The organism is uncultured Marinobacter sp. (genome assembly GCF_913055835.1).
In the GTDB taxonomy this organism is placed as follows: Bacteria; Pseudomonadota; Gammaproteobacteria; order Pseudomonadales; family Oleiphilaceae; genus Marinobacter.
In genome coordinates, this window is sequence record NZ_CAJXKQ010000005.1 from 57,027 (window position 1) to 112,906 (window position 55,880).

Genomic DNA, 55,880 nt, shown 5'->3' on the forward strand with positions numbered 1-55,880 from the left:
CCAGCAGCCTGAGCTTTGCGGACATCAGCCGACGATTGGGTTACGACGACGCCTACTATTTTTCGCGACTTTTCAAGAAGGTAATGGGCCAGTCGCCCCGAGATTACCGTCATACTGCACGGCACTGACCCGTCGCCGTGGGCCAGATTGCAACCTGCCGCTTTCTACGACTTTTGTTGTAGGAGCCGAGGGGTTAGGCTTGGTTTATCGAACGAAAAAAGAGTGAGGCCATGGCCATGTACACCATTGAAATCGATGAAACCTTCGATGTGCCGCGACGAAGGGTTTTCGCCCTGTTTGCCGACCACTACCGTTTCGGAAAATTGCTGGGTGCGCCCGTAAAGCGGATCAAGGACAGCGATCAGGCTGACCCCAACGGCATTGGTTCCGTTCGCAAGATCGGCATCGGGCCGGTAGGTCTGGAAGAAACCGTGACCAACTTCGAGCCGGATTCACTGATCGAGTACACCATCACCAGCATGAGCCCTGTACGCAACCATCTCGGCCGCATCCGGTTTGAAGACACCCCGGAAGGCCATACCCGGGTGAACTACACCATCACCTTTGAAGACATCGTGCCGTTCACCGGGAAGATGGTCAGCAGCGCCCTGGAACAGGGCATACGCCGCGGGATCAAGCGGGTGCCCCGGCTGGCCTGACGGTTGGCAACAACAAATCGTTACTTGAGGAATATCAGAGAATTGACCTGAGGCAAGAGTTGGCTTTTGTCAATTTTGTAATCTCCGCGCAGCTTGCAATATCCGGCCATTCCGGCCGGACCACACTGTATTCAGCGGGAGACCGAAATGGCAGCCGAGCCGATTGTCCTGTTCGATAACGGACACCACAAATGCCTGATGTTCGATTCCCTGGTAACCGGAGAGGGCGTCCAGTCCAACCAGTTCCTGATTGTCGACGGCAAACACGAAGCACTGATCGATCCGGGCGGTGACCTGACTTATACCCCATTGTCAGTGGCCGCTTCCCGCTACATGAACATCCGTGACATGGACTATGTGTTCGCCTCTCACCAGGACCCGGACATTATCGGTGCCATCGACCGCTGGATCGTTCATACCCGCGCGAAAATTGTCACTTCGAAACTCTGGGCCCGATTCCTTCCGCACCTGGTTTCCAGTTATGTGACCAACCAGCTCAGCGGCAGCGTCTATGACCGCATCGTCAGCATTCCGGATGCCGGCGCCAATGTGAAATTCGGGGAATCCTATCTGCAGTGCCTGCCAGCCCACTTCATGCATTCGGTGGGCAATCTCCAGTTTTACGACCCGGTTTCGAAGATCCTTTTCTCCGGCGACCTGGGAGCATCGCTAGGTGGTGAGGACGATCACCTGCCCGTTAAGGACTTCGACAAGCACATACCCAGCATGATCGGCTTCCACAGGCGCTATATCGCCTCCCAGAAAGTCTGTAGGCTCTGGGCCAACATGGTCCGCGAAATGGACGTTTCGATGATCGTGCCCCAGCACGGCAAGCGCTTCGAGGGGCCGGTAATGGTTGATCGCTTCCTGAACTGGGTCAGCGACATTGAGTGCGGCATCGACCTGATGAACCAGGACAACTATCGCCGCCCGGTCGATTACGTATAACCACAAGAAAATTGGCAGCCCTCGGGCTGCCAATTTGTCCAACTCTACCGAGCTTCCAGTAGCTACTACTTTTTGCCGCCACCGGAGCCCATCGCTCCACTACCTCCACCTGAACCCATATTGCCGCTGCCATCTTTATTCATCTTGCCCCCTTGAGGGCCGGCAGCGGTTGGAGGAAGGTCTTCGATATCAAATCCCTGAGCCTGAGCCCGCTCTCTCATTCTCTCATGGTGCTCCAGACGATACGCCTGACGCTGTTCAGGCGTCATCGAACGCATCCGCTCCCGGAATTGTTCTCGCTCCTGTTGCGACATCATGCCATAACCCGAGATTGGATAACCGTCCTGGTCCATCGCGCGCTCTTGTGTGTGCAGGCGATCCCTGTCCTGGTCCTGATCCATGTCCCTATCCTGGGTCTGCAGACGGTCCCTGGTCTGATCCATGTCCCCGTTTTCATCCTGAGCCACGACGCTCGTCAGGGGCATCAGCAGGGTCAGGGCCAAAGACGCGGAGCATAAAGTTGCAAGTTTCATGGTCTAGCCTCCTTTTAAAGCCCGAACATCCCCGGCTTCGGGAACTGCGAGAGATTACGTAGCGATCAATTCGTGCCACGACCAGCTCAGTTTACTCCCGCGCCAAGAGCCCAAAATTTGTCCAGAATCAAATTCATCAATTTATTAACCGAATTTCATTTACTGGTTACCTCCAGCTTCCAGCTCAACCGCGCAACGAAGCAGAAATTGCGTCGCCAAGGACTCCAAATAAGCCTGTCCCAAACCGGCAATGTTGAGTAAAATCCGGCCTTTTCCAGAGAACCAAGAGGCAGCGCAGATGGGCAGAGCCTACCAGAACCGCAAAGAATCCATGGCCAAGACGGCTGCGGCGAAAACCAAGGTCTACAGCAAGTACGGCCGCGAGATTTACATGAGCGCCAAGTCCGGAGGCCCGGACCCCCAGGCCAACCTGTCCCTGCGCGGGTTGATCGAGAGGGCCAAGAAAGACCAGGTGCCCTCCCACGTGATCGAGAAAGCAATCGACAAAGCCAAGGGTGGCGCTGGCGAAGACTATTCCCCCGCTCGCTACGAAGGCTACGGACCGGGCAACTGCATGGTAATTGTCGACTGCCTGACCGATAACCCGAACCGCACCTTTGGCGACGTGCGCCTGGCATTCACCAAGACCAAGTGCAAGATCGGCACGCCCGGAGCCGTGTCCCACATGTTCGACCACAGCGCTATTTTTGCGTTCAAGGGCGAAGATGAAGAGGCCGTTCTGGAAGCGCTGATGGAGGCGGATGTTGATGTCACCGACATTGAGAATGAAGATGGCCTGATTACCGTGTTCACACCGAACACCGAATACGCCAAGGCCCGCCAGGCCCTGGTGGACGCCATTGAAGACATCGATTTTGAAGTGGATGAAATCCAGTTCCTGCCCAAAACCACCACGGTGGTGGAAGGTGATGACATCCCCATGTTCGAGAAATTCCTGGACATGCTGAACGAGCTGGACGACGTACAGAACGTGTTTCACAACGCCGAGCTGCCAGAGCAGTAAACAACCTGGTCTCCGGCCATGCAGGAAGATAACACCATGCAACAGAACGCTCCCACAACCCGCAAAGCGCGAGTGGTGGTCCTGAAAACAGGCACTACCTACCCAGACATTCGGGCAAAGTTTGGCGATTTTGACGAGTGGTTTCTGCGCGGATTGTCAGCCGAGCTGGACATCACTGTGGCCAACGCCGAGGCGGGCGAATTGCCGGGCAACCCGGAGGACTGGGACGGCATCGTGGTGACAGGCTCACCTGCCATGGTCAGCGACCGGGCCGAATGGAGTGAAAATGCGGGGCATTGGCTGGCAAAAGCGGTAAGCGAGGAAGTTCCGGTGCTCGGCGTTTGTTACGGACATCAGTTACTGGCCCACGCATTGGGCGGGGAAGCCGGTTATCATCCGAATGGCCGGGAAACCGGCACCCACGAGGTTGAGCTTCTCCCCGAAGCGGCCTCGGATGCCCTGTTCCGCGAGCTTCCGACAACATTCCCGGCCCAGCTGACGCACCGGCAATCGGTACTGCGCCTGCCCGAAGGCGCGGTGCTGCTGGGGCGTAACCGGTTCGAGCCGCACCAGGCCTTCAGAATTGGCCCCTGCGCCTGGGGCGTGCAGTTCCATCCGGAGTTCACCGACGCCATTATGAGTGCCTACCTGAAAGTACAGGCGCCGGATCTGATCAGGGAGGGGTTGGATGCGGAGGCCCTGATCGCAGGCGTGAAGCCAGCGCCCGACGCATCCTCGTTACTGTCCCGTTTCAGCCGATATGTCCAGGACCGGATCCGGTAAAACGGGTACTGTCCGCTCCTGTCAGTCGAGGATGTAGGCGGTTTTTTCCAGTGCCTGCTCTTCTTCATCGATAAAACGGAACTCGTTCCAGCCAATGCGCACCATGTCGTTGCTGTTGAGGCGCTGTCGGTCGGCAACCCGCAGCTCGTTCACAAAAGTGCCATTGGTGCTGTTGCTGTCGGTGATGTAGTAATCCACCGTCCCTTCCAGATAGGCATTGGGCACCGCCTCTATCAGGGCATGCTGGCCGCTCACAGAAATTTCATCGATCTGGATGTCGTTGTCCGGGCGCCTGCCAATGCGGGTTTCCGGTCGGCCGAGTTCAAAGGTGTTAACAACCACGTTATCCACCAGTTGCGAAAGCGAAGCCATGTCAGTTTCCTCAATACTCCAACGTCAGTAATACCACAGACACATTGTCACCGGCCTCGTTTGCCAGGCCAGCATCAATCAGTGCCTGAACCGTGCGCTCCATGCCGTCACTTTCCTTCAGGATTTCAAGCCAACGGTATTCCGGGACCGAATCGGTCAGCCCATCGGAACACAGCAGGAGCACATCCCCCTGCTCAAGAGTGTCACACCGATAACTGGGGGCCGCCTGCTCTACCGCTCCCACTGCTCTGGTCAGAACATTCCGGAACGGCACATTGGGCACATCAGCCTCTGTAATGCTGCCGTCCTCCAGCATGTTCTGGACGACGGTGTCGTCCCGCGTGAGACACACTGCCTCGCTATCTCGCAGGCTGTAACACCGGGAATCGCCTACATGGGCTATATGCGCCTGGTTGCCACTCACCCAGGCCACGACCAGTGTGGTGCCCATCTTTTCAAGTTTCCGGTCCCCGGAACGGCGACTCACTATTCGCTCATTGGCCAGCGCGAAAGCCCGCTCCAGATCTTCCTGAATCGCATCATTTGTGGTGTCGGATGAGGCTCCGGCGATGGCGGGTTCCAGGGATTCGATAACCGCGTCAACCGCAAGACGGCTGGCGACCTCACCCCCCTGATGCCCTCCCATGCCATCGGCAACCACCAGTAACGCCTGATCCCCGGCGTGGTTGATGCGCCAGTCGACAACGTCCTGGTTCGACTCCCGAACAGCTCCCCGATGACTCTGGCCTGCAACGTGATACTGCATCAGGACACCTCCTGGCCCGCTTCGCGAACAGCCAGACGACGCACGGCCTCGGCCATGGTGGCGGCACTGGCGAAGCGCTTGTCTGGCTCGCGCTGAATGGCCTTGTTGATCAGACGGACCACGCCGTTTGGCAGATCCGCGTTGAACTCGCGGACGCTGCGCGGCCGTTTGTTGAGAATCTGGTAGGTCAGGTTGGCCAGGGTATCGCCCTGGTAAGGCGTTTCCCCGCTCACCAGCTTGTAAAGGGTCACACCCAGGCTGTAGATATCGGAGGCGCCGGTGACCTTCTGGCCCTTCAATTGTTCCGGCGACATGTACAACGGGCTGCCCATCACGGCGCCGGTGCGCGTTCGCGAGTCATCGGAAATCTTGGCAATGCCGAAATCAGTGATCTTTATGTCGCCAGAGTCCGGGTTGAAGATAATATTCCCGGGTTTGATGTCGCGATGAACAATTTTCTGGCTGTGGGCATAGGCGAGTGCGTCTGCCACGCGGGCAACAATATCCAGCACCCTGGCCAGAGGCAGTAACCGGCCGGATCTGCCGAATTCGCTGAGCGGGCGCCCTTTCGCATAATCCATGGCAATGTAGGCGAGGTCTGCCTCCTCGCCAACGTCATACACGGTGACGATAGCCGGGTGACTCAGGCGCCCGGCGGCTTCCGCTTCCCGGAAGAATCGTTCTTTGAGATCCTGCAGCTGGCCATCATCAAACGCCTGGTAGCTGAGGGTCTTGATAGCAACGGTTCGGGCAATCTTCGGATCCTTGCCCAGATAGACCACACCCATGGCACCACGACCAATTTCCCGCTCGATCTCGTACCGCCCGAGGGTCGGGCGACTCACTGACGGTTCCGGCATCAACAGGGTTCGGGTGTTGTCGAAACTGCCGGCCTGCACCAACGAGTTATCCGGAGCGAGCTTCTCCAGTGCTGACAGCCTCGCGGCGGTGTCCCGAAAACCTTTCTTGCGTTCCTGAATACTGCGGTAGGTGCTGACCGCTTTATCGTACTGGCGCTTGCGCTCCTGCTGGATGGCAATGTCGTATCGCAGCTCAATCTCGCTCTCACAGTCGGGGCAGCGATCCAGCGCTTCGAGGGCTTCGTCTGTATGACCTTGCTGCAGAAACACCTTTGCCAGCTTCAGCCGCGCATCGCGCACATTGTCTGTCAGTGCACGGATGTGTTTGCGTGGCTGCAGCCAGAACAGCATCACCACATAACCAACCACCAGCAAAGTGAGCACCACGCCAAACGGAACCCAAGCGTTGTGGTAGAACATCAACGCGGCTTGGATCACCACGAGCGAGCCGCCAAGCAAAAGAGTGACAGGCAGGGAAACGGCTGCGCCCATCGCCGGAATAGCAAGCACCAGATACAGTGCCGCAATTGCCAGCCCTGCGGTCACTGCCATATCGGACCACAGTGGTTCCGAAAGGCCCCGATCAGCCATGGCCGGCCCGAATGCCTCCTGCGGGACAATCGTGGAGGGGTTAGAGCCGTCTGGCACGCCGAGGATGCTGAACAGTGCCCGATCGGCCCAGCCAACCAGGGCAAGCTGGTCGCCCGACAGGGCAAACACAGCGGCCAGAACGAGAACAACGGCCCGCAGACTGAACAGGCGTGGTAAGAGAGAGAATATGGCGTTCACAGGCAACTTTGTTATAAATGGTTGATCTGGCTAGTTTAGAAAGCGTGGCGTAACTGCGATACAACTGCCGGAGTGTTTTTTGTAAGTGTTTGTTTACCTGAGAGAGAGGTCACGTATAGTTATGCCGTCGTTTACCTCAGGGATGATGGAAATACACACATGACACTGAAGTTACTGATTCTCCTGCTGTTACTTACTCTGGCCGGCATCGGCATCTACCACACCCAAAAGCCGTTGCCGGCCGGCCTCAGTTATCGGGGTAATGCGGTGCCGCTGGAAGAACCGGTCCTGCTGACGGATGTCACCCGTCACTACCAGGACGGCCGGGAAGTAAAAGATCATGAAATTTTTAATGAGATATTCCGCCTTATCGAACAGGCGGACGAATTCGTTCTTGTCGACATGTTTCTGTTCAACAGCACCAAACCGGACGACGTGATTCACCGCCCCCTTGCCCAACAGTTGACCGAGACCCTGCTGGCCAGAAAGGCAGAGAAACCGGAGCTATCCATCACGGTGATCTCCGATCCTCTGAACACCATGTATGGCGGCACTGTCTCACCCTGGTTTGAAGCCCTGCGCAATGGCGGCATACCGGTTGTGGAAACCGCGCTTCGCCCACTCAGGGACAGTAACCCTGCCTGGTCATCGATCTGGCGCCTGTGTTGTCAGTGGTTTGAAAACAACCCGGACGGAGGCTGGCTGGACAACGCTCTGGGCACCAGGCCCGTCACCGTTAGAAGCTATCTCGCGTTGCTGAACTTCAAGGCCAACCATCGAAAGGTTCTGGTTGCAGATGAGGCCGGTTCCCTCAGAGCCATTGTGACATCAGCCAACCCCCACGACGGCAGCAGCCGGCACAGCAACCTGGGGCTGAGTTTCAAGGGCCCGGCGGTGATTGATCTGCTGAAAAGCGAGCGTGCCGTGCTCGCCATGTCCGGAGCAGACACCACGATGATCGACAGGAAGATTAGCCAGGCTTCCGATGCCACGACAAAACCCGAGGTACCCGAAATGCCCAGGATAGCCGTGCTGACCGAATCGGCCATCCTCGACCAGGCACTGGCGATGATTCGGGAGGCGGCGGCGGGCGATCAACTGGATCTGGCCATGTTCTACCTCTCCCATCGCGACATTGTCGAAGCCCTGATGGCTGCGGCCGACCGGGGTGTGGCGCAACGGGTTCTGCTTGATGCCAACAACGAAGCCTTTGGTCATCAGAAAAGTGGGATTCCGAACCGACAGGTTGCCATGGAACTGGTTCGTGCAGGCATTCCGGTACGTTGGTGTAATACCCTGGGCGAGCAGTGTCACAGTAAGCTGTTGATGCTGAGAAGAGTGAACGGGGAAACAGAACTTCTGCTGGGATCGGCCAATTTTACCCGGCGCAATCTGGACGACCTGAACCTGGAAACCGATGTGTGGGTATCGGTGGCGGAGCAGTCGCCGGTTGCCATCAGAGCCCGACGCTTCTTTGATGAGCAATGGCAAAAAGGCCCCGGTGACGACCCGGTGATGAGCCTGCCCTACGAGCGCTGGGCCGATGAATCCAGGCTTCGCTACTGGCGCTACCGGATTATGGAGGCCACCGGCCTGTCGACCTTCTGAACATTACAGGATCAAGCCATGACAACACCCGTCCATGCCCGCCCGATCTCAGAGCGAATCGACTGGTTGATGGAGCTTAGCCGGGCCCACTCGGCCAGTTTCTGTAGCCCGGAAAACCACTTGGCGAGACAGCGTTACCTGGCGGAGCACAATACCCAGATCATTGCCATGAAGTGCATGGATGGTCGCATTCACCTGCCCTACGTGACCCAAACACCGCTGGGTGTCATCCACCCATTCCGGAACCTCGGCGGCATCTTCGAGCTGGGCTGGCCCTACCTGGGCGACATGCTGGCCGACACGGTTCAGCAGGCGGTAAGCCAGGGCCGCCGGGTACTGATCATCATCACCTACCACTACTCGAAAGGCGCCAAAGAGCGGGGCTGCGCCGGCTTTGACTGTGACCGGAATGCCGCCATGAGCCATGCCTTCCAGATCCGCAGCCAGGTGGAAAAGCTGTTCGGCACTGGCCACCGCACGGTCTACCCGCTGGTGTGCGGCTTCGAGAGCGACGAGGATGCCCTGGTTCTTCATGGCAGCCCGGAGCACACGCTGGACCTGTCCGCAATCCCGCTGGACCGACTTGGCGAAATGGCCTCAGAGATTGCGGCTCTCTGCCCGGACATGCCGGAACCGGTGCAACGGGATCTGCTGCCGCTGGTTGAGGGCAATCTCCGGCATATCAACGAGATTCGCCGGTTTGACCGGGAACTGAACATAGAACACCGGGAATGGGTGATCTGCCTCGGCAGGGGATTTGATTTCCTGCACGCGCCGAACGTGGCCCTGATCATTGGCCCCTACAGTCCGGATCTGTCTCATCCGATCCGCCAGGCAGCAGGAATCATCAAGAAGAACATGGACAGCGGCCGGATTCCGGACGATGGTTTCCTGCTTCTGTGCTCCGCGCCCTACCAGGAGCCGGGCACCCAGAAAGCCCGGGCAGAGCTGAAATCAGCGTTCCTGGCCGAGTTCGGTGCCAATGTCATCAGGCAGGCCTACCCCGAGCTTGCAACGCGGATGATGACACGCTCAGCTATACTCCACTGGCCCGAACGGAAACTTCAGGTTTGTGATTCCTGAACATTTCGTATGTTGAGGGAACGTAACGGCCTGGTCTATCGTCCGGACAGAGTAACGGAACCCAAAACCGCTACACCGGAAGTAGCCAACAACAGGAGTGACCTATGTCAGGAATTCGAAAGCACCTGAGGTACGTTTCCTTTTTCATGGCCATGCTGATGGCCCTTGGCTCGGTCTGGTCGGCAACAGCCACCGCCGGCATGATCGGAACCGGCGAAATGATCGGGCAACAGCAGGTACAACTCGACCGACAGCAGTTGATCAGCATGCTCGAACGACAGGACGTTCAAGCCAAGCTGGCCGACATGGGCGTCAGCCAGGATCAGGTAAAAGAACGCATTCAGAACCTCACGCCCGCGGAACTGGCGGATTTCGAACGCCAGCTTGCCGAGGCCCCGGCAGGCCAGGATGTGGTCGGCATTATCGTGCTGTTCCTGCTGGTGTTTATTGTCACCGATATGCTCTGCGCCACCAACGTCTTCCCGTTCGTTAACTGCATCCGATAGCGACGGGCCGTGGCAGTCAGTTCTTCAAGCATTGCAGCAACACCCGGCAGGCTGGCCATGATTCTATTGGTCAGCCTTCTGGCCGGTTGCGCCAGCGCTCCCAAATGGCCGACCGGGAGTCCCGGTGAAGCGGGGCAGCCGTTTGCCGACCGCAAGGTTCTGGAAGACGTGCCCTTCTATCCCCAGGAACGATACCAGTGCGGCCCAGCCTCACTGGCCATGATGCTGAACAGCCAGGGACTTCAGACAGACCCGGACGTGCTCAAGGAGCTGGTTTACATCCCGGGCCGTGAAGGCACGCTCCAGGTTGAAATGGTGGCGGCCGCCCGGGCCCACGGTATGTTGGTCTACCCTCTGGATGGCGAGCTCGAGAGCCTTCTTGAAGAAGTTTCTTCGGGCAACCCTGTGCTGGTCATGCAGAATCTGAGATTCGACTGGTGGCCGCAATGGCACTTCGCCGTGGTGATCGGTTATGACGCCATGGAGCGGGACCTCATCCTCCATACCGACACCCGCAAGCGCGAGCCGATTGATCTCGAGGTTTTCAGCAATACCTGGGGTCGGGCCGGCAACTGGGCCGTGACCATCCTGCCCCCGGGCCGGGTGCCGGCCACCGCGGAACCACTGCGTTTTTTGCAGTCAGCCCATGATCTGGAGACAACGGGCCGGACCCTCGCGGCCGGTACCGCTTACCAGACGGCGGAGTCCACCTGGCCGGACCAACCGGCAGCCACTATGGCCAGAGGCAATCTGGCCTGGCAGTTGGGCCGAAAAGACGAGGCAACGGGGCATTTTCTCCGCACGGTGAAACGTTTTCCGGAATTCGCCGAGGGCTGGAACAATCTTGCGTTCGCCCTGCAGGCGAGCAACTGCGCAAGTGAGGCGGCCCGGGCGGCCAGATGCGCCGCCGCTCTGGCACCAGATCGCTTTGGCCAATCGGAATTGCTCGATCATGACGGCGCCACATCCGCAGAACACTGCCCTGCGCTACCCCAGTGCTCGCCGAATGAGCCCTAGGCTGGCTTCCGGAACAGAGCCACATCCTTTCTCGGTATTTCCAGTTGCCAGCCAAACCGGTTGGCGAGCCACCTGAAGGTAGATTCCCGGTAGAAGACCACATGGGTAGGATCGCGGCGATAATGCCAGTTGTCGAACCGGTCATCATCCGTCTGGAAGCAGGTCATCACGGCCAGCCAGCCACCGGGCCTCAGCATTCGATCGAGCTCCCTGAACACTCCAGCCGGCGCGTAAAGATGCTCCACCACTTCGGTGCAGGTGATGAAATCGTAGGTTTGATCGAGGGCGACTGCTGATGGATAAAAGTAGGGATCGTAGAGACTGACGGCCATGCCCTCCACTTCAAGCATCTGCGCCAGTGCAGGGCCGGGGCCGCACCCGAAATCAAGGCCATGGGCACCCGATGGCAGGCGCTCAAGCAGAGGTTCTGTCAGTTTCGAAAGAAACTTCCGGTACCCCGGGTCAGACGGGTCATTATCATGCAACTGATAGATTTCCTGTTCCTGCTCCGGCGATAACCGGCAGGACGCATCCAGCACCGTGGCTTCGCAGACATCACAGCGGAGGTAACGCTGGGCCTTCACCACCCGGAAAGCCGACAGGCTGCCCTGCTCGCATACCGGACAAAGACTCACGCTCTCACCTTGGATCAAGTCCCGCGGCCGCCCGCATGCGGGCATCGAGTTCCCGGGCGTCAATCTGATCGGACGCGATGATCTCTGCCCGGCTGTACGCTTGCGGTTCACCCTGAATAACGGTCAGGGCTCCATCCACCACATTGATCGCCCGCCAGCCGTCCACGGTCTGAACGACAGCCTTGAAGCGCACAAAGGCCGAGTCCATGGCCATCACCAGCAATGCGTTCTCATCGAGTATCAGTTCCGGATGTATGCGCCAGCCAACACTGAAGTGCCCCTGCCCCTGATTGGTGATCTGCTGCCAGGGCTCATCATCAATAGCGGGGGCCGGCGATGCAGTCTTATGTTGGTGGTGATGGTGAGCTTCCGGGTCGGTCACCGGCAAGGCATCCGATTGGCCGTCCAGCCAGCCCGGTGCCAGATGCCCAAACCGCGTGTGGTGAATCGCTCGCTTGGCGGGTTCCAGTTCTGCGGCCCACTCATCGAAAAGAGTCAGTTGCTCCGGCGTGCAGAGATCAGTCTTGTTGGCAACGAGAATATCCGCCGCAGCCACCTGATCCCGAAACTGCACATTGCCCAGCACCTTCGGCTCCTCGAGCCTCCGAGGGTCCACCAGGCAGATCACAGGGCCCATGGCGAGCACATCCTGGTAGTGCTCGCTGGTCAGGGTGTCCAGAATCTGGGAGGGGTGACCCAACCCGGTCGGTTCAATCAAAAGACGGTCGGGCTTTGCTTTGTGAATCAGCTGGTTGAGCCCTATCTGCATCGGCAGGCCGGCAACGCAGCACATGCAGCCGCCCGGTATTTCCTTGATGAAGGCGCCTTCCGTCTGCAGCATGGCGCCATCAATGCCTACCTCGCCGAACTCGTTGACCAGAACCGCCCAGACCTCGTTTTCCGGTTTGCTTTTCAGAAGATCCAGAATGGCGGTGGTTTTACCGACACCCAGAAAACCAAGTATCAGGCTGGTAGGAATAGGTTGGGCCATGGCGCCGGAGGCACTCCTCTAGGAATCAAAATGTTATACTATAACAATTCATCCGCCAGAACGATCCTCTTTCAGGAACAGTCCGACGGCCTTGTCTGATAGCAGGGCATGAGCAAGTGCCGGATAGGGCAGATAGTGAACAAACAATGTGGCGAGGGTGACTGCATCCATGCCGGCATCCAGGAACATCCAGGCCCCGAAAGCCACGAACAGGGCCCCCAGAAAACCGCCATAGATCCACAGCGCCCGCGAACGCTCCTCCGGCATCGGCAAACGCTCAAGGGTCCGAGCCACTGAGAAGCTCATGTAGACCGCAATCAGGGCAGCTATGACCAGTGACGCCAGTACCCCGGTAAATCCAATCAGATACCGGAACAGGTAGTTGGTCAGGAAGAACAGGGCAATGCAGGTAACGGCAACAATGGTGATGCGTGTCTTTTCCATGGCGGCTCAGGGTTTGTTGGTTTTATGGATAGGCGCAAAGAATGGCAGAGACGCCCGGAAAGAACCACCCCTGCTGCGACCGGGGTTCCAGACTGATATGATGCCCGACATTCTCACTGGCAACCGGACACCCGATGACCACTGGCAATTCCACCCGGCTCAACAAATACATCAGCGAAAGCGGCATGTGCTCCCGCCGGGAGGCCGATCGCTATATCGAGCAAGGCAACGTCTACATCAACGGTAAACGAGCAACCGTGGGCGACCAGGTGCTTCCGGGTGACACGGTCAAGGTGAACGGCCAGGTGATCGAGCCACGGGCTGAAGAAGACCTCGTGTTCATTGCACTGAACAAGCCTGTCGGGATTGTCAGCACCACGGACAGCGCCGAGAAACACAATATCCAGCGCTTTGTGGGGCACAGCGAACGCATCTTCCCGATCGGACGCCTGGACAAGGACTCCCAGGGCCTCATCTTCATGACCAGCAACGGTGACCTGGTCAACAAAATCCTGCGGGCGGGCAACAACCACGAAAAGGAGTACCTGGTTACCGTCGACAAGCCTGTGACCCGGGAATTTATCGAGGGTATGGCCAATGGTGTGCCGATCCTCGGAACCATGACGAAAAAATGCAAGGTGTCGCGGGAGTCACGGTTTGTCTTCCGGATCACCCTGGTTCAGGGACTCAATCGCCAGATCCGCCGGATGTGCGAGTACTTTGGCTACGAGGTTACCAAACTGGAACGGATCCGGATCATGAACGTGAGCCTGAAAGGGCTTGCGGTAGGCCAATGGCGGGATCTGACCGAAAAAGAACTGGCCGGGCTTTTCGATGCCATCCGGGATTCGTCTTCCGAGGCACCACCCAGCTCTGGAAAACCGGCGAAAAAGAAGCCCGGAGCGAAGGCAAAATCACAGTCCAGTCACAAGCTTGGCTCTGCATCCGCACCCGGCAAACCCGGCGGCGCCCGGCGGCCCGGCCCGAAAGGCAGGCCCGCGCCTGGCAAAAAACCTGCCTCGGGCAAACGGCCAAAAGGCGGCAAACCAAGGCAAAAGAGCGTTAAACGGTAACCGGGGCTTGCACCTGGCCACCTCGGGCTACTTTTTCACCCACTTGCCGCCCATTTGCACATACTGTCCGGTCGGTGTTTTCTCAATCGCCTTCTTGCCTGCAACCGTCTCCACCTGGGTGACAGGAATGTTGTGTTTCTCGGCAATGCGCTTGTACTCATCCCGACGGGCGCTGTTAATGGCTTCCACCACTTCCCTGGCCTGCCCTTCGGCGCGCACCACATCCAGGTAGCCTGTGGGTGTTTCCCCAACCAGCCCCTGCTGCTTGACCGAGTCCAGTTTCTGTTTGGCTTCATCCAGCCCCATGGCAAGCACGGAGGCGCTGATACCGAACGCCAGAACCAGCGCAAACATCTGCATCAATCGTTTCATCTTCAACCTCTCAAACTTTCCGCACACAGTCAGAACAGGCCCTGTTCGCTGAACAGGTCATCCACTTCCTTATCCACTTTCACGTAGATTTCGTGCTGGATTTTCACGTTCAGGTTGACCGTAATCGGCTCCTTCGGTGCCGCCATCTGCACTGTCGGTGTGCAGGCAGCCATTGCCAGCGGCAGCATCGCTATCATCAGTGTTCTTGCCAACGGCGACCTTTCAGGCCACCGAGGTTTCAACAGTATTCTCATGGTGCTGTCTCCTCACCGGATTCCTGCAGCAACTCCCGGACACGCTTGGTAACGGCTTCATTTACCCTGCCACTCAACTGCAGACTGGTCAGCAGCGCGGGAATGTCTTCCTCAAGATTGACATTGAGCACGACCGGCTGACCACCCCTCAGCTCCGGGTTCTTCCCCTTGAGTCGAAGGCCAAGGGTTAACTTGCCCTGTTCATCGTAGTCTATCGTGCTGTTAAGCACCGAATAGTGAAAGTTTTGCAACGCCTGAACGACGATATCCATGGCCTGGTTGCCACCGAGCATTGCCTGGAGCTTGTCCGCCGGCAACTGCAAACGCCCCCCAGGATCGATCGCCGAGACATTACCCTCACTAACCCGCACACCGTCGGTGCTTATACCCAGGGGGATCCGCCCGCGAAGCAGCCCGCTCCCCGACAGACCCTCCGCCGGATACACTGCCGTCAGCCGGCTGAGGGAGACATCCTCAACCTCCACAGGGATACGGCCAGAACCACCTCCCAACTCATACAGGGCAGGTGGAACTCTGAGTGTGCCTTCCAGGAATCGGGCTCTGGCCTGGTGAACATCCAGGCTCCCCGCCAGTAGTTCAGTCACCGGCGCATTGTAGTCCCCGGAAAAGCGAACCGAGCTGACCGGGATTCCGGCATTGATCTCGCCGACAGTCATGTCTCTGAAACGGGCCGTCATCCGGGAATCATCCAGCGATCCACGCACCTGGCCAGTGAGACCGGATACCGCGGTGCGGTTGAATACACCCCCGACATCCTTCAGTTCCGCGCTGCCAGTGGCTTCGAGCTCACCGCCTTTACCGGTAGAGACTTCCATCGACAGACGGGCATTGCCGGAATCGACGGTCAGAAGATCCGGCCAGCCAGACAGAGTGTCTGCCAGGGCCCGAACGCCCTGTTTACCGTCGATAACAGACTCGATAGCAACCGAAACGCCGCCATCGGGGTCAAGCTGAACGTCGAGATCGGCGGAGAAACCAGAGTCAGAAACCAAGGTTCCCTGGACGCGGAGTTCGGAAAGGCGACCTTCTGCCCATCCCTCAAAGTTCCATGCCTGCGGCACCAGGATCGGATGCTCAACACGGGCGGCAGAAACGGCGATATCGCCGTCAATCGCAATGCGGTCTGCCCAGGAGCCTGACGCGCCGTAGTCCAATGTAACGGTGGAATTGCTCAGGTCTGTGCGCAGCGTGTTGAGCTTCAAGGGCTGCTCCGCCCCGGTGTACGCCAGATAATCCGTCATAATCAGGGAGGAGGGGGCAAATTCGATGGTCGCGGAATCTCTGTCGGCCGTTACAGAGGGCCTGATATCAGCCTGGCTGCCGGTGACTTCCCAGCCGCCGGACTGGATATCCGGCAATGCCATGCCCATCGAACCCTCTTCAATGGCGAAAGACCAACCTGCAACCGCCAGGGGCCAGGCCACCATTGCCACACCAGCGGCCCAAATAAGCCCACGGCCGATACATTCAGGCTTTACAGACCCTTTACCGGGCAAAACGACACTCCTGTCGACTCGATTCACTCACCACGCCAGGTCACGCTGTACAGATCGTGCCGGCGGTCCTGAAGGTTTTTCACGGTACCACTGTTGCGGGCGGTGATCAGCACTTCCGGGCGCAGATCGGCAAAAGCGACGGTTTCCACGTTGGGTTCGGTGTCGGCGGCGATGCCATCCCGGGCAAAGGGAAAGTCGCAGGGTGTGAGGATGCAGCTCTGGCCGTACTGGATTTCCATATTAGGGACATTCGGCAGGTTGCCGACGTTGCCGGACAGCACCACGTAAACCTGATTCTCCACGGCTCTGGCCTGGCAACAATAGCGAACCCGCAGGTAGCTCTGCCGCTCATCGGTACAGAAAGGCACAAAGATGATATGCACGCCCTGGTCCACCAGGTGGCGGGTCAATTCCGGGAACTCCGCATCATAGCAAATCAGCACGCCAATCGTGCCACAGTCGGTCTCAATGGCGCTGACCCGGTTGCCGCCCTGCACGTTCCACCAAAAGGCCTCGTTGGGCGTCGGATGGATCTTGGGCTGGCTGAACACCTGGCCATCCCTGAGAAACACGTACGCCATGTTCCGGATGGTGCCGTCTTCCTCACGGACCGGCGTGGAGCCGGCGACAATGTTGATGTTGTGGCGCAGCGCCAGATCCCGCATCAGTTCGCGATAGCGCTCCGCGTAGTGGGCGACCGCGGCAAAGGTCTCGGCGGGGCTGCCCTTTCGGGCTTCAATGGAAAGCAATTGCAGGGTGAACAGCTCCGGAAACACCACAAAGTCGCCTTTGTAGGTGGACACGACATCCACGAAATACCGGACGATCTCGCTGAATTCGTCGAACGACGCTACCGGGCGTTGCTGGTACTGAACGGTGCCGATTCGCACGGTATCCCGCATGCGCTGACCGTAGCGTTTCCTGCGCCCGTTTTTCTCGGATTGGGGTACCTTCGGATTTCGCCAGATCAGATGAATGCCATAGCCCATGGAATCATGATCGGCGTCCAGGTAATGCGGAATGATGCCATGCACCTCGAACCCCTGATGCAGCTGGAAGGACAGCACCGGGTCCTTCTGTTCCTTGCTTCGGATGGCTTCCACGTATTCTTCGACGCTCGTATACTTCTTCAGCCGCTGGCGCAGGCTCGGCAAACGGCCCGCAAACACCACACCTTGCAGACTCAGGGCCTGGCATAACTGCTTGCGCTCGTTGTATAGCCGCTCCCCGATGCGGTAGCCGCGGCATTCCGGATCAACACACACTTCCATCCCGTATAGCCAGTCACCCTCCGGGTCGTGGCGTGAGGCGTAGCCGTTGCCGGTAATGGAAGTCCAGTCGTGGGCAGCCAGGGCGATCTCTTCGGCGATCCGGAACGTTGCACAGTAACCCACTACGGTATCGCCGAGCATGGCGACAAACTGACCGTCGGGGAAGGTGTTGATCTGGCCTGTCAGCGGCCCCTTGGTGTAGCCGTACATGCCCGTGCCTTCATAAACACGGCGGCTGAGCTGGATGATGCCGGGGATATCCGCCAGCGTGGCATTTCGAACGTAAAGTCGTTGATCCGGATCGGAAAACGGGGGACACATATACACCTCAGCAAAGGCGTTGATTTGCCCTCATCTTTGGTGGAGCGACAGCTTTTCGTCAAGCTAAATCCGTTACCCGGGCCCACTCAGCGGAAAGCGTTCGATGACACGATACTCAGACCCTGCCGGGCCCGGTTTGCTATCGAACAGGGCGAACTCGGTTACCGCAAATTGCCCGAACACGGATGCACCCTGTTCGGCCAGCAGGCGCTCAACAGAGCCCGGCTGTCGCTTAAATCGGGCCAGGGTAATATGCGGCATAAAGGACCGGCGTTCCGCCTCAAACCCAAGCTTCTCCATTCGCTGCCCAAGCGCCTCGTGGATGTCGGCCACCGGCGCTTCCGGCTTGACGCCGGCCCACAGGTTCCGGGGCCTTCGCGCCTGGCCAAAACAGCCCAGGCCAGAGACTTCCAGCTCGAAAGGGGTTGGTCGAATTGCACGGGCAGAACCAATCACGGCTTCAAGACGGCTCTCTTCCACACCACCCAGGAACAGCAGCGTGATGTGCAATTGTTCGGCACTCTGCCACTTGGCGCCTGGCACGCTTGCCCTGACTGTCAGCAACTGCTCCTTGATATCAGACGGAAGCTCAAGGCCGAAGAAAATCCGTGGCAATTCCTTATTCCTCGTAGATCATCTTGCGTACCATACCGCCATCTGCCACGAAGTTCTGACCGGTGATAAACGAAGCTTCAGGCGATATCAGATAAGCCGCCAATGAGGCGATATCACCGGGCTGCCCTACCCTGCCCGCCGGATGTTGCAAGTGATCGGTTTGGGAGAGTGGTTCAACCTGTTCTGAGCCTCCTTGCCAGGCCCGCGTATCAATCCAGCCGGGACTGATGCAGTTAACGCGGACATCCGGCCCCAGGCTCACGGCCAGGGCATGGGTCAGCGCCACAATGCCTCCCTTGGTAGCAGCGTACGCCTCGGTGTCTGGCTCGGATTGAAGCGCCCTTGTCGAGGCCATGTTTACGATAGCGCCTTTCGTTTTTCGAAGGTGCGGCACCGAGTGTTTAGTGACCAGGAACGGTCCGGTCAGGTTCACATCCAGCCGACGCTGCCACTGTTCAAGGCTCAGTTCCTCCACCGGTCCGGTCTCCGGATTGGCGATTCCGGCGTTGTTGATAATGGCGTCCAGGCGGCCGCCCCAACGAAGGGTTTCGGCAAGGATGCGCTTCACATCGGTTTCCGAGGCAACATCACCGGGCAGAAAGCGCAGTTGGTGCTCGGCACTGGCTGCCAATCGCTCACCCACGGCCTTGTCGGTATCACAGAACGCCACTTTCCAACCGGCATTGGCCAGGTGAAGTACAATGCCCCGGCCGATGCCCCGAGCGCCCCCGGTTACTAATGCGACGCCATCTGTTTGGCTCAAAACAACCTCCTTTGTGGCTGATCTGCTGATTTACTCAACCTTGGGCGTGGGCCGGACAAGAATCTCATTGACATCCACATGTGCCGGTTGCGACACGGCATACATGACCGCATTGGCAATATCTTCCGGTTTCAGTGCGTGGCCGGGACGTTCATCGAAGAAGGGCGTATCTACCATGCCCGGCTCGATCAGGGTAACGCGGATTCCAGAGCCACGAAGCTCCTCACGAACACCATAGCCGATGGCGGTCACCGCCCACTTGGTGGCACTGTACATGGAGCCGGGAATGGTCGCGCGGCCTGCCGCAGAACCGGTTAACAGCAAGTGGCCCTTGCTCTCTTTCAGTGCCGGCATGCAATGCTGGAGGGTAAGGCCCACACCGTAGATATTGGTGAGAATCATATCCTTCCAGACCTCCGGATCCGCACCGCTGAACCCGCCTGGCTCGCCACCGCGGCCGGCGTTGGCAAATACCGCATCAATTCGGCCAAAGGCGTTCAGGGCCTGGTCGACCATATTCTTCTGGTCATCACCGCTCTGAACGTCACACTGCACCGTCAACACCGTGTCCTCGCCACCCAGTTCCTGCTGCAGGCCTTTGAGCTTGTCTTCGGAACGGGCCGCCAACACCAGACGATAACCTTGTTTCGCCGCTGCTCGAGCTGTCTCTGCACCGATACCCGACGATGCGCCAGTGATCAGCATTACAGGTTGGTCTGCCATAAGATTCGTCTCCTGTTGCTTGTAATATGTGAATAGGGCTACGCCCGCTTACACCAGATCGATCAGTCAGTAGATCTGCAGCAGGATCAGGGTGAGGATGGCGAGGGCGAACAGGAACCAGCGGGCGTAGTGGTCGGGGCGATCCTCATCGTCGCTAACCGCGCTGCTGACACTGCCACCGGAGGTCTGCTCATACTCTGACACCAGTTGTCGTGCCCGGTAAAGATCCTCGTCATCGACATGGACGTTGCTGAAACCTGCGGCACCGATCTCGCCCATTGCCCCCTGGAGATAGTGGCCGCCCACATAAGCCTCAATACCGTTGGCTTCCAACAGACCAGCCACGATGTGGGCTTCGGTTATGTCTTTGGCCCGATAGGCAATTTGCAACACGCGACTCCTTCTGTGACCGTTCCGGGCAGAACCGGGACAAATCTGCGAGTATTATCTAAAGGATAGTTCGCCCCGCAATGAGGGGCCAATAACGTACGGATCGACCATGCTCTGGATTATTCTTGCCGTCATCGTATTCATTGTTGCCGCAACGTTTCTGCTGTTCCGGCTTGAGGATCTGTCGCATCTGGATGGAGATAATCCTCCGGTTCGGGAGGGCAAACCAAGCCCGGCAAACCGCGAGGTCCTGGGTCGTATCCGGGAGATGGGCGAGTCCTCCAGGGGGCTTCGGGGCAAGGCAAGACTGATGGCGCTCCGCAAGCACATGGATAGCCTGAGTGAAGGGCTGGAGCTGGATTCCGAGTTCCGTTTCAACGCATCGCCCAGGGGCGAGTGGGTCCTGGCCCCGGGTTGCGATACGCGGCGGCGAGTTCTTTATATCCACGGAGGTGCCTGGGCCGCTGGCAGCCCCAGAAGCCATCGGGCGATTACGGACAGGCTGTCGACGATCACTGGTGCCGCTGTTTTTGCCGTGGATTATCGGCTGATGCCTGAGAACCGTTTCATGGACGGTGTCCGGGATTGCCGGGATGCCTACTCCTGGCTGCTGAAGCACGGGCCGGACGGTGACGAGCCTTCAAACTTTATGTTGATCGCCGGGGATTCGGCCGGCGGCAGTCATACCCTGGGACTCATTGCGTGGATTCGTGACAATGGCCTGCGTCAGGCCGACGCCGCGATCGCTTTTTCGCCTTCCACCGATCTGACCCTGACCGCCCCAAGTAACCGCAACAACATTGGCACCGATCCCCTGCTCGGGCCTGTGTTCGGCGGCTTGTCGAAAATCCCGCTGCCAGTGATCTGGTGGGCCACGTTGGCGGCATTCCGGGTCTCACCTACAAGCCCTGTTGCCTCGCCACTACGCGGGGACCTGAGGGATCTGCCACCAACACTGATACAGGCCAGCGACACCGAAATGTTACTGGACAATGCCCGGCGCTATGCCGCCAGGGCAAAGGCTGCCGGCTCTCCGGTTGCCCTGCACACCTGGCCGGGCATGGTGCATGTGTGGCAGATCTTCGTGCCACTGCTTCCGGAAGCCGAAGAGGCCTTCGAGGACATTCAGGCGTTTCTGGCAGACGTTGAGTCACGCGACCAGCAAGAGGCTTCGGCCTGAACCTGATCAAGCGCTAGACCGAAACTTTGCCGCGCAGCGCCTTGGTCTTGCCTCGCTGGGTTTTCCGGTCCACCCGCTTGCGCTGCGAGGAACGGGTCGGTTTGGTGGGCCGGCGCGCTTTGCGGGGTTTGACGGCTTCCTGAATCAACTCCTTCAGCCGTTGCAAGGCGTCTTCCTTGTTCAGTTCCAGGGTCCTGAAAGACTGCGCCTTGATGATCAGTACACCGTCTTTGCTGATTCGCTGGTCGTTGAGCGACATCAGCCGCTCCTTGTAGAAGGGCGGCAGGGAGGAATGCAGGATATCAAAACGCAGATGGACCGCAGAGGCCACCTTGTTAACGTTCTGACCTCCGGCACCCTGGGCACGGATCTGGGTGATTTCGATTTCCCAGTCGGCAAGTTCAACAGCGTTGGATAGTTTCAGCATCTGCTAAGGTTAACAAATTACGGACAAGCAGGCTCCCATGAGGACCGCCCCTCATAAGAACCCGGGACAGGAAGCAGGCAACGCCATGTGCGGACGATTCACGTTTTACACACCTCCGGACACCCTGATCCTCGAGTTTTTTCCCGAGGGCATGGAGGTGGACGGTCATTTTGATCCCAGCTACAACATCCCGCCCGGAACGGGCATTCCGATGATCCGCATGAGCATGACCGGCACTCTGATCATGGCGCACTCCCATTGGGGGTTCCGTCCGGCCTGGGCCGGCGAAAAGGCCCCGGCCCCGATCAATGCCCGGGCCGAAACCGCAGCGACCTCAAAATATTTCCGGGAGGCTTTTGCCCACCACCGTTGCCTGATACCTGCCAATGGCTGGTACGAATGGCAGCAAACCGAACATGGCAAGGAACCCCACTACATAACACCAACGGATTCCGGGAAGTATCCGGCGATTTTCTTCGCCGGCCTCTGGACGCCCAGGGAGGGAGACGAAACCACCGCCTGCGCCATCATCACCGAGCCCGCGAGCGAGAGACTGAAACACATCCATGACCGTCAACCGGTGGTACTCGATCCCGGCTGCCTGAGGGACTGGCTGAACCCGGAAGTCACCGACCGCGCCCGGATCCGGGCAGTAACCCACCGCCTGGACACAGAGCACCTGAAAGCCGTTTCCGTGTCCCAGGAGGTCAACAACCCGAGGCATGACACGCCGGACCTGATCCGGGAAATCTGATTAACCTGAGGTCCCTGATCCCGGTTCCAGACTTCTGAGATCAATGAAGAGGTCAACAAAATCGTACGAACCGTAACCTGACATCAGGCGGCCTGAGGATTAGAGTGAAAGCTGCGAACACCGATACAGGATTTGGCATGCGCAATTCCCTGCAAAACATTGCCTTTCTGGCACTCATGGCTCTTGTACTTGGCGGCTGCGCCAGTTCCGGGAATATACAGCCGGGTTCATCCGCGCCAGTACAGCCACTACCCGTTGAAGCGTCCAGTTCCGACAAGGCACAAAAGCTCTGGCAGGTGTTCGAGCGCTACCGGGGAACTCCCTACCAATATGGTGGCACCTCTTCCGACGGCTTCGACTGCTCCGGATTCATCCTTACCGCCTATCAGGAAGGGCTGGGTAAACAGTTGCCCAGGACAACCGGCCAAATGCTGGCCAGTGGTGATGTGGTTCATCCCGGAAAGATTCAACCGGGCGACGTGGTGTTCTTCCGGATTGGCGGCAAGGAGCAGCACGCGGGAATCTACATGGGCGGGGACCGGTTTATCCACGCATCAACATCAGCCGGCGTTATCCAGTCTTCAATCAGCGGTTATTACTGGAAAGGCCGACTGACCGAGGCACGGCGCTTCGACTGAGCCCGGCTGGCCAGACCGCTTCAACCTTTTTTACGGCGAACATAGAGTACTTTGTGCACGCACGCGACCAGCTCGCCGGATTCGTCAAAAATCTCCACGTCCCACTCTGGCAGCAGTTTGCCGCCGTCTGCCGTCGCGGCCCGAATCTCGTCAACACGCTCATCGGTCAGCTCAAACCGGGCTGTCACCCTGCCCTTCCCGGGACGGATAAAATCGATGCTCGCGGATTTGTCCCACACGATGTAGTCGTTGCCCAGTCGTCGCATCAGCAACAGCAACAGCATGTACATGGGGTCAACCATACTGTAGAGGGAGCCGCCGAAGTGGGTTCCGACGTAGTTGGTGTTGTACCAGTGCTGACCCATCTCCACCGTTGCCGAGCTGAAGTCATCGGCAATATGGGTAACGCGAATGCCTGCTCCGAGATAGGGAGCAAACGTAGAAAGGACGCGGCGCATGGCCCCGGCACTGGCAAACCAGCGACGTACAGTGGCGTTCATTAACTATCCTCGGTGGTATGAATAACTTCAAATTCAGTAGCACGCTATCTTCCAACCTGAGACGCGCCGATGCAAGAAATTCATACGACCGTTTGAATATTAAAGACCACTTAAGGTCAGGTGAAGGGCGATGGCTGCCATCATCACGCCGATAACACCATCGATGATCCGCCAGGCCAGCGGCCGCGCGAGAACTGGAGCCAGCGCCGAACCGCCCCATGCCAGCAGACCGAACCAGAGAATCGAGGCACTGCTCGCACCGGCCACAAACGTGGTCGCATCCTCCTGCTGAGCTCCGACCGCCGGGATCAACAGCAGCGTATCCAGATAGACCTGGGGATTGAGCAAAGTGACCGCCAGGGTCGTGAATATCACGGCTTTAAGGCTCCGTTTTGTTACCTCACCGGCTTCAAGAGCCGCCCTGCCACGGCTGGCGCGAACGAAAGACTGAATGGCAAGCCAGCCAAGGAAGGCCACCCCGAGCCAGCGAAGGATTTCCAGGGCCTCTGGCATGGCCATCAGCGCAGCACTGATGCCGAACATGCCCAGCGTGAAGAGCGTGACATCCGCCACCATGCACAAACCGGCTGACCACCAATGATGCTCCCTGCGGATTGCCTGGCTCAGCAAATAGGCGTTCTGGGCACCAATCGCCACGATAATGCCGCCACACACAATCAATCCGGTCAGATAACTCTCAAGCACGTGGGTTTCTCCTCAATGAATGGGGCAAGGTTACCGCTTTACACCTATACTTGAAATTCATACTCATAATACTGCATCAGTTTTGCTTATGATTGATTACAAGCTGCTGGAAGCCCTGGCGACGGTTATTGAATGCGGCGGGTTCGAACGTGCGGGCCAGGCACTCGGGCTGAGCCAGTCGGCCATTTCACAGCGCATTCGCACCCTTGAGATCCGGCTCGGGCAGCCGGTTCTGGTTCGTAGCCCGGTGCTCAAAGCCACGCCGGCCGGGCAGCGCCTGCTTAACCACGTTCAGCAGGTGCAGTTGCTGGAGAGAGACCTGACCAAGTCCATTCCTGGGATCTCGGAACCCACGGCAAGGCTGCGCATCGCCCTGAATGCCGACAGCCTGGCCACCTGGTGGGCAGCCGCGGTGGGCAGTTTCTGCGCGGACGAAACCCTGCTGCTGGATCTTGTGGTGGAGGACCAGGACATCGGCCTTCGCCGTATGCGCGAGGGTGATGTAGCTGCCTGCCTGTGCAGTAGCCCCCAGCCGGTTGCCGGTGCCCGATGCGTGCCTATCGGCACCATGACCTACATGCCGCTGGCAACTCCGGACTATGTTCAACGCTATTTCCGGAACGGGCTCAACGAAACCAGCTTGCAAAATGCCCCGGCCATTGTTTTTGGGCCCAATGACCAGTTGCAACACCGGTTCCTGGCCCAGTGCGGCTATCACGGCACCTTCCCCCACCACCTTTGCCCTTCTTCGGAAGGCTTTGTAAAGCTGGCATTGGCAGGTATGGGCTACGGTATGATCCCGGAAATGCAGGCCCGACCGGAAATTAACACGGGGCGATTGGTGAGTATCGCGCCTGAACAAACCCTGGAAGTGCAGCTATACTGGCATTTCTGGCGTCACGGCGGGGGCGTAATGGACCGTTTGACCAACGCCCTGAGGTCTGCCGACATGCTCACTTCAAAGGTGTGAACAAGGGGGAGCGACCATCAGACCGAAACACCTTGTTGCGGTTTACGGTACATTGAAACGTGGCCGGAATAACAGCCATATTCTGCGAGGTGCCCGATTTGTCGGAACGGACCGGATACCTGAATTGAGCCTGTATCACCTGGGCCCTTATCCGGGCGCCATCAAGGAATCCTCCCCGGGCGTTCAGGTCGAAGTATATGCCGTTTCCGATCCGATGCTGAAAGCACTGGATGAACTGGAAGACTTTTTCCCGGAGCGCCCGCAAAGCAGCCTGTATATCCGCCAGACCATGGATACTCGCCACGGGTCTGCCTGGGTGTACATTTACAATCGGCCGGTCAAGACGATCCAGCGACTGCCCTCCGGAAGCTGGTAGACCAGCCGACACACCCTTACAAACAAGGACACCAGATTGGACCTGACAACGCCTGCCCTGCTCTTCCCTGCAATTTCACTGCTGTTGCTGGCTTATACCAACCGGTTTCTGGTTCTGGCACAGCTCATACGTCAACTCAAGCAAATGGACACCGAGGAAGACCACGCACTGATCGCCCGCCAGATCGGCATGCTGCGCAAGCGGATTGTACTGACCAAACGGATGCAGGCCTTCGGCGTACTCAGTTTCTTCCTGTGTACGGTTTCCATGTTCCTGCTTTTCCTGGGAGCAGAGCTGCCGGGTGTAGTCGCGTTCGGCGCAAGCCTGGTACTGCTGTCTTTTTCGCTGCTGTATTCGCTATACGAAATCCAGATTTCGACCAATGCCATCAACGTTGAACTGTCCAGCTTTGAAGCGCGCAAGAGTGCCGGCAGGGAAGATGTTGACTATTCATGAGACCGGTTGGTGCAGGGATCCACAATGCGGACACCAAACCAGCGTGGAAACCGGAGCAGGCAATACAGGGCAATCATGTCGTAGAGGGCATGCCAGATCATGACCATCACCAGACTCTCCGATAGCACATAGGCTGCCCCGAGAATCAAACCGAGTCCGGTTGCCACCAGAAAATAGGTGAACGATACGTAGTGCACCAGCCCGAACAGCACCGATGCCGCCAACACCGCCGTTACCGGGTCGGTATGGGCCATCAGCCAGCCCTGAATTGCTCCGCGGAACAGCAGCTCCTCGCCGACACCGGCCAGCAGGGACAGCAGGATCAGGACCACCGGAGAGTAGCTGGAGGCAAAGTTATACAAACCCTGCATCTGCCGCTCGAGGTTTTCCGGGAACAGGCCGGGCACCCGGGTAAGCACCAGCAAAGCGGCGTAGGTAAGACCTGCTCCGAGCGCGCCGTACAGGATACTGGGCCACAGGCCCGGCCCGACAAGCAGCACCGGGATTCCGAATAGCAGTATCGCCACCAATCCAATAACGCCAATGCCGCCCTGGAACAACAGCGCGGCATTGGAGGAGATACCGGATGTTCGTCGTTTACCCAACGCCATTCACTGATCAAACAGCGGCTTCACCGGAAACAGCGCATCGTATTGCGGCGCCTGCTTCTGGGCTTTGGCCTGGAAGGATTTCATCATGTCCGTCGGGCGGAACATGCCCGCCTGCCAGGTGGCCATGTATCTGAGACTGTCTTCCACGCTGTGGTCGCGACTGTAATTGAGCATTTCCTTGCAGCCGGTGACGGCCAGTGGGGAGTTCGCAGCAATCTGTCCAGCGATGGCCATTACCGCTGCCAGCATGGCTTCCTGGTCGGGGTACACGGCGTTCACGAAGCCGAGATTCTGTGCCTCTGCGGCGGAAAATTTGCGCCCGGTATAAGCCAGTTCGCGAACCACCCCTTCGGGCATGAGTTTGGGCAGGCGCTGCAGTGTACCAACGTCGGCAGTCATGCCCAGCTCGGTTTCCTTGATGGTAAAGTAGGCATCTTCGGTGCAATAACGGCTGTCAGCGGCACAGACCAGATCCAGAGCACCACCAATGCAGCCACCGTGGACGGCCGCCAGAACGGGAAGGCGTATTTTTTCCAGGGAGGTCAGCGTGTCCTGCAACTGCAGCACAACCCGGCGCAGGTTTTCCGCCATGCGGCCCGGGTCACCGTTCATGGGAACCGCTTTGGGGTCACTGAACACGCCCAGGTCCATACCGGCCGAAAAGTGCTTGCCGGTGGAAGAGATAACGATCACCCGGGCATCCGTGTTGGCTTCAATATCCTGCATGCAACGGGGCAGTTCAAGCCAGAACGCCTTGTTCATGGTGTTCAGGGCCTCCGGGCGACTGAACTGCACGTGGGCGATGTGGTCTTTTACCTCAATCGAAAAACTCTCGTAACTGGACAACTCAGACAAGACAGCACTCCTTATTTAAATGTCGCATACCGGCCCGTTAGTGGTCGTCCCGGCTAATGCATCGTCAATTCTGCTACCTTCGTATTATGGCGGACAGAGAGACGACACGTTAACCCGAAAAGGCCTGGTATGGAATTCACCTTCCTCGGCACTTCAGCCGGAACACCCACCAAATCCCGCAATGTGACCGGCCTGGCGTTGAGCCACGGAAGGCCGAAACACTGGTACCTGATTGACTGCGGCGAGGGCACCCAGCACCAGTTGCTGAGAACGCATCATTCGGTGATGCAGTTGCAGGCCCTGTTTATCACCCACATCCATGGTGACCACACATTCGGGCTACCCGGCCTGCTGACCAGTGCCTCCATGCTTGGCCGAACGGCTCCGCTTTACCTGATCGCGCCCCGCCCCGTGAAAGCCTTCGTTGAGGCGGCTCTTGGCAACAGTGACTCCAGCCTCAGTTTTGAACTGAGGTTTGTCGACTCGGAAGCAGAGAGTTTCCATTGGGAGGACGACGCACTGTCGGTTACGGCTGTGCCTCTCTCACATCGGGTGTCCTGCCGGGCATTTGTGTTCACTGAAAAGAACCTCGAACGCCAGCTGCTCCGGGACAAGCTTGAAGCGGATGGTATCGAGGCCGGTCCAGCCTGGGGCCGGCTGCAACAGGGCCACGACGTGGTGTTGGAAGATGGTCGTCTGGCCCGTTGCGACGACTACACGCAAATTGCCAGAAAACCGCGGAAGGTTATCGTTGCCGGTGATAACGATCAGCCGGACCTCCTTCTGGAAGCGAGTGCCGATGTTCAGGTGGTGATCCATGAGGCCACCTACACCCAGGAAGTCTCTGACCGGGTCGGCCCCTGGCCGCAACACAGCTCTGCTGCCAAGGTCGCCCGTTTTGCAGAAACAGCAGGTGTCCCCAACCTTGTGCTTACGCATTTCAGTTCCCGGTACCAGCTCAATCCGGATGCCTATCCACACATTGGCGAAATCGAGTCCGAAGCCAGGGGCATCTATCGGGGAAACCTTTATCTGGCAAAGGATTTTGCCCGTTATCAGCTTGGCAAGGATCTGATGCTATACCCCGTCGAGCGTCTATAATGCAGTCGTTGGTTGCAGTTCTGTCAGGGAATTTGATGTGTCGCTTTTGTAGATTCACTTTGCGTTTGGTGGCGTTCAAATTACACTGCATTGAAGGATAAGCTGAACAAAGATTCATTTTTCACTGCTACGGGAAGGCGGTCGATGACCCGGCTCAACGCAAAACATTCCAGACTCAGCAAGGATGCGATTGTCGTCGCTCCGGGCTTGGTTCCTTGCGGCTGCGTCATCGACAGCATGGTTCTGGACAGCAAAGTGCTTCGTCTCAGCCTGCATCTTTTTACTTCACCCGCCGTACTGGACCAGCTGGCTTCCTCCGCCGCTTCTCAAGCGGACCTGCATGTGTTCCTCGATAATGACCATGACAAGCAGCATATTCATTTCCGGGGAGCGGTCCGCACCACCCAGGGCAGCAGCATTTCGCTTGAAATCAGGGACATCACCCCCGACCTGAAACGCGAAGTTGAGGTTCTCGCGCAGCACACGGGCAAAAGCAAGCTCACGGAAGGCGCGCCAGTCCCCGCACTGAAAAAACTGTACCACCAGCATTGCCGGCGACTTCTGGAACAATTACTCCCGGAGTTTATGGAGGGCACTTTCGAGGGCATTGAAGCTGACCTGGAACAGGCAGCCGAGCTGCGCGAGATCACCAGGCTCAAGGATATGCGCTTCATCTTCCAGAGCCGCCAGCAGCGCATGCTTCAGGATTTCCAGGCCCAGTTCCAGGCCAATCAGGCGATCCTTGAGCCCGCTACCGAGTCCCGGGCCGGCACCAGGGAATTGCACCTGCTGCAACAGCACGAGTTTGAAGACTGGCTGGATTTACAGGCCATTGCCACGGGAATAAGCAAAGCGAATACCGGTGCAACTTTCCTGCTGAACCAGTTCCTCAACCAGATTTTCCATCTGGACGTCAATGACGACAACAACCCGCTAACGCCCCGGGCGCTGTGTGTTTGCCTGCAGTACATGGTCGACCATCTGGGCATTGCGCGGGAGCACCGCCTGACTATTTACCGGGCCTGGGAATACGCTCTGGGCCGGGTCTGGCCCGCAGCAGTCCGCTCCCTGATCAATGACTGCCGGCGCGCCGGACTTGAAGCCCTGGATATCACCGAGTTGCCGGCAAACTGGTCACTCAGGGAACACGCTTCAGAAGAAGCTGACTCGAAAAATGAAACAGGTGAGAGCCCATCGGACGAGACCCCGGAAACGGAAGACATCGGGCATGGGGCATCAGAGCAGCCATCGGCCGGTCGCTCCCTGTTCCAATTGATGGCACTGGAAGCAAGCCCTTCTTCGGAACTCATAGATTGGGAGGAGCCCAATCCGAGGCTGTCGGAAAACCTGCGTTCCCGGCGCCGGGAGCTTCTGGAACGGTTGCACGATGACGAGCCGGATATGGCCGGATTACTCAGGGAACTGGCCGGGGCGGACTCTGCCCTGGCGAGCTCGCTGGATCGCACTGCCGTGGAAAAGGCCAATCTCGTGGACCGGTTGTTCGCGCCGCTGAAAACTCACGAGGAGCTCTCGGGTTCACTTCGCCACCAACTGCAAAAACTTCGGCTACCGGTATTTGAAACGCTGGTTGAAACACCGGACTTTCTGAATGCCGGCAGTCACCCTGCCAGGGACATTATCAATAACTTGATGCACATCTGTCTTGCGGAAAGGGCGTCGAGCAAGAAACTAGAAGCGACGGTTGCTGATATCGTCCAGGAGCTGACAGAGACCGAGGTATCGGACCCGGAGCTACTGGAAAGTCTGGGCCAACGCCTGCATCAGCTTGTCGAGCGTCAGGATCAATCGTTTATCCGTAATTCGGAACGGCTGGCGAAAACCCTGGAGGGCAAAGAACGCCTTCGGAAAACTCGCAAAGAGGCCCGGCAACGGCTGAATGCACTCCTGGGCGGCAGGCAAGTTCCTAAGATTCTTATCCGTCTTCTTCAGTCGGGCTGGGAGCAGCTGATTGTTCTGACAATATTGCGGGAAGGGCCGGAAAGCCGACACTGCGAGGAGCTTCTTGACGTAGTGGCACAGCTTCAGGCCTGGCTGTCCCCCGCTGGAACCTCCGGTGACCTGGCATTTGAACGAGAGCTGGAAAGCGGTGTCATGCTGCAGTTTATCGAGCGGGAGCTGAAAACCACCGGTGATATCTCCCGAACCAGACCGGTCATAGAGGAGCTATCCGGAATGCTTCAGGGCCATCTGGATTCAGAGACCACCTGGGTTGAAGAGTATGGCGACGCCGAAGACGCGCCACCGCCGATGCCTCCGGAGCTTGAAGACAGCCGTTGGGTCTCCAGGGCACAGAGCATTGCTGTCGGTGACTGGGTTGAAGTCTGGCTCGACAGCGGCGAGACCCGCCGAATGCGCCTCGTGTGGGGTGGCGAGGATTCACTCCGATTCGTTTTCCTGTCACCCAAGGGTATGAGCGAAGTCAGTTACGGGTTCCCGGAATTCGTCCAGAAACTCGCCGAGGGCGAAGCCTGGCTGGTTGAAGATGGCGACATCCCGTTTCTTGATCAAAGCCTCTTCAGCATTGTTGAGGACGTGTACCGGAAGCTGAATTTCCAGGCCACCCACGACGCCCTGACCGGCTGCATGCATCGCCATGACTTCGAGAAACAGGTATCCGGGCTGATCAGCACGGCCCCGCCATCCCCGGAAGACAGTGCCTCCGCCCTCATGGTTCTGGATATAGATGAGTTCAGTGTTATTAACGCCTCCTACGGTGCAGAAGCCGGCGATGCCCTGTTGAGAGATGTCGCCGAAACACTTCGGCAAGCCTGTGGAGCCAGTTTCCCGGAATCGTATGTTGGTCGGATAAGTGGCAACGAATTCGCGGTGCTCATCAATAACATCAGCACCGAGGACTGCCTGGATTTTGCGGAATCCCTGCGGCGAAACTTCGAACAACGGGTTTTCCGGCACGGACAGGCAGAATACAAGGCAACGGTCAGCATCAGTATCCGACCGGTTACCGGTTCTGCTCACTCCCCCGGAGACCTTCTCAATCAGGCGAGCCTCTCTCTCAAGGCGGCCAAGAAGCTGGGTGGAAACCGGATTGAACTGGCGCGGGAAAGCAGGGACCAGTCTCAGATTGGCACACCTCAGTGGGTAACGGAGATCGACCGCACGATCCGGGATGGTAGCCTCTACCTCAGGGCACAGCCTATTGTTGCCCTCGCCCCTGAAACCGGTGAAGGCCAGATGTATGAACTCTTACTCGGCCTGAAAGACAGCTCTGGCAAAGAAATCTCGCCCCAGGGCTATATTGAGGCGGCCGAACAATTCAAACGCAGTACCCGGGTCGATTTGTGGGTTCTTTCCGAAGTCATGGCCTGGATGCGCGACAATCCGGAGGCGCTCGACAAGATTGCCACCCTGAACGTCAACCTCTCGGGATCTTCGTTAAGCGATGACAGTTTCATGCTTGGGCTGGAATCAAACCTCCGGGCAAACCCGGAACTCGCGCACAAGCTGTGCTTCGAGGTGACCGAGACCTCTGCCGTCGCCAACCTTCATTTTGCGTCCGATTTCATGCGTGAGATGAAACGGCTGAACTGCCGGTTTGCCCTGGATGACTTCGGGACCGGCCTTTCCTCGTATGCCTATCTGCAGAAACTGCCGGTGGACTTTGTGAAGATCGACGGTGTTTTCGTGCGGGACATGGCCACCAACCTGACAAACTATGCCATGGTGCGCTCAATCAACGAACTGTGCCATTTCCTGGACCTGCAGACCATTGCCGAGTACGTCGAGGACATGGAAATCATGGACACCCTCAAGGAAATTCAGGTGGACTACGCCCAGGGCTTCGCCATTGCCAAACCGCGCAGGATGGACAGCCTTGGAACCGGGAATTCCACTACCCCGGTTTATGCCTATAAGAAATAGCTTTGCTTTTCATGGCGGCAGGCGTACAGTGGGCTCCGTTGGAAAGATTTAGCAGCATTTCATCAATAAGACGAATCTGTGCCGTAACGTAGTACGTCCTGTTTTTGATCACGCCAGTTTTTTGTTTCCCGCATACCGCTGTACAGGCATCACAACGATGATCTGGCAGCTTCTTAAAAGATTGAATTCAGGAATTTTTATTATGTCTACAGTTACCGGCAGCGTTAAGTTTTTCAACGAAGCAAAAGGTTTTGGCTTTATTACTCGCGAAAGCGGCCCGGACGTTTTCGTTCACTACAGCGCCATTCAGGGCGGCGGTTTCAAGACTCTGGCTGAAGGCCAGCAGGTCGAGTTCACCGTTACCCAGGGCCAGAAAGGTCCCCAGGCGGAAAACGTAGTCGCTCTTTAATCTATAAAGAGATGCTCTGCAAATAGCAGACGACACGTTCAGAAAAAGGCAGCTTCGGCTGCCTTTTTTCGTTCAGGGATCCCTTCCCGGACCTACCCATTAAATGCCTTCCACCGGGATCGTCTCGGTATTCTTTATCTCCCGCAACGCAAAGTTTGAATTCACCTGGGCAATCCCCTGCAGGGTGAAGATCTTTTCGTTCAGGAACCGATCGTAACTGGCCATGTCCGGGACGATCACCCTGAGTACGAAATCGGCATTACCGGTCACCGCAAAGCACTGGAGCACCTCCGGATAACTGCTCACCTGTTGCTCGATCTCGGCGGTGCTATCAATGTTGTGCCGTTGCAGTGACAGATTGACCAGTACGCACAGGCCCTGCCCGATGCGCTCGGGATCCACTCTTGCGCTGTATCCCTGAATCACGCCGCTTTCCTCAAGTGTCCGCACCCGGCGCCAGCAGGCTGCCGGTGACAAACCCACCTGTTCGGCCAGTAACTGGTTACTGATGCGCCCATCCTGCTGCAGTGCCGACAGGATTTTCCGATCCAGCTTGTCCAGCTCTACCTGTTTCATTTGGTAACACCTGACTTTTATCAAAGGTTCTTTCTCGTCATTGTCATTTATCAAACAATCTTTCGCAAACGCTCGAAACCGCTGCCCAATAAGCAAGCACCTTTTGCGGACTTCCCTCTAGAATTTTGGTCATAAAATCGACAAAAGGAGGGCGCAATGTCCGCCGATACCCCGCAACTCGACGACTACAAACTCGAAGACCGTTACCTGAGGGAGTCCGGCAGGGTTTTCCTGACCGGTACACAGGCCCTGGTCCGGATTCCCCTGATGCAGGCCGCCCTGGATCGCAAGCAGGGCCTGAATACCGCCGGCCTCGTCAGTGGCTACCGGGGCTCCCCCCTCGGCGCGGTCGACCAGGCACTCTGGCAGGCAAAGGATCTACTGGACGAGAACCGGATCGATTTTGTCCCGGCCATCAACGAGGATCTCGCCGCCACTATCATGCTGGGCACCCAGCAGGTGGAGACTGATGAAGACCGCCAGGTAGAGGGTGTTTTCGGCCTCTGGTATGGCAAGGGCCCGGGTGTGGATCGCGCCGGCGACGCCCTGAAACACGGCACCACTTATGGATCTTCGCCCCATGGTGGCGTTCTGGTGGTTGCCGGTGATGACCACGGCTGTGTGTCATCGTCCATGCCCCATCAGTCCGATGTGGCATTCATGAGTTTCTTCATGCCTACCATCAATCCGGCCAACATTGCCGAGTACCTGGAGTTCGGCCTCTGGGGCTATGCCCTGTCCCGTTACAGCGGCTGCTGGGTTGGCTTCAAGGCGATCTCGGAAACCGTGGAAAGCGCGGCCTCCGTGGAAATTCCGCCAGCACCGGATTTCGTAACCCCGGATGATTTCACCGCGCCGGAAAGCGGCCTTCATTACCGCTGGCCGGATCTGCCGGGTCCGCAGCTGGAAACCCGCATCGAACACAAGCTCGCGGCCGTTCAGGCCTTTGCCCGGGCCAATCGCATCGACCGCTGCCTGTACGAGAACAAGCAAGCCCGCTTCGGTATTGTTACTACCGGCAAGAGCCATCTGGACCTGCTTGAAGCCCTTGATCTGCTGGGCATTGATGAAGACAAAGCCCGGGACATGGGGCTGGATATCTATAAAGTGGGCATGGTCTGGCCCCTGGAGCGCCGCGGCATCCTGGACTTCGTTCACGGCAAGGAAGAAGTCCTGGTGATAGAAGAGAAGCGCGGCATCATCGAGAGCCAGATCAAGGAATACATGTCCGAGCCGGACCGTCCCGGCGAGGTTCTGATCACCGGTAAACAGGATGAGCTGGGCCGTCCGCTGATCCCCTACGTTGGCGAATTGAGCCCGAAGCTGGTTGCCGGCTTCCTGGCAGCCCGCCTCGGTCGCTTCTTCTCGGTGGACTTCAGCGAGCGCCTGGCCGAAATCAGTGCCATGAGCACGGCTCAGGATCCGGGTGGCGTCAAGCGTATGCCCTATTTCTGCTCGGGCTGCCCCCACAACACCTCCACCAAAGTCCCTGAGGGAAGCAAGGCCCTGGCCGGCATCGGCTGCCATTTCATGGCATCCTGGATGGGCCGGAACACCGAATCCCTCATCCAGATGGGTGGCGAGGGCGTCAACTGGATTGGCAAGAGCCGCTATACCGGCAACCCCCACGTATTCCAGAACCTGGGTGAAGGCACCTACTTCCACTCCGGTTCCATGGCCATCCGTCAGGCAGTGGCTGCGGGTATCAACATCACCTACAAGATCCTGTTCAACGACGCCGTAGCCATGACCGGCGGTCAGCCCGTGGACGGGCAGATCACCGTCGACAGAATTGCCCAGCAAATGGCCGCGGAGGGGGTGAAGCGGGTTGTTGTGCTCAGCGATGAGCCCGAGAAATACGATGGCCATCATGATCTGTTCCCCAAGGATGTCACCTTCCACGATCGATCCGAGCTCGACCAGGTGCAGCGCGAATTGCGTGACATCCCTGGCTGTACCGTTCTGATTTATGACCAGACCTGTGCTGCCGAGAAGCGCCGCCGGCGCAAGCGCAAGCAGTTCCCGGATCCGGCGAAGCGGGCCTTTATCAACCATCACGTGTGTGAAGGCTGTGGCGACTGTTCGGTACAGTCCAACTGTCTCTCTGTGGTGCCGCGCAAGACAGATCTGGGCCGCAAGCGCAAGATCGACCAGTCCTCCTGTAACAAGGACTTCTCCTGCGTAAACGGCTTCTGCCCCAGCTTCGTCACCATTGAAGGCGGGCAACTACGCAAATCCCGGGGCGTGGACACCGGTTCGGTGCTGACCAGAAAGCTGACCGAGATACCTGCTCCCGAATTGCCGGAAATGGCCGGCTCCTACGACCTCCTCGTGGGCGGTGTTGGCGGCACAGGCGTGGTGACTGTGGGACAGCTGATCACCATGGCGGCCCATCTGGAATCACGCGGCGCCTCGGTACTGGATTTCATGGGCTTCGCCCAGAAAGGCGGCACGGTGCTGAGCTATGTTCGTATGGCACCGTCCCCGGACAAGCTCCACCAGGTGCGGATCAGCAATGGCCAGGCCGATGCGGTCATCGCCTGCGACCTGGTGGTAGCGTCTTCCCAGAAGGCCCTGAACGTGCTCCGGCCCAACCACACCCGGATTGTCGCCAATGAGGCGGAACTGCCTACCGCAGACTACGTGCTCTACCGCGACGCCGACATGAAGGCCGACAAGCGTCTTGACCTGCTGAAGAACGCGGTTGGTGAGGATCACTTCGACCAGTTGGACGCCAACGGCATCGCTGAAAAGCTGATGGGCGACACCGTCTTCTCCAACGTGATGATGCTCGGTTTTGCCTGGCAGAAAGGCCTGCTGCCCCTGTCAGAAGCGGCTCTGATGAAAGCCATCGAACTCAATGGCGTGGCAATCGAGCGCAACAAGGAAGCCTTCGGCTGGGGCCGTCTGGCAGCCGTTGATCCAGGTGCGGTTACGGACCTGCTGGACGACAACAAGGCTCAGGTTGTTGAGGTCAAGCCCGAACCAACCCTGGACGAGCTGATCACCACCCGTCACAAGCATCTGGTCAACTACCAGAACCAGCGCTGGGCCGACCAGTACCGGGACAGTGTTGCCGGAGTCCGCAAAGCCGAGGAAGCCCTGGGTGAAACCAATCTTCTGCTGACCCGGGCCGTGGCCCTGCAGTTGTATCGCTTTATGGCCTACAAGGATGAATACGAAGTGGCGCGCCTGTTTGCCGAAACCGACTTCATGAAAGAGGTTAAGGAAACTTTCGAGGGCGATTACAAGGTTCATTTCCACCTGGCCCCGCCCCTGCTCAGCGGTGAAACCGATGCCCAGGGTCGCCCGAAAAAGCGCCGGTTCGGCCCCTGGATGTTCCGGGCCTTCAGGCTGCTGGCCAAGCTCCGCCGCCTGCGCGGAACCACAGTGGACCCCTTCAGCTACTCCGCAGACCGCAAGCTGGACCGCGCTTTGCTGAAGGACTACCAGAACCTGGTTGCGCGAATTGGCCGTGAACTCAACGCCAGCAACTACGAGACCTTCCTGCAACTGGCAGAATTGCCCGCAGATGTCCGTGGCTACGGCCCGGTCAGGGAACAGGCAGCAGAGAGCATTCGTGAAAAGCGGACTCAGCTGATCAAGGCGCTGGACACCGGTCGCCCGACCCTGATCCGCACCCAACAGGCCGATGAGGAGGCAAGCCATGTTTGAAGCACTCCAGCCCCTGCCCCAGGATCCGATCCTGCAGCTGATGCAGACCTTCCGTGAGGACACCCGGCCGCACAAGGTGGATCTGGGCATCGGCGTCTACAAGGATGATGCCGGTAATACGCCCATCATGGCCGCCGTGCACGAAGCAGAGCGTCGCCTGCTTGAGGGAGAAACCACCAAGAGCTACGTGGGACCGGCCGGTTCTGCCGGCTTCAACAGCGCCATGGCCGAACTGATCCTGGGCAGCAACAGCCCGCTGCTCCGGGACGGCCGTGTATCGGTGATCCAGACACCGGGCGGCTGTGGCGCCCTGCGAATGGCCGCCGAATTTCTGCGCCTGTGCAAGGCGGACACAAAAGTCTGGGTCAGCACACCCACCTGGGCCAACCATTTGCCGCTTCTCGGTGGCGCCGGCCTGACCATTCGCGAATATCCGTACCTCAATCCAGAGACGCTGCAGGTAGACTTCGGCGCCATGCTGGAAACCCTGGAGCAGGCCGACGCGGGCGACGTGGTGTTGCTGCACGGCTGCTGCCACAACCCGTCGGGCGCGGACCTGAGCCTCGCCCAGTGGCGTGAAGTGACCAGCCTGATCCAGCGAAAAGGTCTGTTGCCCTTTGTAGACATGGCCTATCAGGGCCTTGGTGAAGGCCTGGACGCGGATGCGGCCGGCCTCAGGCATCTGGCCGGCGCGGTACCGGAAATGTTGATCGCAGCCTCCTGCTCCAAGAACTTCGGGCTTTACCGTGAACGTACCGGTGCCCTCGCCCTGATTTCCGGAACAGCAACTGTGAACGCAGCCGCCACCAGCCAGCTGCTGAGCGTTATCCGGTCCCACTACTCAATGCCGCCAGCCCATGGCGCCGCGATTGTTGAGACCATCCTGGGCGATGACGACCTGCGAGGCCAGTGGCAACAGGAGCTGAATGGAATGTGCGAGCGCATCCTGCATCTGCGTCACGCTTTTGCCGGCGCACTTTCACCGGTGGGCGACTTCGACTTCATCGCCCGTCAGCGAGGCATGTTCTCCTTCCTGGGGATCAGCCCCGAGCAGGTTGGCGAGTTGCGTAAGGAACATGGCATCTACATGCTCGACAGCAGCCGCGTAAACGTCGCCGGCCTGAATGACCGCGTTCTGCCACAAGTCGCTTCCGCCCTGCGCGAGGTTCTGGGCAAGTAAGCCTTTTTTCGAAAACAACCAATCAATCCGACAAAAATAACTAGCCGGAGAGAAAAATGAGTGAGAGTACCCAACCACACCAGCAGGCCAACAACCTGTGGTCCTCACGGATGGCCTTTATCCTGGCTGCTGCCGGCTCGGCGGTGGGCCTCGGAAACATCTGGAAGTTTCCGTATATAACCGGCGAGAACGGCGGCGGCGCCTTCGTTCTTATCTACCTGGCCTGTATCTTCCTGATCGGCGTGCCAGTACTGATTGCCGAGACCATGATTGGACGCCGCGGCGGTCAGAGTCCGGTGGCCACCATGCGCACCCTGACCAAAAGTGAAGGCACCGCGAGGGGCTGGAGGGCCATCGGCTGGAATGGCGTTATCGCCTCGTTCCTGGTGCTGTCGTTCTACGCCGTGATTGGCGGCTGGGCCCTGGTTTATATCGGCAAGGCCGCAACCGGTCTGTTCACCGGAGCGGATGCCGAAGCCATCGGCGGCCAGTTCGGCGGGCTCCTTGCCAACCCCTGGGAACTGCTGATGTGGCACTCTGTGTTCATGGTGATCGTGGTGTTCATCGTCGGCAGGGGCATTCGCTCGGGGCTTGAGAAAGCCGTGAATATGCTGATGCCACTGTTGTTCGTGTTGCTGGTTGCAATGGTGATCTACGCCATGAACAGCGGCAGCTTTGGCCGGGCCGTGAGCTTCATGTTCTCGCCAGACTTCAGCAAACTGACAACGGCGGGGGTTCTGACTGCCCTGGGGCACGCCGCCTTTACACTGAGTATCGGTATTGGTGTTCTGATGGCTTATGGCTCTTACCTGCCAAAAACCGTAAACATTGCGCGGACCGCCATGACTATTGCCGTCGTGGACACCAGCGTTGCCCTTCTCGCGGGGCTGGCCATCTTTCCCCTGGTATTTGCCAATGGTCTTGAGCCAGGGGCAGGCCCCGGCCTGATCTTCGTGACCCTGCCACTGGCGTTTGGCCAGATGAGTGGCGGTGCACTGTTCGGCACCATTTTCTTTGGGCTGCTATTGGTAGCAGCCATCACCTCCGCCATTTCCATGCTGGAACCGGTGGTAGAGTGGCTGGAAGAACATAAGGGTGTCAGCCGGGCGAAAAGCGCGCTTGGTGGTGGCCTTGCAATCTGGTTTATCGGTATAGGTACCGTGCTGTCCTTCAACGTCTGGGACAGCGTGCACCCGCTTGGTTTTATTCCGTTCTTCGAGGGCAAGACGGTCTTCGATCTACTCGACTTCCTTGTATCCAACCTGATGATGCCTCTCGGCGGGCTGGCCATTGCCCTGTTTGCCGGCTGGGCGATGAAACGTGAGGGCCTGGCGGCCGATATTGGTCTGCAAGGAGGCAGCTACAAGGCGTTTATGTTTGTACTACGGTACCTGACGCCAGCGGGTATCGCCGTGGTTTTCCTTTACAATCTGTTGTAAAGCGAATCCGGCCTTTCCAACCGCAAAAGCCCGGTGAACTTCACCGGGCTTTTTTTGACATACCCGACAGGGCACTGCCAATCTGAATTCAGGACATCCGACCAATGTTCTGCATTTCAAGCGGAAAAGGAGAACTCTTATGTACAGCAGGATCCTCGTTCCGGTAGACCTCGCCCATACCGATAAAATGGTTAAGGCGCTCAATACCTCCATTGATATTGCCAAACACTACAACGCCACCCTGTGCTACGTAAGCGTGACCAACAGCACCCCGGGAGCGGCCGCGCACAACCCTGAAGAGCTTGCCGAGAAGCTGAGGGTTTTCGCGGAAGAGCAGGGAAAATCCCATGGGATCGACACCGACAGCATAGTGATTGAATCGGCTGATACCGCCGTGGAGCTTGAAGACAAGTTGCTTGAGGCGATCAAAACAACCGGGACTGATCTGGTGGTGATGGCCTCACATCCACCGGGAATCGGCGACCGACTACACATTCTCCACTCGAACGGCGCCAATATCGTCAAACATAGTGACGTTTCGGTATTCGTTGTCCGCTAAAGATAACTGGGCATCCGGGACGTTATTCCGGGTGCCCGATTGCGCCATGCTTCGGAAATTCAATGTCCGTTACGCGTGCAATGAAGAAAGGAAAGTAATCCTCCGTGGCAAAGAAGTTCCCGGCTTCCACGTGGGTCGGCAATACAAAGCCTTCGAACTCCCGAAACTCTGACAGGTAGCCGCCAAAGGGCTGCAAGCGATGGACTTTTTCCGCATTCGCATTGGTCCACCGGTCAAAACTTACCTGTAGCGGCCGGCCGTCGTCGGCAACGACAACATCCACCGCCTGTTCCATGCCCTCATGACGAACAATCACCCTGGCCGTGTTTATATCGACCAGCTTCCAGGAAACGCCGGGCCCCGGCAGCAGGGCGGCTGGCGTCCAGAAAACCGCCTCTGCCACATAACGGCCGAATGCCGAACGGGCATGATCCGCATCGCCACCCGCCCGGGCAACCGGGAACAAACCCATCAGCCAGAACCGCGTCCACTGATCAGTGTCTGAGCCGGAAATCCCCAGCAGGCCCCGGTGGGCGCTCATTTTCCAGATAAATCCTTCCGGCATGGCCAGCAACTGGGTGGCTTGCATATTCATGTAGTCGGGCGCATCCCGATTGCCCATGCCGAATTTTCCGGTCATGGCTATTCGGGCAACCGTATGAAGCGGAGTACCGGGCTGAATGGTGTACCGGAAATAGCGCTGGGCAGGCTCCGGCAAACCCTCAAGAAGGGAAAGTTCAAAACGCTCCGGTGCAGCCGGCTGCAGAGCCGCCAACCGCGCCATGGCCGCCTCGTCGGCAGCGTGGTCAGCCCGGCGCCAGGCCCACAGGGCTGCCGTGGCCACAACCACCAGAATGAACAAGCTCAGGAAAAAGGTTTCCATTACGCCTTTACCCCGCGAATCCGGCATCCCTCACCGACACTGGTTGACCATGCTATGCAGACCTCTGTCAGTTAATCAAAGCTGACATAATTTCCTGTTCCCGAGGCCCTGGCAGCACGCCCGTCAACCAGGCCTCGATGACCGGCTCCCCGTGCTGGTTCGAGAGTACCGCCTCGGCACGGGCCCGATTCCTTTCATCCACCTCGGTTATAGTGAACACGCAGGTGATGGTGTCACCAAAATACACCGGCCGGCGGAAGCGGAAATTCATCCCCGAGGCCAGCCAGCCAATCTGTCCGCCCACTTCCGTGATCATTCCACCTACCAGCAGCCCGTGGCAGATCTTGCCCTGCAGGTTCTTGGCCTGCGCGAATTCGTCGCTGTAGTGGACCGGATTCTGATCGCGGCTGATTTCACCGAAGGACAGGGTCTCTTCTTCAGTGAACGTTCGTGCCAGGGTAAACGAGTCTCCGGCTTTCAGGCCGACAATGGCTCTTTTTCGAATATCAGACATGTATCGGGCCCCTATTGCTCAGCAGTTCACAGGTAGCGACCGCCAGACCCCACGGCAACCACGATCAGACCAAGGATCAGATTGATACCAACCAGCCGGCGAATCTTGCCCACCTGAACACCGCCAGCCTGCGGATCCCTGTCTGCAACCGCCTGCTTGAGTCGCCGGAAAGGGGCAAAGTAAACGTGAAAGTAGAGCAGCATCATCACCAGGCCAAGTGTCTGCATGGCGTGGATATGCCAGCCAGCTCCCGCCATGCCGCCGAAGACACTGAAAACCATCCAGTAGCCGGTGACCAGGAGCAACACAACGGAGAGCCAGACCCAGCGAAAGAACCGTTCAAGTGTCCTCGACCATAAAACACCACGTTGGGAGGCCTCCACTACCTCAACCACGGCGGGGCGCATCGCCATGTAGGCGAAAAACATACCGCCAACCCAGACGACCGCCGAGAGAACGTGCAATGCAATTGCCAGACTCATAAACCTCCCCCTTGCCAGAGCCCTCAGATAGTTTCCAGCTCGACCCGGTTCCGACCTGCGGTCTTACCACGGTAAAGCGCTTCATCAGCCCGGCTGACTGCCGCACTCAGGTCTTCGCCAGATCGCAATTCGCTCACGCCGACACTGATCGTAACATCGGCATCACCGCCAGTAATTGCACTCCAGTCCCTGGCCAAAAACGCATTTCGTATCCGCTCCGCACTTGCGCGCGCTTTGACGGAATCCGTATCAGGGAGTATCACCAGGAACTCCTCACCACCCCATCTGCCGATGAGATCCTGGGCCCGCAACTCCTCTCGAATCACATCGGCAACAAAGCCCAATACCCTGTCGCCGGCTTCGTGGCCATAGGCATCGTTGATTGACTTGAAATGATCGACATCCAGCAGTAGAAACCCAACCGGGTGACCACTGCGCCGGAACCGGGCAACTTCCTTCTCAGCCAGATAAGTCATATGCCGCCGGTTGAAAAGCCCGGTCAGGGAATCTGTTGTCGCCATTTCCCGGAGTTTGCGCTGGGCTGTCACTACCATCCTGAGGTAGTAGGAAGCCAGGTAACTGAACATGGCAAAGACCACACTCAGGTTAAACAAATGAACAATGTGCAGAGCCGTTTGCGGAATCGGCTGCAATGGCTCCATGTACCACATCAGGACATCCAGGGCGATGTAATACCCCCACAGGGCCAGCAGTGCATAGACCGCCCATCTTCGGGAAGCGGACACACAAATCGCAGGTATGAACATCAGAAGGTAGTAGTGGAATCCGCTCTCCCAACCGATCAGGACAATACCGAGCCCAGCATGGCCCAGCACTTCTGCCCAGATGAGTACGACCGCAATCTTGTTCCTGTGGTATTTGAGCGCGTAATAAGCCCCGGCGTACATGGCCACGCTGACCACATTCACCCACGCCAGAATCGGCGACCCCAATGCATGGAAAAGAAAGAAAAAGATAACATCCACAGTTCCGGCAATCTGCGCACACCGCATGGCCAGACGCCAGAACTGGGGCCTGCGTTCCCGCGCAGGTTCATAATTCGCCGAGGGATTCATCCGTTCCATATACTGCAGAATTCCTTTGTTTTGACACAAGACTACTCTTAAACCCGAAACTCTGCTTGATGGAACTGTAAACAATTGGAAATTGTTCCAATCTCACCAGGGCAGCTCTTCACCATTGCTGTGCCAGAACGACCCCGTGTTCTCGAGGTTCAGTCCATCGATGCGTTCAGCTAACCCTTTCGCGGATTCTTCCGGCGTGATCAACCCGCCAAAATTCACCATGCGGGTTTGCACATAACCGGGATGCAGCTGTGCCACAGCGATACCCCGGGGCTTCAGATCCATCGCCAGGGACTTGCCAAAGGCATTGAGCGCGGCTTTGGAGGCGCGGTACCCATACCTGCCTCCGGAATCATTGTCTGCAATAGAGCCCATCCGGCTGGTGATGTTGGCAATTTTGCCTCCTGAAGGGATCTGGTCGACCAGCGCTTCAGCCACCCTCAGCGGCGCATAAGCGTTGATTTCCATCTGGGTGCGGATGGAATCAAAGTCGATACTGCCCAGCTTCTCGTCCTGCAGCAAGCCGGCATTGTTGATCAACAATTCGATATCTTTGCCTTTCAGGTCGGCCACGAGCTTACCCACGCCTTCATCGGTCGTCAGGTCGACGCCGTCGATAACCTGCATGGCAATCTCTTCCAGCTCCGGTGAGGTTTCCCGACAGACGCCGATCACGGACCAGCCGCGACCCGCATAAAGCCGGGCAAGCTCCAGACCTATGCCCCGGTTTGCCCCGGTAATGACTACAACGGAATTCTGTGACATATCAGCCTCCTCGACAATCAATACGGTTCATGCAGCTTCACATCCCCTGCATTCGAGAACAACCAGCAATACGCAAACTGCCCCTTTGCAGATGGGATTTTTCTGTAAGATAAGAGGGCATTCAATCAACGGTCGCCGGGATCGCCATGTCAGCAGCACTTGTTTTCGCAGTCTTTGCAGTGGCCCTGATCACCGCCACCACTTTCTACCTCTTCTTCTACCGCACCTGGCGGAGAGAGCGGGAACTGAGAACCCCCTTTCCAGAGCCCTGGCGCCGTCAGCTTGATGCGAATGTGCCGCTTTACCGCCAGCTTCCGGAAGCCCTGAAACAGACATTGGAGCAGCGGGTCCAGCTTTTTCTCTCCGAGAAAGAGTTCTATGGCTGTGACGGCTTTGAAGTGGATGACATGGTGAGAGTAACCATTGCCGGCCACGCCTGCTTGCTGATTCTAGCCCGCCCCTATTCGGATTTTGATGAGGTTAGCAGCATTCTGGTCTATCCCGACGCCTATCATGTCAGAGACATTGAAAGCGACGGTCTGGTTGTCAGCGAGAGCAGCGAAATACGTGCAGGCGAAGCCTCAAGCCGGGGCCAGGTGGTGCTGGCATGGAAGGAGTGTGAAGAGGCGGCCAGTAACCCGCACAGCGGCCACAACGTGATACTCCATGAATTTGCACACCAGCTGGACTATCTTGACGGCACCGCAGACGGCGCCCCACCCCTGAGCGGAGAACAGGCCAGGCACTGGCAGACGTCGATGACCCACGCCTACGAACATCTCAGGCATTCCCTGCATCACCACCAGAAGCCATGGCTTGACCCCTACGGCGCCACTGAACCGGCCGAATTCTTCGCGGTGCTGACAGAAGCGTTCTTCCAGCAACCAAACCATCTCAAGCACGAGCAGCCCGAGGTTTACAAAGCTCTGCAAGGGTATTACCGACTCGATCCGACAACCTTCTGGCGGGATGCGTGACAGTTGTGACAGAGGGATGCGTGGTCCACTATGTAGGAAAGTGGATCAATTGAGGGAGGTGAACATGCCAGCGATAGGATGGATCTTCATAATTGTCGCCCTGGCCTTGATCGTGGGCAGCCTTGTGATCCTGCGTGACAGTGCACACAGCATGAAAATCTCCGATGAGAAGATGAAGAAGATTCAGGCTCGCAAGGCGGAGATCGAAGCCGAAGAAAGCGCTGAGGACAAGGAATGGTAACCCGGGCAGTGCAAGCGTAGAACACCGACCCGGGCAGATGCGTCAATGCCCGCTATGGTCCATTTTCTCGCCGGAGTGGTCCATGCTCTGTGTGTTCATCATCTTGCCATCAAGCGGCTCAATACTGAGTTCAACCTGCATAGCTTCTGCACCCTCGAAGCTGAGGGTCAGCGGAATACTCTCACCCTCGCGCAACGGGCTTTTCAGTTTTTCCAGCATCAGGTGATAGCTGTGAGGTTTCAACTCCACGGTGGTACCCGCAGGGATTGGAAGCCCGCCTTTGACCGGCGCCATCCGCATCACACCGTCGTGCATGCTGGTCTCGTGGATCGACACCCTGCCTGCCCTGGGGGTTTCGACCCCAACCAGCGTTATATCGCTGCTGCCGGTGTTGGAGATACTCATGTAGCCCACCCCCATCGGCGTGCCAGGAGGTGTCGGCCGGCTCCAGGGATGATCGACCTTGACCTGGCCATGGCTGTAATCATGGGCAAGGGCCATGGGAGCAACCAGAGCCAGTGCCAGCACGAATGCACTCAGGCAGTACCTCATGTCCAGTATTCCTTGTTGATGAGTGAGAGAGACAGGATAAAAAGAAGGCCCCACGTAGCCAAGTTTTCCAGTGCGACGAATGGTCGCAGACCAACTCAGCCGCTGTTAGCCAGAGCCAGATCGGCTTTAAGGCTGTCCACGGCTTGCGGTCGACTGAAATAGTAACCCTGAAAACGTCGACAACCCATTTCAGTCAGGGCCCTTACCTGAGCTTCTTGTTCCACACCCTCTGCTACCAGTTCCATGCTATGGCTCTGCGCGATAGCGATGATACTGCGAATCATGTTCGCAGCTTTCTCGTCTTCCAGAATGGTGTCAACAAAGCTCTTGTCGATTTTCAGTTCATCAAGGGGCAGCTTGCGTAAAAGACTTAACGATGAGTAGCCGGTCCCGAAATCATCCATGGAGATCCGGATACCGTAGTCCCGCAACCGCTCGATCGTTTTCAACACCTTATCGAAGTCACTCATGAACAAGCTCTCGGTTATTTCGAGGACCAGCTCACCGGGTGACACATCATGAACCTCCAAAGCCTTAAGCACTGTGTCGACAAAATCCGGTTGGCGAAACTGGATAACGGAGATATTAATCGCCAGGTCTATAGACCGACCGATGACGTCGCGAAGCAGACTGTATTCCCGAATGCTGGTTTCGACAACGAACCGCCCTAGCGGAACCATCAGACCACTTTTCTCGGCAACCTCAACAAACTCCGCCGGCGAAACAAATCCGAGTTCTTCATCCTGCCAGCGAACAAGTGCTTCCAGACCAACTGTTTTTTGGGCCTCATTTACCTGGGGCTGATACACCATGTAAAGAGAGCCGGAGGCAAGGCCGTACCTGAGGCGCTGTTCAACCGACAGTCTTCGAAGGTAGGCCATTTCCATCTCGGTCCGGTACGTGCAGACGTCGTTACGGCTTTGTTTTGCCTCATAAAGCGCAAGGTGAGCACTCCGTATGACTTTGCTGAGGGAGTCTCCATGGTCCGGGAAGCATGCAACGCCAATGCTCGCCGTTACATGTAACTTCAGTCGGCCTACCTCAAAAGTCCGGGACAGCTCGCTCGCCAAAGATACGCAGGCTTCTTCCACGGCTTCAAGGTCGATGTTGGGCGTCACAATGGCAAATTCATCGCCACTAAGCCTGGCAAGATCATCCCGGCTTTCCACAAGTTCGCCCAGTCGCCGACTGAACGCCAGAAGAGTTTCATCACCAGTTTCCAGCCCGAATCGATCATTGATGCCTTTGAAATTGTCGATATTCACGACAACCAGACAAAATGGCTTTTTCTCTGGTAAAAGGTCCGCCAGACGATCGAGCAATCCAGTGCGATTCAACAACCCTGTAAGATCATCGTGCCTGGACAGATAGGAAAGCTCCTGACGGCGCTTTTTCTCTGCACTATCAATGATCCTGAATCCTTTGTAGAAAGCTGCCCCGACCACCAGGAACGCAAGGACATACTGCAGGAGTGATTCAAAAAATTCCCGATACAACGGTGCAAACCGGGTCTCCGAAATCGTCCACAGCTCGTAACGCTTGTTGTAAATAGCAGCAGTTAGATAGTCGTCACCTCGCTGCCTGGTTCGAACAACCACAGACTCGCCAGCGCGCATAACCTCTTCGACGCTAATCCCCAGCTCCTGCTCGAACCCAGCCCGGTTTTTCTCTCTTTCATCACGGGGCACACGAATCTGCGAGTATTGTTGCGGAGCAACCCCCTCAGCAGACATGAACTGAACGTAGCCGTCTGTCTCGCGCAACAACATTACGTTGTCAGATGCACCATCATGCAGAGTCTTGCTAAAAACAGAGTTAGCGCCATCAAGCCGCATGCCCGCTGTCATGACGGCAATCACTTCCCCCGCCTCAGACCTTATAGCCTTGCGGATTGGTATAACCCAGGCACCCATGGCATCAACGAAATAGGTTCGCCCCAGCACCATCGACTCTGACGACAGAGCCTGCATAAAACTCTCACGGGTTGCGGGATCGCTTCTGAGATTGGGAAGGCTCACGAGATCAAGGTTGGTACTGACGCGTACCAGCGTGCCATCGGGTCTCGCCAGCCCGAAACCCACAAGCACCGGGTTAACGGCGAGAATACTGTCCAGAAACGGAATCTGGCGAGTGCCGGACAACATGTCGTTCTGATTCAGCAATTCGCGACCGATTACATCAAGAACAAGCTCCTGGGTCCGCAGGATACTACCAACGGATTGTGCAACGAGCTCAACACGGGCGGTTTGGTATTGTTCTTCGTCCGAGACAATCCCCTGCCACCGGAAAAAGAGAACGGTACCGAGAAGCACCAGACCAAAGAGGAGAATTACACCGAACAGAGTCCACAGGTTGCGCTTGAGAATCGCCAAAAACAGTTCCGCAAATACAGGGGTTGAAACGTTAGATCCTACAAGTATACGAAAGAACACCGAAACCGCATTACTATTTTACCCTCAAATTGCGCGTCGTCAGTTTCCATGGAACTTAATGCCGGAATTTATGACAACAGAGTAATTCCGGGCCCATGAATACGGGAAACAACCGGTGAGATACTTGGGGTAAATATCCGGTAATTCGAATGGCAGGAGTTGCTCTATGAACGTGATGTCTGTACTGAACCAGGTAATGAAACAGGCCCAGGGTACTCAGTCTCAGGGCGGTGGCATGGACGTCAACAAAATGATGAACAGCCTTGGCAGCCAGTTCAAAGGCGGCCAGGGATCCGGTTCAGGCATCGACGTAAAAAGCCTGCTGGGAGGCGGAGCCCTGGGTATGATGCTGGGATCGAAACGGGGCCGGAAGATGGGCGGCAAAGCCCTGAAATACGGCGCCCTTGCCGGGGTTGGCGTGTTGGCGTGGAAGGCCTATCAGAACTACCAGACCAGCAGTCAGAGCGCCTCACAACCTGCACTGGCACAACAGGGCCAACCACTGGAGCAGCTGCAAGGCCAGGCGCAGGAACAACGGGGCCTGGAAATACTCCAGGCCATGATCATGGCCGCCCGTGCCGATGGCCACATTGACGCCAACGAACGCGCCCTTCTCACCCAGGAAATCGAGAAACTGGGCCCGGACGACGAGCTCCACGCCTGGATCCAACAGCAGTTTGACGCCCCGCTGGATGCCACCGCCCTGGCCAGGAACGCGGATTCTCCCCAAGCCAGCCGGGAAATCTACATCGTCAGCGCCGTGATGATTGACGAGCAGAACCCCATGGAACGCGCCTGGCTGGACCAACTGGCCAGCGCCCTGCAGCTCGACCCGGGTCTTGCCAGGGAGCTCGAGCAACAGATCCAGAGCGCAACAAGGGGGTAAAAGTCAGGCCTTCTTGACGAACTCGGACTTCAGTTTCATGGCACCAATACCGTCGATCTTGCAGTCGATGTCGTGATCACCGTCCACCAGGCGGATATTTTTAACCTTGGTGCCAACTTTAACCACGGAACTGGAGCCCTTGACCTTCAGATCCTTGATAACCGTAACCGTATCACCATCCTGAAGTTCATTGCCGTTGGCGTCGCGAACCATCTTCGCGGCGTCAGCCGCAGCAGCCTCCGCCTCAGACCACTCATGCCCGCACTCGGGACAAACCAGTTGAACGCCGTCCTCATAGGTATACTCGGAACTGCACTGCGGGCATGGCGGAAGCTGCGACATTATCATTTCCTGTTAATTACATGGGCGCGGGATTATAACATCAACGCCCGGGCGAGACTCGTGCCAGAACCGTGGGATCTTCCGACAGCGGCAAGGCGATAATGGCCCCCTCGTTCGACGACGGGAAAATGCCGGTCAAACCCGTGATGTTCACCTGATGCGACACCAGAATAACTGGCGCCCCATCCTCCAACTGATTCACCAGAGTAATCGTCTGCCGCGTCTGAGTCGGCCCGTCACCACGATTCCGGAAAAACGAATTCAGCGACGGCCACTCGGTCACCTCGCCCATGTTCATTCCGGTAGCGGTATCCATACAGCGACACCACTGACTGCTGAACACCCGAGCCTCCGTAATACCATGGTCCGCCAGAAACGGCTTCCAAGCCCGGGCCTGCTCCCGACCGACGTCGTTCAGATTCCGCTGGGTGCTGCAGTCGTTAATATCAAAGTTGCCCGGGTCGCCTGTACCCGGCGCCAATGCATGGCGGAGCATAAGAACAGCCCGCCCGTCTCGCAAGGCGTCCCAGGCTTCTTCATTGTTATCGGCAGCAAAGGCCGGTAACGAAAACAGGAGCGCTAACAAACCTGAAAATAGAATTCGGTTAATCATCTCCGATACCTCTCTCAGAAATGTGGTCGCATGTCTTTGCTTTCGCGGATCGACCTCTGGAGACCGACAGAGGCATTGGGGGTGCCCTTCCAAAAATGTTGAAGGCCAGGGATGGCCTGAAACAAGCGCACATGGACGTGCTCGTAGCGGTTTTTGGAAGGGCGCCCCCAATGCCTCAGCCACCATAGCCGAGAACCACGAAAAGATACGCGGATCCAGCCTACCAAGCTCACAACAACAAAAGGTAAACTTGCAGCATAGCCAAGCAAAAAAAGGAACCACCATGCCAATCTGGGTCGACGCCGACGCCTGCCCCGTCCCAATCCGGGAAATCCTCTGCCGCGCCGCCACCCGCTGGCAAATCAACACCACCTTCATTGCCAACCACGCCATCAACCTGCCCCCGAGCCCATACATCAAACGCCGCCAGGTCCCCCATGGCTTTGATGTCGCCGACAACGAAATCATGGACCAGATGCACGAGGGCGATCTCGTGATCACGCAGGACATTCCCCTGGCCGCCGAAGCCATAGAAAAAGGCGCCGACGTATTCAATCCTCGCGGCCAGGCCTTCACCAAAGAAAATATTCGCCAGCGCCTTGCCATGCGCAACTTTATGGAAGAAATGCGGAGTGCCGGACAGGTGACCGGAGGGCCAGCCCCCTTCAGCCAGACCGACCGAAAGGAATTTGCCGACAAGCTCGACCGCTGGCTGCAAAGGAACCAGAAACGCTAACCGCTAAGGCTGGCAATACCCTGCATAGTTGTCCAAGGTAGAGGAGTACCACGCAACGCCAAACGGGAGTATAGCCATGAGCCAGAAACCCGCAGATATTGCGCGCCTCGAACGTTACGGGCCGGAGACCAGCGAATACACTTTGGCAATCATCACGGATGAAGACCATGCCTCCCAGGTCGAACTCGAGGATGGGCAGATCGCATGGAAGTCCACCCTCCGTTACGACAAACTCTACCGCGAACATAACCCTTCCACCGGCAAGGTTCGTTACCGTATGGAAGAAATCCCCGAACAGGACGGCGGCGAACACCAGCTGATAAGTCTTATCGCGGAAGGCGGTCGCGGCGCCGAATTCTCGGAACTGGTCATGTTTGGTGAACGGCTGCTCACTTTTGATGATCGCACCGGCCTGGTCTGCGAAATCCGCAATGAAAACCAGCTGGTTCCTCGACATATTCTCATGACCGGCAGTGGGGATGAGAAATTCAAAGGTTTCAAAAGCGAGTGGGCAACCCTGAAGGGCGAACACATGATTGTCGGCAGCCACGGCAAGAACAGTCAGGAAGAGTGGATCAAGGTCCTGGACCGGAATTACGGCCTGACAAGCATCGACTGGCATCAATACTACCATTCCATGCGCCAAGCCCTGGGCATAGGCCATCAGGGCTACGTGACTCACGAAGCGGCGGAATGGCACCCCTACCGGAATCAATGGCTTTTCTTTCCCCGTAAGATTTCCGCCACTCCCTTTGATGAAACCGTGGACGAGCGGGAGCGCGGCGGCAATACACTGATTATCGCCAACACCGACTTCTCCGATATCAGAACACTGGATATCGGTCCGCGCACTCCGGAAAGGGGCGTGTCCTCATTCAAGCTTATCCCCGGCCGGCCTGATGAATGCATAGGTTTGAAGAGTGTCGAAATCGGCGAGCGTACGGAAACCTATCTGTTCTGCTTTGATCTGGAAGGTAACCTGTTGCAGGAGGATACATTAATTGGGCGTTACAAATGTGAGGGTATCGAAATACTCTGAAGCGCTGCATCAAGCATCCCGGCGGAGGATTTCGGCCTTATCGTGCAGGTTTCCAGCGAATTAAGAGTCATTTAAAAACTTTATTTTGCGAAACTTTTTATTAGCTTGATGGACAGAGGCGTCGGGTGTGGTGATTAGAGCAATACACCACATTCGATCATTCGCAGATCAAGTACCGACATACAGTGAAGAGATCGCGTTATTAAACGCACAACGCTTTCCATCGCAGTGGCTCCGACTCTGATTGCAGCACCAGCCATCGCCATGGCTGCGGACAGGGACTGGATAGCAGAGACTCAGTATCTTGCACCAGACGGCTCCGAGTTCACTATTGACTCGGGAGTCCAGGAGATGACCGTCGATACCGCCTTGATGCCTTACGACCCGATGGATCAGCCCCTTTGATAATGATTCTCTTTTAATTTCTACCCGAAGCAGCTAACCTTTGCGCTCTTTATCTTTCAAGTCTGTAAAGAGCGCCCCATGTCCAGCCAAGATCACAAAACCACCAGCAGTTTTGCTGCCCTCGCCCGCCTGCTCAGATACGCCCGGGGATATCGCCGGCAGATCATCGCTGCCACCACCTGTTCGATCATCAACAAGCTGTTCGATATTGCTCCGGAAATTCTGATCGGCGTTGCCATCGATGTGGTCGTCAACCAGGAAGAGAGCTTTGTGGCGGGTCTGGGTTTTGAGACGGCTCAGGAACAAATCACCATTCTGGCCGTGCTCACCTTCTTTATCTGGGCTGGCGAATCCCTGTTCGAATACCTGTTCCAGATCCTGTGGCGTAACCTCGCCCAGCGACTGCAGTCGGATCTGCGGCAGGATGCCTACGAGCATGCCCAGCGCCTCGACATGAGCTTCTTCGAGGCACGCAGTTCCGGCCAACTGGTGGCCACCATGAATGACGACGTGAACCAGCTCGAACGATTCCTGGATGGCGGCGCCAACGCCATGATCCAGGTATTGGTGACCGTGGTTGCCGTGGGCGCGGTATTCTTCGTGCTCTCGCCGCTCATTGCCCTGCTCGCATTCACCCCCATTCCCCTCATTATCTGGGGTGCGTTCTATTTCCAGCGAAAAGCCGGACCACTCTACGCCGATGTGCGGGAAAAGGTGGGCGACCTGTCCAGCCGGCTCGCTAACAACCTCGGCGGTATCGCCACCATCAAGAGCTTTACCGCTGAGCAGCGAGAGGCCAGACGCCTGAAAGAAAGTAGCGAAGCCTACGTGGAGGCCAACCGCCGGGCCATCCGGATCAGCTCCGCCTTTATCCCGGTGATCCGGATGGCCATCCTCGCCGGCTTTCTGGCCACTTTCACGGTCGGCGGCATGATGGCCCTGGAGGGCAGCCTGAACGTGGGTGCCTACGGTGTGCTGGTATTCCTGACCCAGCGGCTGCTCTGGCCCCTGACCGGGCTTGCGGAAGTCATTGACCTGTTTGAGCGCTCCATGGCCAGCACCCGCCGGATTCTGGACCTACTCGCCGAACCCGTGCATGTGCGTGATGAAGGAGGCAAGGCTCTTCAGGAGCCGGTAAAAGGCGACGTTGAGCTGGATAAAGTAAGCTTTCACTATCCCTCCAGCGGCGCCGGCATCCGGGATATCAGCCTGGCCGTGCCAGCCGGCAATACCCTTGCGCTGGTGGGCGCTACCGGTTCCGGCAAATCGACTCTGATCAAGTTGCTGCTCCGGTTCTACGACCCGAGCAACGGCGAAATCCGGATCGATGGCCAACCCATCCGCGACCTCAGCCTCAGATCCCTGCGCGGAGCAATCGGCCTGGTGACCCAGGATGTCTATCTGTTCGAGGGCACCATTCGGGAAAACCTGGCCTATGGGAATCCGGCGGCCAGCGACGCCGAGATCACCGATGCTGCGAAAACCGCAGAAGCCTGGTCCTTCATTGAAGCCCTCCCTGAAGGCCTCGATACACCGGTTGGTGAACGGGGCGTTCGGCTGTCGGGCGGACAGCGCCAGCGACTGTCCCTCGCCCGTGCCCTTCTGAAAAATCCGCCGATACTGGTACTCGATGAAGCCACCAGTGCCGTGGACAACGAAACAGAAGCCGCTATCCAACGGTCACTGAAACGCATTGGCCACAACCGGACCGTGATCATGATTGCCCATCGGCTCTCCACAATTGTTGATGCGGACTCCATTGCGGTGATTGAAGGCGGCAGGGTGCTGGAACAGGGAACCCATCGGGAGCTCCTCGAACAGGATGGCGCCTACGCCAACCAGTGGCGGGTACAGACCGGCCAGATCCAGGCCGCCGTTTAACGCAATATATATTGATAGTGATTCGCATTTAAATTATCCTGCAGGCCCTCAGCAATCCGGGAGCCTGCATGCCTGTTTTTTTTGACGTTTCCAATCTTGGTGTCCGCATTGGCGACACCGCCATTCTTCAAAACGTGAACCTCGGATTCGTTGAGGGTGAAGTGACTGCCCTGCTCGGACATAACGGCTCCGGCAAGTCCACGTTGCTCAAGGTGCTTGCCCGGCAGCTTGCACCGTCTTCCGGCGAAGTACAGCTTCTGGGTAACCCATTCCGGAGCACAGGTGCGAGGGAGTTTGCCCGCAATGTCGGCTATCTGCCCCAGCACCCCCCTGGGACCGATGGCTTGACGGTTCGCGAGCTGGTCGCCCTGGGCCGCTATCCCTGGCGCGGCCCGCTGGGCCGTTACAACGAGGAAGACCACCGGCTGATCACCCGGGCCATCGAAGACACGGGACTCGAGCAATTCGAGCATCGCTCCGTGGACACCCTCTCTGGTGGTGAACGTCAGCGGGCCTGGATTGCCATGCTGCTGGCCCAGCAGACCCGATGTCTGCTGCTCGATGAGCCTATTTCGGCCCTCGATGTGAAACACCAGGTTGAAACCCTGCGCCTGGTCCATCGTCTCGCAGAGCAGCGGGACCTCACGGTTGTCGTGGTACTGCACGATGTGGATCTTGCAGCGCGGTTCTGCGACCGACTCGTCGCTCTTAAATCCGGCCAGCTGGTGGCCGATGGCAGCCCACGGGACATCATGGACTCCGGCATACTGGAATCCATTTATGGCGTCCCCATGGGCGTGATGGAACGGGCGCCAGGGCAGTGGGTGTCCTATGTTCACTAATTCTGAACACTTCTGGCGGTACGCCGCGGCACTGCTGTTGAGCCTGCTGCCGGTCTTTGCCAGCGCCGCAAGCTGGCAACACGAACAGGGAACCCTGACCCTCGATCAAACGCCGGAACGGGTGATTGCTCTGAACTGGGCAGCCACCGAGGCACTGCTGCTACTGGGCGTCACGCCCATCGGCGTTGCCGATCGCGATGGCTATAACGTGTGGGTCAAGGAACCGGAGCTTCCCGAGGGTGTGGCCAATATCGGCACACGGGTGGCGCCGAGCCTCGAAGCCATTGCCGAGCTCAAACCGGATCTGATCGTCACCAGTTCCGAGATGGCACCCGCAGCCAACATGCTGGAGCGCATTGCGCCCACCTACGTTGTCAGCGTTTACAAGCAGGGCTCCCGCCCTTTCGAAAAGGCCAGCAGCATGCTGAAAACTCTCGGCGAGATGCTGAGCCGGGAAGAGCGTGCAGAGGCTGTCCTCAACGACATCGAACAGACCCTGCAGACCCAGCGCCGTCGGCTGGAGAATGCCGGCCTGACGGACCGACCGGTGGCACTGGTGAACTTCCTGGATGACCGC

The 55,880-nt window shown here is 57.7% G+C and carries 62 protein-coding genes (2 of these 62 cut by a window edge); 32 read left to right on the forward strand and 30 right to left on the reverse strand.

The genetic code is table 11. The annotated features are described in order from the left end of the window. From QZ534_RS04710 to QZ534_RS04720, 3 genes are all read left to right on the forward strand, one after another. On the forward strand, positions 1–128 hold the 3' end of the coding sequence (locus tag QZ534_RS04710; protein WP_296931942.1) for an AraC family transcriptional regulator. The gene continues 748 nt to the left of window position 1, outside the view; the window shows 128 of its 876 coding nt (coding positions 749–876); its start codon lies off the left edge, out of view; its stop codon occupies positions 126–128. 102 nt (positions 129–230) lie between these two features. Continuing rightward, positions 231–659, forward strand: coding sequence for an SRPBCC family protein (locus tag QZ534_RS04715; protein WP_296931944.1), 429 nt, complete (start codon positions 231–233; stop codon positions 657–659). A gap of 147 nt (positions 660–806) precedes the next feature. Next, a complete protein-coding gene (locus QZ534_RS04720; RefSeq protein WP_296931947.1) occupies positions 807–1,607 on the forward strand; it encodes an MBL fold metallo-hydrolase in 801 nt (266 codons plus the stop codon). A gap of 65 nt (positions 1,608–1,672) precedes the next feature. Here the strand turns inward: QZ534_RS04720 and QZ534_RS04725 are convergent, their stop codons facing one another. After that, a complete protein-coding gene (locus QZ534_RS04725) occupies positions 1,673–2,140 on the reverse strand; it encodes a hypothetical protein (RefSeq protein ID WP_296931949.1) in 468 nt (155 codons plus the stop codon). Between the two features lie 298 nt (positions 2,141–2,438). Between QZ534_RS04725 and QZ534_RS04730 the strand changes: the two genes are divergently transcribed. Together QZ534_RS04730 and QZ534_RS04735 are read left to right on the forward strand one after the other, a co-directional pair. Continuing rightward, entirely contained in the window at positions 2,439–3,164 is a 726-nt protein-coding gene (locus QZ534_RS04730; protein ID WP_296931950.1) for a YebC/PmpR family DNA-binding transcriptional regulator, read from the forward strand. A 36-nt stretch (positions 3,165–3,200) separates the two neighbouring features. Next, positions 3,201–3,947, forward strand: coding sequence for a glutamine amidotransferase (locus QZ534_RS04735; RefSeq protein ID WP_296931953.1), 747 nt, complete (start codon positions 3,201–3,203; stop codon positions 3,945–3,947). A gap of 21 nt (positions 3,948–3,968) precedes the next feature. Here the strand turns inward: QZ534_RS04735 and QZ534_RS04740 are convergent, their stop codons facing one another. Genes QZ534_RS04740 through QZ534_RS04750 form a run of 3 tightly spaced genes read right to left on the reverse strand, consistent with a single transcriptional unit; the run spans position 3,969 to position 6,734 of the window. Then, complete coding sequence (locus QZ534_RS04740; protein WP_064227218.1) at positions 3,969–4,319, reverse strand: FHA domain-containing protein; 351 nt, start codon at positions 4,317–4,319, stop codon at positions 3,969–3,971. 10 nt (positions 4,320–4,329) lie between these two features. Beyond that, a complete protein-coding gene (locus tag QZ534_RS04745; RefSeq protein ID WP_296931955.1) occupies positions 4,330–5,085 on the reverse strand; it encodes a protein phosphatase 2C domain-containing protein in 756 nt (251 codons plus the stop codon). Further along, the gene (locus QZ534_RS04750; RefSeq protein WP_296931957.1) at positions 5,085–6,734 is read right to left on the reverse strand and encodes a serine/threonine-protein kinase; all 1,650 of its coding nucleotides are present in this window, start codon (positions 6,732–6,734) and stop codon (positions 5,085–5,087) included. Before QZ534_RS04750 ends, QZ534_RS04745 begins: the two co-directional genes overlap by 1 nt. Before the next feature lie 159 nt (positions 6,735–6,893). Between QZ534_RS04750 and QZ534_RS04755 the strand changes: the two genes are divergently transcribed. The 4 genes from QZ534_RS04755 to QZ534_RS04770 all read left to right on the forward strand — a co-directional run bounded on the left by QZ534_RS04755 (position 6,894) and on the right by QZ534_RS04770 (position 10,948). Further along, positions 6,894–8,342: a phospholipase D family protein gene (locus QZ534_RS04755; protein ID WP_296931959.1), complete on the forward strand. Its 1,449-nt coding sequence runs from the start codon at positions 6,894–6,896 to the stop codon at positions 8,340–8,342. An 18-nt stretch (positions 8,343–8,360) separates the two neighbouring features. Beyond that, positions 8,361–9,425, forward strand: coding sequence for a carboxysome shell carbonic anhydrase domain-containg protein (locus tag QZ534_RS04760; protein ID WP_296931961.1), 1,065 nt, complete (start codon positions 8,361–8,363; stop codon positions 9,423–9,425). Between the two features lie 146 nt (positions 9,426–9,571). Continuing rightward, entirely contained in the window at positions 9,572–9,931 is a 360-nt protein-coding gene (locus QZ534_RS04765) for a PA2779 family protein (RefSeq protein WP_296932194.1), read from the forward strand. Positions 9,932–9,988: 57 nt separating this feature from the next. Then, entirely contained in the window at positions 9,989–10,948 is a 960-nt protein-coding gene (locus QZ534_RS04770; RefSeq protein WP_296931964.1) for a PA2778 family cysteine peptidase, read from the forward strand. Here the strand turns inward: QZ534_RS04770 and QZ534_RS04775 are convergent. The 3 genes from QZ534_RS04775 to QZ534_RS04785 are packed head-to-tail and all read right to left on the reverse strand — an operon-like array spanning position 10,945 to position 13,018. Next, positions 10,945–11,583 carry a class I SAM-dependent methyltransferase gene (locus tag QZ534_RS04775; protein WP_296931966.1) on the reverse strand — a complete coding sequence of 213 codons (639 nt, stop codon included), beginning with the start codon at positions 11,581–11,583 and terminating at the stop codon, positions 10,945–10,947. The two genes, QZ534_RS04770 and QZ534_RS04775, sit on opposite strands and share 4 nt — an antisense overlap. A 4-nt stretch (positions 11,584–11,587) precedes the next feature. Beyond that, a complete protein-coding gene (locus tag QZ534_RS04780; protein ID WP_296931968.1) occupies positions 11,588–12,574 on the reverse strand; it encodes a GTP-binding protein in 987 nt (328 codons plus the stop codon). A 48-nt stretch (positions 12,575–12,622) separates the two neighbouring features. Then, positions 12,623–13,018: a hypothetical protein gene (locus QZ534_RS04785; protein ID WP_296931970.1), complete on the reverse strand. Its 396-nt coding sequence runs from the start codon at positions 13,016–13,018 to the stop codon at positions 12,623–12,625. A 134-nt stretch (positions 13,019–13,152) separates the two neighbouring features. On the opposite strand from QZ534_RS04785, the gene rluF reads away from it, so the two are divergent. Further along, complete coding sequence (rluF, locus tag QZ534_RS04790) at positions 13,153–14,091, forward strand: 23S rRNA pseudouridine(2604) synthase RluF (RefSeq protein ID WP_296931973.1); 939 nt, start codon at positions 13,153–13,155, stop codon at positions 14,089–14,091. Positions 14,092–14,118: 27 nt separating this feature from the next. On the opposite strand, the gene QZ534_RS04795 is transcribed toward rluF, so the two are convergent. The 8 genes from QZ534_RS04795 to QZ534_RS04830 all read right to left on the reverse strand — a co-directional run bounded on the left by QZ534_RS04795 (position 14,119) and on the right by QZ534_RS04830 (position 20,320). Further along, the gene (locus tag QZ534_RS04795) at positions 14,119–14,463 is read right to left on the reverse strand and encodes a YdbL family protein (protein ID WP_296931975.1); all 345 of its coding nucleotides are present in this window, start codon (positions 14,461–14,463) and stop codon (positions 14,119–14,121) included. A 29-nt stretch (positions 14,464–14,492) separates the two neighbouring features. Continuing rightward, positions 14,493–14,660 carry a YnbE family lipoprotein gene (locus QZ534_RS04800; protein ID WP_198412823.1) on the reverse strand — a complete coding sequence of 56 codons (168 nt, stop codon included), beginning with the start codon at positions 14,658–14,660 and terminating at the stop codon, positions 14,493–14,495. Between the two features lie 53 nt (positions 14,661–14,713). Further along, on the reverse strand, positions 14,714–16,165 hold the full coding sequence (locus QZ534_RS04805; protein ID WP_296931977.1) for a YdbH domain-containing protein: 1,452 nt from the start codon (positions 16,163–16,165) through the stop codon (positions 14,714–14,716). A 92-nt stretch (positions 16,166–16,257) separates the two neighbouring features. Continuing rightward, the gene (locus QZ534_RS04810) at positions 16,258–17,826 is read right to left on the reverse strand and encodes a bifunctional GNAT family N-acetyltransferase/carbon-nitrogen hydrolase family protein (RefSeq protein WP_296931979.1); all 1,569 of its coding nucleotides are present in this window, start codon (positions 17,824–17,826) and stop codon (positions 16,258–16,260) included. 72 nt (positions 17,827–17,898) lie between these two features. Further along, on the reverse strand, positions 17,899–18,441 hold the full coding sequence (gene thpR, locus QZ534_RS04815) for an RNA 2',3'-cyclic phosphodiesterase (RefSeq protein WP_296931981.1): 543 nt from the start codon (positions 18,439–18,441) through the stop codon (positions 17,899–17,901). 4 nt (positions 18,442–18,445) lie between these two features. After that, entirely contained in the window at positions 18,446–19,204 is a 759-nt protein-coding gene (locus QZ534_RS04820) for an SDR family oxidoreductase (RefSeq protein WP_296931983.1), read from the reverse strand. A gap of 30 nt (positions 19,205–19,234) precedes the next feature. Beyond that, the gene (locus QZ534_RS04825) at positions 19,235–19,927 is read right to left on the reverse strand and encodes an SDR family oxidoreductase (protein ID WP_296931984.1); all 693 of its coding nucleotides are present in this window, start codon (positions 19,925–19,927) and stop codon (positions 19,235–19,237) included. 66 nt (positions 19,928–19,993) lie between these two features. Beyond that, entirely contained in the window at positions 19,994–20,320 is a 327-nt protein-coding gene (locus QZ534_RS04830) for a DUF2007 domain-containing protein (protein WP_296931987.1), read from the reverse strand. Between the two features lie 106 nt (positions 20,321–20,426). Between QZ534_RS04830 and QZ534_RS04835 the strand changes: the two genes are divergently transcribed. Then, complete coding sequence (locus QZ534_RS04835; protein WP_296931989.1) at positions 20,427–21,497, forward strand: alpha/beta hydrolase; 1,071 nt, start codon at positions 20,427–20,429, stop codon at positions 21,495–21,497. A 13-nt stretch (positions 21,498–21,510) separates the two neighbouring features. On the opposite strand, the gene arfB is transcribed toward QZ534_RS04835, so the two are convergent. After that, on the reverse strand, positions 21,511–21,924 hold the full coding sequence (gene arfB / locus QZ534_RS04840) for an alternative ribosome rescue aminoacyl-tRNA hydrolase ArfB (protein WP_296931991.1): 414 nt from the start codon (positions 21,922–21,924) through the stop codon (positions 21,511–21,513). A 37-nt stretch (positions 21,925–21,961) separates the two neighbouring features. Between arfB and QZ534_RS04845 the strand changes: the two genes are divergently transcribed. Further along, a complete protein-coding gene (locus QZ534_RS04845) occupies positions 21,962–22,678 on the forward strand; it encodes an SOS response-associated peptidase (protein WP_296931993.1) in 717 nt (238 codons plus the stop codon). A gap of 137 nt (positions 22,679–22,815) precedes the next feature. Next, the gene (locus QZ534_RS04850; RefSeq protein WP_296931995.1) at positions 22,816–23,316 is read left to right on the forward strand and encodes a C40 family peptidase; all 501 of its coding nucleotides are present in this window, start codon (positions 22,816–22,818) and stop codon (positions 23,314–23,316) included. Between the two features lie 20 nt (positions 23,317–23,336). On the opposite strand, the gene QZ534_RS04855 is transcribed toward QZ534_RS04850, so the two are convergent. Beyond that, positions 23,337–23,816 carry a DUF4442 domain-containing protein gene (locus tag QZ534_RS04855; protein WP_296931997.1) on the reverse strand — a complete coding sequence of 160 codons (480 nt, stop codon included), beginning with the start codon at positions 23,814–23,816 and terminating at the stop codon, positions 23,337–23,339. Positions 23,817–23,915: 99 nt separating this feature from the next. Further along, positions 23,916–24,521, reverse strand: coding sequence for a LysE/ArgO family amino acid transporter (locus tag QZ534_RS04860; protein ID WP_296931998.1), 606 nt, complete (start codon positions 24,519–24,521; stop codon positions 23,916–23,918). A gap of 88 nt (positions 24,522–24,609) precedes the next feature. Here QZ534_RS04860 and QZ534_RS04865 point away from each other — a divergent pair, with 88 nt between their 5' ends. Genes QZ534_RS04865 through QZ534_RS04875 form a run of 3 tightly spaced genes read left to right on the forward strand, consistent with a single transcriptional unit; the run spans position 24,610 to position 26,323 of the window. Then, positions 24,610–25,491 (forward strand): LysR family transcriptional regulator ArgP, encoded by an 882-nt coding sequence (locus QZ534_RS04865; protein WP_296932000.1) that lies wholly within the window; start codon positions 24,610–24,612, stop codon positions 25,489–25,491. Between the two features lie 16 nt (positions 25,492–25,507). Beyond that, the gene (locus tag QZ534_RS04870; RefSeq protein WP_296932197.1) at positions 25,508–25,867 is read left to right on the forward strand and encodes a gamma-glutamylcyclotransferase; all 360 of its coding nucleotides are present in this window, start codon (positions 25,508–25,510) and stop codon (positions 25,865–25,867) included. A 36-nt stretch (positions 25,868–25,903) separates the two neighbouring features. Continuing rightward, positions 25,904–26,323, forward strand: coding sequence for a DUF2721 domain-containing protein (locus QZ534_RS04875; protein ID WP_296932002.1), 420 nt, complete (start codon positions 25,904–25,906; stop codon positions 26,321–26,323). Here the strand turns inward: QZ534_RS04875 and QZ534_RS04880 are convergent. Beyond that, a complete protein-coding gene (locus QZ534_RS04880) occupies positions 26,314–26,934 on the reverse strand; it encodes a CPBP family intramembrane glutamic endopeptidase (RefSeq protein ID WP_296932004.1) in 621 nt (206 codons plus the stop codon). The two genes, QZ534_RS04875 and QZ534_RS04880, sit on opposite strands and share 10 nt — an antisense overlap. After that, positions 26,935–27,789: a crotonase/enoyl-CoA hydratase family protein gene (locus tag QZ534_RS04885; RefSeq protein WP_296932006.1), complete on the reverse strand. Its 855-nt coding sequence runs from the start codon at positions 27,787–27,789 to the stop codon at positions 26,935–26,937. 129 nt (positions 27,790–27,918) lie between these two features. Between QZ534_RS04885 and QZ534_RS04890 the strand changes: the two genes are divergently transcribed. The 3 genes from QZ534_RS04890 to QZ534_RS04900 all read left to right on the forward strand — a co-directional run bounded on the left by QZ534_RS04890 (position 27,919) and on the right by QZ534_RS04900 (position 33,199). Next, entirely contained in the window at positions 27,919–28,890 is a 972-nt protein-coding gene (locus QZ534_RS04890; protein WP_296932008.1) for a ribonuclease Z, read from the forward strand. 144 nt (positions 28,891–29,034) lie between these two features. Further along, the gene (locus QZ534_RS04895) at positions 29,035–32,790 is read left to right on the forward strand and encodes a DUF1631 family protein (protein WP_296932010.1); all 3,756 of its coding nucleotides are present in this window, start codon (positions 29,035–29,037) and stop codon (positions 32,788–32,790) included. A gap of 202 nt (positions 32,791–32,992) precedes the next feature. After that, on the forward strand, positions 32,993–33,199 hold the full coding sequence (locus QZ534_RS04900; protein ID WP_230707693.1) for a cold-shock protein: 207 nt from the start codon (positions 32,993–32,995) through the stop codon (positions 33,197–33,199). A gap of 99 nt (positions 33,200–33,298) precedes the next feature. Here the strand turns inward: QZ534_RS04900 and QZ534_RS04905 are convergent, their stop codons facing one another. Next, positions 33,299–33,775, reverse strand: coding sequence for an Lrp/AsnC family transcriptional regulator (locus QZ534_RS04905; RefSeq protein ID WP_296932016.1), 477 nt, complete (start codon positions 33,773–33,775; stop codon positions 33,299–33,301). A 156-nt stretch (positions 33,776–33,931) separates the two neighbouring features. Here QZ534_RS04905 and QZ534_RS04910 point away from each other — a divergent pair, with 156 nt between their 5' ends. The 4 genes from QZ534_RS04910 (at position 33,932) to QZ534_RS04925 (ending at position 40,628) form a co-directional block, all read left to right on the forward strand. Beyond that, positions 33,932–37,450 carry an indolepyruvate ferredoxin oxidoreductase family protein gene (locus QZ534_RS04910; RefSeq protein WP_296932019.1) on the forward strand — a complete coding sequence of 1,173 codons (3,519 nt, stop codon included), beginning with the start codon at positions 33,932–33,934 and terminating at the stop codon, positions 37,448–37,450. After that, on the forward strand, positions 37,443–38,630 hold the full coding sequence (locus tag QZ534_RS04915; RefSeq protein ID WP_296932022.1) for an amino acid aminotransferase: 1,188 nt from the start codon (positions 37,443–37,445) through the stop codon (positions 38,628–38,630). The genes QZ534_RS04910 and QZ534_RS04915 overlap by 8 nt, the downstream gene beginning before the upstream one ends. 56 nt (positions 38,631–38,686) lie before the next feature. Then, a complete protein-coding gene (locus tag QZ534_RS04920) occupies positions 38,687–40,069 on the forward strand; it encodes a sodium-dependent transporter (protein WP_296932023.1) in 1,383 nt (460 codons plus the stop codon). 139 nt (positions 40,070–40,208) lie between these two features. Continuing rightward, on the forward strand, positions 40,209–40,628 hold the full coding sequence (locus QZ534_RS04925) for a universal stress protein (protein WP_296932025.1): 420 nt from the start codon (positions 40,209–40,211) through the stop codon (positions 40,626–40,628). Between the two features lie 22 nt (positions 40,629–40,650). Here QZ534_RS04925 and QZ534_RS04930 read toward each other — a convergent pair whose 3' ends face one another. The 5 genes from QZ534_RS04930 to QZ534_RS04950 form a co-directional block, all read right to left on the reverse strand. Further along, positions 40,651–41,511 (reverse strand): DUF6544 family protein, encoded by an 861-nt coding sequence (locus tag QZ534_RS04930; protein ID WP_296932028.1) that lies wholly within the window; start codon positions 41,509–41,511, stop codon positions 40,651–40,653. 67 nt (positions 41,512–41,578) lie between these two features. Beyond that, entirely contained in the window at positions 41,579–42,025 is a 447-nt protein-coding gene (locus QZ534_RS04935; protein WP_296932030.1) for a MaoC family dehydratase, read from the reverse strand. Positions 42,026–42,051: 26 nt separating this feature from the next. Then, complete coding sequence (locus QZ534_RS04940) at positions 42,052–42,507, reverse strand: CopD family protein (RefSeq protein WP_296932032.1); 456 nt, start codon at positions 42,505–42,507, stop codon at positions 42,052–42,054. Between the two features lie 23 nt (positions 42,508–42,530). Beyond that, positions 42,531–43,592: a diguanylate cyclase gene (locus tag QZ534_RS04945; protein ID WP_296932035.1), complete on the reverse strand. Its 1,062-nt coding sequence runs from the start codon at positions 43,590–43,592 to the stop codon at positions 42,531–42,533. 93 nt (positions 43,593–43,685) lie between these two features. Then, entirely contained in the window at positions 43,686–44,357 is a 672-nt protein-coding gene (locus tag QZ534_RS04950) for an SDR family oxidoreductase (protein ID WP_296932038.1), read from the reverse strand. Positions 44,358–44,503: 146 nt separating this feature from the next. Between QZ534_RS04950 and QZ534_RS04955 the strand changes: the two genes are divergently transcribed. Beyond that, positions 44,504–45,334, forward strand: a complete 831-nt coding sequence (locus QZ534_RS04955; protein WP_296932039.1) for a M90 family metallopeptidase — start codon at positions 44,504–44,506, stop codon at positions 45,332–45,334. A gap of 64 nt (positions 45,335–45,398) precedes the next feature. Then, positions 45,399–45,575, forward strand: coding sequence for a DUF2897 family protein (locus tag QZ534_RS04960; RefSeq protein ID WP_296932041.1), 177 nt, complete (start codon positions 45,399–45,401; stop codon positions 45,573–45,575). A gap of 42 nt (positions 45,576–45,617) precedes the next feature. On the opposite strand, the gene QZ534_RS04965 is transcribed toward QZ534_RS04960, so the two are convergent. Together QZ534_RS04965 and QZ534_RS04970 are read right to left on the reverse strand one after the other, a co-directional pair. Beyond that, positions 45,618–46,127 (reverse strand): copper chaperone PCu(A)C, encoded by a 510-nt coding sequence (locus tag QZ534_RS04965; RefSeq protein ID WP_296932044.1) that lies wholly within the window; start codon positions 46,125–46,127, stop codon positions 45,618–45,620. Positions 46,128–46,222: 95 nt separating this feature from the next. Further along, positions 46,223–48,499, reverse strand: a complete 2,277-nt coding sequence (locus QZ534_RS04970) for an EAL domain-containing protein (protein WP_296932047.1) — start codon at positions 48,497–48,499, stop codon at positions 46,223–46,225. Positions 48,500–48,725: 226 nt separating this feature from the next. On the opposite strand from QZ534_RS04970, the gene QZ534_RS04975 reads away from it, so the two are divergent. Next, entirely contained in the window at positions 48,726–49,445 is a 720-nt protein-coding gene (locus QZ534_RS04975) for a tellurite resistance TerB family protein (protein WP_296932050.1), read from the forward strand. Between the two features lie 3 nt (positions 49,446–49,448). On the opposite strand, the gene QZ534_RS04980 is transcribed toward QZ534_RS04975, so the two are convergent. Beyond that, on the reverse strand, positions 49,449–49,787 hold the full coding sequence (locus tag QZ534_RS04980; protein WP_296932053.1) for a zinc ribbon domain-containing protein YjdM: 339 nt from the start codon (positions 49,785–49,787) through the stop codon (positions 49,449–49,451). 40 nt (positions 49,788–49,827) lie between these two features. Beyond that, positions 49,828–50,400 (reverse strand): histidine phosphatase family protein, encoded by a 573-nt coding sequence (locus tag QZ534_RS04985; protein WP_296932056.1) that lies wholly within the window; start codon positions 50,398–50,400, stop codon positions 49,828–49,830. A 283-nt stretch (positions 50,401–50,683) separates the two neighbouring features. Here QZ534_RS04985 and QZ534_RS04990 point away from each other — a divergent pair, with 283 nt between their 5' ends. The 6 genes from QZ534_RS04990 to QZ534_RS05015 form a co-directional block, all read left to right on the forward strand. Next, complete coding sequence (locus QZ534_RS04990) at positions 50,684–51,136, forward strand: YaiI/YqxD family protein (RefSeq protein ID WP_296932059.1); 453 nt, start codon at positions 50,684–50,686, stop codon at positions 51,134–51,136. 76 nt (positions 51,137–51,212) lie between these two features. Next, positions 51,213–52,175: a hypothetical protein gene (locus QZ534_RS04995; RefSeq protein WP_296932062.1), complete on the forward strand. Its 963-nt coding sequence runs from the start codon at positions 51,213–51,215 to the stop codon at positions 52,173–52,175. A gap of 228 nt (positions 52,176–52,403) precedes the next feature. Beyond that, positions 52,404–52,580, forward strand: coding sequence for a hypothetical protein (locus QZ534_RS05000; protein WP_296932065.1), 177 nt, complete (start codon positions 52,404–52,406; stop codon positions 52,578–52,580). Between the two features lie 78 nt (positions 52,581–52,658). Next, on the forward strand, positions 52,659–54,461 hold the full coding sequence (locus QZ534_RS05005) for an ABC transporter ATP-binding protein (RefSeq protein ID WP_296932068.1): 1,803 nt from the start codon (positions 52,659–52,661) through the stop codon (positions 54,459–54,461). Between the two features lie 68 nt (positions 54,462–54,529). Continuing rightward, a complete protein-coding gene (locus QZ534_RS05010; RefSeq protein WP_296932070.1) occupies positions 54,530–55,303 on the forward strand; it encodes an ATP-binding cassette domain-containing protein in 774 nt (257 codons plus the stop codon). Beyond that, positions 55,293–55,880: the 5' portion of an ABC transporter substrate-binding protein gene (locus tag QZ534_RS05015; protein ID WP_296932072.1), read on the forward strand. It continues 348 nt past the right edge of the window; 588 of the gene's 936 nt are visible here — the first part of the coding sequence; the start codon lies at positions 55,293–55,295; the stop codon falls past the right edge of the window. Before QZ534_RS05010 ends, QZ534_RS05015 begins: the two co-directional genes overlap by 11 nt.

Bases quoted from the DNA above. Each gene is read 5' to 3' on its own strand.
- QZ534_RS04715 (WP_296931944.1), top strand. From the start codon at position 231: ATGGCCATGTACACCATTGAAATCGATGAAACCTTCGATGTGCCGCGA.
- QZ534_RS04720 (WP_296931947.1), top strand. From the start codon at position 807: ATGGCAGCCGAGCCGATTGTCCTGTTCGATAACGGACACCACAAATGC.
- QZ534_RS04725 (WP_296931949.1), bottom strand. From the start codon at position 2,140: ATGAAACTTGCAACTTTATGCTCCGCGTCTTTGGCCCTGACCCTGCTG.
- QZ534_RS04730 (WP_296931950.1), top strand. From the start codon at position 2,439: ATGGGCAGAGCCTACCAGAACCGCAAAGAATCCATGGCCAAGACGGCT.
- QZ534_RS04735 (WP_296931953.1), top strand. From the start codon at position 3,201: ATGCAACAGAACGCTCCCACAACCCGCAAAGCGCGAGTGGTGGTCCTG.
- QZ534_RS04740 (WP_064227218.1), bottom strand. From the start codon at position 4,319: ATGGCTTCGCTTTCGCAACTGGTGGATAACGTGGTTGTTAACACCTTT.
- QZ534_RS04745 (WP_296931955.1), bottom strand. From the start codon at position 5,085: ATGCAGTATCACGTTGCAGGCCAGAGTCATCGGGGAGCTGTTCGGGAG.
- QZ534_RS04755 (WP_296931959.1), top strand. From the start codon at position 6,894: ATGACACTGAAGTTACTGATTCTCCTGCTGTTACTTACTCTGGCCGGC.
- QZ534_RS04760 (WP_296931961.1), top strand. From the start codon at position 8,361: ATGACAACACCCGTCCATGCCCGCCCGATCTCAGAGCGAATCGACTGG.
- QZ534_RS04765 (WP_296932194.1), top strand. From the start codon at position 9,572: ATGGCCATGCTGATGGCCCTTGGCTCGGTCTGGTCGGCAACAGCCACC.
- QZ534_RS04770 (WP_296931964.1), top strand. From the start codon at position 9,989: ATGATTCTATTGGTCAGCCTTCTGGCCGGTTGCGCCAGCGCTCCCAAA.
- QZ534_RS04780 (WP_296931968.1), bottom strand. From the start codon at position 12,574: ATGGCCCAACCTATTCCTACCAGCCTGATACTTGGTTTTCTGGGTGTC.
- QZ534_RS04785 (WP_296931970.1), bottom strand. From the start codon at position 13,018: ATGGAAAAGACACGCATCACCATTGTTGCCGTTACCTGCATTGCCCTG.
- rluF (WP_296931973.1), top strand. From the start codon at position 13,153: ATGACCACTGGCAATTCCACCCGGCTCAACAAATACATCAGCGAAAGC.
- QZ534_RS04795 (WP_296931975.1), bottom strand. From the start codon at position 14,463: ATGAAACGATTGATGCAGATGTTTGCGCTGGTTCTGGCGTTCGGTATC.
- QZ534_RS04800 (WP_198412823.1), bottom strand. From the start codon at position 14,660: ATGATAGCGATGCTGCCGCTGGCAATGGCTGCCTGCACACCGACAGTG.
- QZ534_RS04805 (WP_296931977.1), bottom strand. From the start codon at position 16,165: ATGGTGGCCTGGCCCCTGGCGGTTGCAGGTTGGTCTTTCGCCATTGAA.
- QZ534_RS04810 (WP_296931979.1), bottom strand. From the start codon at position 17,826: ATGTGTCCCCCGTTTTCCGATCCGGATCAACGACTTTACGTTCGAAAT.
- QZ534_RS04825 (WP_296931984.1), bottom strand. From the start codon at position 19,927: ATGGCAGACCAACCTGTAATGCTGATCACTGGCGCATCGTCGGGTATC.
- QZ534_RS04835 (WP_296931989.1), top strand. From the start codon at position 20,427: ATGCTCTGGATTATTCTTGCCGTCATCGTATTCATTGTTGCCGCAACG.
- arfB (WP_296931991.1), bottom strand. From the start codon at position 21,924: ATGCTGAAACTATCCAACGCTGTTGAACTTGCCGACTGGGAAATCGAA.
- QZ534_RS04845 (WP_296931993.1), top strand. From the start codon at position 21,962: ATGAGGACCGCCCCTCATAAGAACCCGGGACAGGAAGCAGGCAACGCC.
- QZ534_RS04850 (WP_296931995.1), top strand. From the start codon at position 22,816: ATGCGCAATTCCCTGCAAAACATTGCCTTTCTGGCACTCATGGCTCTT.
- QZ534_RS04855 (WP_296931997.1), bottom strand. From the start codon at position 23,816: ATGAACGCCACTGTACGTCGCTGGTTTGCCAGTGCCGGGGCCATGCGC.
- QZ534_RS04865 (WP_296932000.1), top strand. From the start codon at position 24,610: ATGATTGATTACAAGCTGCTGGAAGCCCTGGCGACGGTTATTGAATGC.
- QZ534_RS04880 (WP_296932004.1), bottom strand. From the start codon at position 26,934: ATGGCGTTGGGTAAACGACGAACATCCGGTATCTCCTCCAATGCCGCG.
- QZ534_RS04890 (WP_296932008.1), top strand. From the start codon at position 27,919: ATGGAATTCACCTTCCTCGGCACTTCAGCCGGAACACCCACCAAATCC.
- QZ534_RS04895 (WP_296932010.1), top strand. From the start codon at position 29,035: ATGACCCGGCTCAACGCAAAACATTCCAGACTCAGCAAGGATGCGATT.
- QZ534_RS04900 (WP_230707693.1), top strand. From the start codon at position 32,993: ATGTCTACAGTTACCGGCAGCGTTAAGTTTTTCAACGAAGCAAAAGGT.
- QZ534_RS04905 (WP_296932016.1), bottom strand. From the start codon at position 33,775: ATGAAACAGGTAGAGCTGGACAAGCTGGATCGGAAAATCCTGTCGGCA.
- QZ534_RS04910 (WP_296932019.1), top strand. From the start codon at position 33,932: ATGTCCGCCGATACCCCGCAACTCGACGACTACAAACTCGAAGACCGT.
- QZ534_RS04915 (WP_296932022.1), top strand. From the start codon at position 37,443: ATGTTTGAAGCACTCCAGCCCCTGCCCCAGGATCCGATCCTGCAGCTG.
- QZ534_RS04920 (WP_296932023.1), top strand. From the start codon at position 38,687: ATGAGTGAGAGTACCCAACCACACCAGCAGGCCAACAACCTGTGGTCC.
- QZ534_RS04925 (WP_296932025.1), top strand. From the start codon at position 40,209: ATGTACAGCAGGATCCTCGTTCCGGTAGACCTCGCCCATACCGATAAA.
- QZ534_RS04930 (WP_296932028.1), bottom strand. From the start codon at position 41,511: ATGGAAACCTTTTTCCTGAGCTTGTTCATTCTGGTGGTTGTGGCCACG.
- QZ534_RS04935 (WP_296932030.1), bottom strand. From the start codon at position 42,025: ATGTCTGATATTCGAAAAAGAGCCATTGTCGGCCTGAAAGCCGGAGAC.
- QZ534_RS04940 (WP_296932032.1), bottom strand. From the start codon at position 42,507: ATGAGTCTGGCAATTGCATTGCACGTTCTCTCGGCGGTCGTCTGGGTT.
- QZ534_RS04945 (WP_296932035.1), bottom strand. From the start codon at position 43,592: ATGGAACGGATGAATCCCTCGGCGAATTATGAACCTGCGCGGGAACGC.
- QZ534_RS04950 (WP_296932038.1), bottom strand. From the start codon at position 44,357: ATGTCACAGAATTCCGTTGTAGTCATTACCGGGGCAAACCGGGGCATA.
- QZ534_RS04955 (WP_296932039.1), top strand. From the start codon at position 44,504: ATGTCAGCAGCACTTGTTTTCGCAGTCTTTGCAGTGGCCCTGATCACC.
- QZ534_RS04960 (WP_296932041.1), top strand. From the start codon at position 45,399: ATGCCAGCGATAGGATGGATCTTCATAATTGTCGCCCTGGCCTTGATC.
- QZ534_RS04965 (WP_296932044.1), bottom strand. From the start codon at position 46,127: ATGAGGTACTGCCTGAGTGCATTCGTGCTGGCACTGGCTCTGGTTGCT.
- QZ534_RS04975 (WP_296932050.1), top strand. From the start codon at position 48,726: ATGAACGTGATGTCTGTACTGAACCAGGTAATGAAACAGGCCCAGGGT.
- QZ534_RS04980 (WP_296932053.1), bottom strand. From the start codon at position 49,787: ATGTCGCAGCTTCCGCCATGCCCGCAGTGCAGTTCCGAGTATACCTAT.
- QZ534_RS04985 (WP_296932056.1), bottom strand. From the start codon at position 50,400: ATGATTAACCGAATTCTATTTTCAGGTTTGTTAGCGCTCCTGTTTTCG.
- QZ534_RS04990 (WP_296932059.1), top strand. From the start codon at position 50,684: ATGCCAATCTGGGTCGACGCCGACGCCTGCCCCGTCCCAATCCGGGAA.
- QZ534_RS04995 (WP_296932062.1), top strand. From the start codon at position 51,213: ATGAGCCAGAAACCCGCAGATATTGCGCGCCTCGAACGTTACGGGCCG.
- QZ534_RS05005 (WP_296932068.1), top strand. From the start codon at position 52,659: ATGTCCAGCCAAGATCACAAAACCACCAGCAGTTTTGCTGCCCTCGCC.
- QZ534_RS05010 (WP_296932070.1), top strand. From the start codon at position 54,530: ATGCCTGTTTTTTTTGACGTTTCCAATCTTGGTGTCCGCATTGGCGAC.